Here is a 57,671-nt window from a genome sequence, read left to right on the forward strand (position 1 = left end):
CGAGTGATGGCGGACAGGGCGTATCAGATCGTCGACCATGTCTATGACGTCGTCGTGGTCGGCGCCGGCGGCTCGGGACTGCGCGCGACCATGGGCGCTGCCGAGAAGGGGCTGAAGACGGCCTGCGTCACCAAGGTATTTCCGACCCGAAGTCACACCGTCGCCGCCCAGGGCGGCATCGCCGCCAGCCTCGGCAATATGGGTCCGGACCACTGGACCTGGCACATGTACGACACCGTCAAAGGCTCCGACTGGCTCGGCGACCAGGACGCCATCGAGTATCTCTGCCGCGAGGCCCCGGCCGCCGTCTACGAGCTCGAACATTATGGCGTGCCGTTCAGCCGCACGTCAGAGGGCAAGATCTACCAGCGCGCCTTCGGCGGCATGATGCAGAATATGGGCGAAGGGCCGCCGGCGCAGCGTACCTGCGCAGCCGCCGACCGCACCGGTCACGCCATGCTCCACTCGCTCTACCAGCAGAGCCTGAAGTACGACGCCGACTTCTTCATCGAATATTTCGCGCTCGACCTGATCATGGAGGACGGCGAGTGCCGCGGCGTCGTCGCCCTGTGCATGGAGGACGGCTCGATCCACCGGATCCGCGCCCATGCCGTGGTGCTCGCCACCGGCGGCTATGGCCGCGCCTATTTCTCGGCGACTTCGGCGCATACCTGCACCGGCGACGGCAATGCGATGGTGCTTCGCGCCGGCCTTCCGTTGCAGGACATGGAATTCGTCCAGTTCCACCCGACCGGCATTTACGGCGCCGGCGTTCTCATCACCGAGGGCGCGCGCGGCGAGGGCGGCTATCTGACCAATTCCGAAGGCGATCGCTTCATGGAGCGCTATGCCCCCTCGGCCAAGGACCTGGCCAGCCGCGACGTCGTCTCACGCTCGATGGCGATGGAGATCCGCGAGGGCCGCGGGGTCGGCAAGGACAAGGATCATATCTACCTTCATCTCGATCATATCGATGCGAAGATCCTCGCCGAGCGCCTGCCGGGCATCACCGAGACCGGCAAGATCTTCGCCGGCGTCGACCTGACCCGCCAGCCGCTGCCGGTCGTTCCGACCGTCCATTACAATATGGGCGGGATCCCGACCAATTATCATGGCGAGGTCGTCACCCTGAAGGACGGCAATCCCGACAGCGTCGTGCCGGGGTTGTTCGCGGTCGGCGAGGCCGCCTGCGTCTCGGTCCACGGCGCCAATCGGCTGGGTTCGAACAGCCTCATCGATCTGGTCGTGTTCGGCCGTGCCGTCGGTCACCGCGTCGGCGAGATCATCAAGCCGGGGAGCCCGCTGCCGCCGTTGCCCAAGGGCGGCGACGATCTCGCTCTGTCGCGGCTCGACCGCTTCCGCCAGGCTTCGGGCGGCAGCCCCACCGCCGAGATCCGCCTGCAGATGCAGCGCACGATGCAGGCCGACTGCGCCGTCTTCCGCACCGAGAAGACGCTGGACGAGGGCAGGGGCAAGATCGACGAGGTCTACAAGCGCCTCGAGGATGTCCGCGTCACCGACCGCAGCCTCATCTGGAACACCGACCTGATCGAGACGCTCGAGCTCGACAATCTGCTCGGCCAGGCGGTGGTGACGATGCATTCGGCCGCCAGCCGCAAGGAAAGCCGCGGCGCCCACATGCACGAGGATTATCCGACCCGGGACGACGTCAACTGGCTCAAGCACAGTATCGTCTGGTTCGAAGGCTGGGGCGGCCAGGGCGGCAAGGTCACCCTCGATGGCCGGCCGGTCCACGACTACACGCTCACCGACGAGATCGAGTACATCAAGCCCAAGGCCCGGGTGTACTGAGCTTCAGGCGCTGCCGTTGAATCCGAAATGGGTGAAGCGGCCCGCTTCGACCTCATATTCGACTCCGAAGAAGTCGGGCCCGCCGTCGCAGACGATCACCGGTTCGCGCCGCCATCGGTCCGGATCCTGCTCGTGGCGTGCCATGTCGGCGGGAAAGAAGCTGCCATAGACGTACCGGCGACCGCCGCGGACTAGGCCGACATATTGACGGCGCCATCCGTCCGGCGCGCGACCCAGTCCGCGCCCGGCCTCTTGCGTCTGCAGCGCGCCCGGAAGCGCCGACTCAAGCGCCGCTATGTCCGCCGGCGCGGGCGTCCAACTGCCCTCGCCGGCGTCGGGCGTCGACCGCGAACATTGGTCGAGAAGGACGGCGCCCTGCCGCCCTGGCAGAATGACCGCATCCGGCGGCAGGGTGGCCGCCGCGGCGCCGCTGCAGGCGGCGAGGGCGAACGCGATCAGGATCGAGCGGAACGTCATCATCGAGTCTCCGAAGCCTCGACGAGAATGGGCGCCGCCTCGGCTTTCCGAGGGCTGAACGTGCCGGCCTACCTTCGTCGAAGGTCGCGCCGGCTTGGCCGAAACGATCCGTCATTCTCGTCGGAGTGATCTAGCCTGGGCCCGCGGCGGACGAGATCAGGGGAGTTGCCATGCGCTCATCGATGCTTCGCGCCGCCTGCCTGCTCGGCTTTTCCGCCCTAGCCTTGCCCGCCGCCGCTGAGCCGGATCCGTCACCGGCGGGTTGGCACGTCGTCCCCGGCAGCTTCGAGCCGGGCCGGGGTCCCGACGGCAATTCGGTCTTCCTCGATGCGCCCGGAGGGCTGATCCTCGTCGACACCGGGCGGCATCCGGCGCACCGCGATCGCCTGCTCGGCTACGCCCGGACCCGCGGCAGGCCGATCGCCGCCATCGTCAACACCCACTGGCATCTCGATCACAGCACCGGCAATGGCGAGATCCGCGCTGCCTTTCCGGAGGCGCCGCTTTACGCGACTTCGGCCGTGGAAGGCGCGCTGGCAGGCTTCCTCCGTGACGGGCGCGCCCGCGCCGAGACGATGCTGACCGCGGGCGACGTGCCGCCGGAGCGCGAGGCCGAGGTCCGCCGTTTCCTCGCCGTCATGGACGCGCCCGACGCGCTCCGGCCGACCCGTCCGGTCGTCCGTTCGGGCGAAGTCGAGGTCGCGGGGCGCCGGCTTCAGCTGAACGTCGCGCCTTTCGCCGCGACCGAGGCCGATCTGTGGATCTTCGATCCGGATTCGGGCCTGCTCGTCGCCGGCGACCTCGTCGTCGCCGAGGTTCCGTTCATGGACACCGCCTGTCCCGAGGGATGGCGCGAGGCCCTCGCGACTGTGGCCGCGACCCCCTTCACCACGCTCGTGCCCGGTCATGGCGAGCCGATGGATCGCGCCGCCTTCGCCGCCTGGCGCTCCGCCTTCGACAATCTGCTCGATTGCGCAGCCTCGGACCGCGCGAAGGACGCGTGCGTGGCCGGTTGGCGCCGCGACGCCGCCCGCTTCATCGCGCCCGGCCGCGAGGCGATGATCGATGAGATGACCGGCTATTATCTCGAAACGCGCCTTCGCGCCGCACCGGAGGAGCGGCAGCGTCATTGCCGGCATTCGGCCTCATAGAGAACTCTGCAATATAGAGTTGACAGACGAAACGTGCCACTTGTACGACGAGCAGAGTTCAACCGCAGGGAGTCCTTCCCCATGTCACTCGTCTCGACGGAGCGCTCGCCCGGCGCCAAGCTCGGCCTCGCCTTGTTCATCGGCTTCCTCCTCTCCTTCCCGCTCTTCGCCGTCTGGCTCCTGCTCGACGACCGCCAGCAGCAATCGGAATTCGCGCAGGCGTCGATCGCGGAAGGATGGGGCGGTCCGCAGACCCTGTCCGGGCCGTTGCTCGTCATCCCCTATCGGGTGACGACCAGCGAGACGGTGATGGAGGGCACCCAGCAGGTTACCCGCTCCCGCCAGAGCTGGCAGGAACTCACCCTCTCACCGGAGCTATCGAACCTGGAGACCGAGATGCGCCCGGAGCGGCGCACCCGGTCGATCTACGAGGTCGTGGTCTATGAGGCGACGACGCGCGGCCAGGCGCGCTTCGCTTTCCCGCAGGATATTTCCCGCTTCGGCGTCGCTCCCGCCGACATGGACCTTTCCCGCGCCGAGCTTCGCTTCGGCCTTTCCGATCCGCGCGGACTGGTCGGCAATCCCCGCGTCTCCGCCGGCGGCCGCGCGCTGCGCCTCCAGCCCGGCGGAGGCGGCGGACCCGGCTTCTTCGCCTGGGTCGACGCGGCGGCCCTGGCCGGCGGCGCGATCCTCATCGACTATGCGTTCGATTTCCGCGGCAACCAGGCGCTCGGCCTCGCACCGCAGGCCGGCGAGACGCATTGGCGGCTGACCTCGCCCTGGCCGCATCCCAGCTTCCAGGGCGGATTCCTGCCGGTGGAACGTCAAATCGGCCCGGAGGGCTTCGTCGCCACCTACCGGGTCGGCAATCTTGCGCTCGGCTCTTCGCTCGTGAACATCGGCGGCGCGGCTGCGACGGTGCCGGCACCGAACACCGCCACCGATCGGTACCAGGGGGAGGCGGAGGCGCCGGCGCCCCAGGGCGGCGGCCTCGCCCAGGTGAACCTCGTCCAGCCGGTCGACCTCTATTCGCGCGTCGATCGCTCGGCCAAATATGGCTTCCTGTTCATCGGCTTCACCTTCCTGGCCTTCCTGCTGTTCGACATCATCGGCGGCGTGCGCGTCTCGCCGGTGGAGTATCTGCTGGTCGGCGCGGGGCTGGTGCTGTTCTTCGTGCTGCTGCTCGCCTTCGCCGAGGTGATCGGCTTCACGCCGGCCTACATCGTGGCTTCGGCGGCGATCGCCGGGCTGAACACCGCTTATTCGGCGGCGGTGCTGAGGAGCTGGCGCCGGGCCGGGTTCATCGGCGCCTTGCTGGTCGGCCTCTACGCCCTGCTCTACATCCTGCTGAGCCTCGAGGATCTGTCGCTGGTCATCGGGTCGCTGATGCTCTTCGTCGCGCTGGCGACGGTGATGTACCTCACCCGCAACATCAACTGGGGCGCCCGTCCGGGCGAGGCGGAGCCCGCGGCGGCCTGACCGGGGGAGGCGGCCCCGGCCCCGCCGCCGCTCCGGCATGGGAGCGCGAGCCTCGGCTCGCGCTCCCTATCTCGTGGGGCGCCAGCCCACCGGCAGCCTGCGCTCGGGCAGGGTCACCGTCACCGTCTCCGCGATGTCGCGCGAGGATTCGCCCAGCATGATCCGGTACTCGCCCGCCGCGATCCGCCATTCCCGGCTCGGGCTGTCGTAGACGGCGAGCAGCCGCGGATCGAGCGTGACGCTGACCTCGCGTTCGGCGCCCGGCTCGAGCTCGACGCTGGCGAAGCCGGCGAGTCGCTTGGGCGCCTCCCAGCCGCCGGCTACGGGGCTCACATAGATCTGGGCGATGTCGCGGCCGGCGCGGCGGCCGTCATTCTCGATCCGGAAGCTGACCCGCACCTCCTCGCCCCCCGCGTCGGCGCGCAGCCGCGCATAGTCGAAGTCAGTGTAGGAAAGGCCGTGGCCGAAGGGGAAGAGCGGCTCGAGCTCGCGCGCGTCGAACCAGCGGTAGCCGACCTGCGCGCCCTCATGATAGTTGACGCTGAACGGCTGGTCCTCGCCGAGCCCGACGCCGTCCAGCACCGGCCGCGGCAGCTGGCTCTCGTCCCGGGGGAAGGTGATGGGCAGGTGGCCGGAGGGGTTGGCGTGGCCGAACAGCAGGTTGGCGATCGCCTCGCCGCCGCTCGTCCCCGGATACCAGACCTCGAGGATGCCGGCGACGCGCTCGGCCCAGGGCATCAGCACCGGCCCGCCCGTCTGGAGGACGACGACCGTGCGCGGATTGGCGCGCACCACCGCCTCGACGAGCGCGTCCTGATCGTCGGGCAGCGTCATCGAAAAGTCGCGCGATTCGCTCGTCCACTGATTGGCGAAGACGATCGCGACATCGCTCTCCGCGGCCAGCCGCGCTGCCGCCGCCGGATCGCTTCCCTCATCGAAGCTGATCGAGGCATTGGGCGCCTGCGCCCGGATCGCGGCCAGCGGGGACGAAGGATAATAGACGATCGGCCCCGGCCAGCTCGTCGGTTCGAGGCCCGGCACGGCATTGCCGCCGATCGGATAGACCTGGCTCGATCCGCCGCCGGACAGCACGCCCCGGTCGGCATGTCCGCCGATCAAAGCGATGCGGCGGGTCTCCGGGCTCAGCGGCAGGATGCGGTCCCGGTTCTTGAGGAGCACGGCCCCGCGTTCGGCGGCGGACCGGGTCACCTCGGCATGGACGGCAAAATCGATCGGGCCGATCTCGACCGGGTGATCGACCAGCCCATGGGCGAACATCGATCGCAGGATGCGCCGGGCCATCTCGTCGAGCCGCCGCGGCGACACCTCGCCGCGGGCGATGGCCTGCCGCAGCGGCGCTGCGAAATAGGGCTGGTCGTCGAAAGGAAAGCCGGATTGCTGGTCGAGCCCCGTATTCGCCGCCTGCACTGTGCTGTGCACGGCGCCCCAGTCCGACATCACGTAACCGGGCCAGTTCCAGTCCTGCCGCAGCACCTGGGTGAGCAAATAGGGGCTCTCGCAGGAAAAGGCGCCGTTGACCTGGTTGTAGGCGCACATGATCGATCCGGGATCCGCACGCTCGATCGCGATCTGGAAGGCGAGCAGGTCCGACATGCGGGCCGGAGCATCCTCGATCACCACGTTGACCCAGTCGCGGCCGGTCTCCTGGTCGTTCACCGCGAAATGCTTGATCGTCGAGATGATGTGGTTGGACTGGATGCCCGCGACATGGGCACCGACGATCGTGCCGGCGAGCAAGGGGTCCTCGCCCCCATATTCGAAGTTGCGGCCGTTGCGCGGCTCCCGCGACAGGTTCACGCCGCCGGCCAGCATGACGTTGAATCCCGAGGATCGGGCCTCGGAACCGATCATCGCGCCGCCGCGCCAGGCAAGCTCCGGGTCCCAGCTGGCCGCGGTCGCGATGCCGGAAGGCAGAGCCGTCCGCTCCCGCTTGTCGCGGGCGCCGCCCTGGGTGGCCACCCCGATGCCGGCGTCGGTCTGCCATTGCGGCGGGATGCCGAGCCTCGCTATTCCCGGGACGTAGCCGGCCGATCCCTGACGCGCCTCGGCTGCCGCCCGGAAGTCCCGCGGCGGGAAGTCGGTGCCGAAATAGCCGAAGATCAGCCGCATCTTCTCGTCGCGGGTCATTCGGGCGAGCACAAGCGCGGCGCGCGCGTCCGGATCCAGCGACGTGTCCATCCAGGGCCGCGCGGTCGACCGCTGGGCCGATGCCGGCTGGCCGCCAGGGGCAAGGGCAAGAGCGGTCGCGGCAGCGAGCGCGGCAAGACGGCCTTTTCTCATCACATCCTCCCGTCGCGCCGGTCGTTTCGGCCACGCAAGCCTGCTTGACAGCGGGCCGGGCACGGCCGATGTGAGCGCTAACACAAACAACAATACAGGGGATGGATCGGCTTGGAAGCCCTTTCTGCTGACGCCATGCTGCCCGAAGGTGCGGCCGAGGCGCTCCTCGTCGGGCGAATCGATCTCGGCGAGGGGCCCACCCCCGTCGTCGTCCGCAATGGCTGCGTCGAGGATGTGTCCGCCACCGCTCCGACCATGGCCGATCTGCTCGACAGCGACGACCCCTCCTCGGCCGGCGGACCCGTCCTGTTCCCCGTCGACGAGCTCGTGCGCCGCGCCGCGGCCCAGACGCCCGGCCGACCGTTCCTGCTCGCGCCCTTCGATCTGCAGGTGATCAAGGCAGCCGGCGTGACCTTCGCCGTCTCGGCGATCGAGCGGGTGATCGAGGAGAAGGCGCGCGGCGACATGAATGCGGCGGCCGCGGTGCGCGGCCGGCTCGAGGCGCGGATCGGCTCCGGCATTCGTTCGGTCGTCCCCGGATCGTCCGAGGCGGCCGAGCTGAAGGCGGCCTTGATCGAGGACGGCATGTGGTCGCAATATCTCGAGGTCGCGATCGGCCCGGATGCGGAAATATTCACCAAGGCCTCGCCGCTCGCTCCGGTGGGGTGGGGGGCCGAGATCGGGGTCCGGTCCGATTCCGGCTGGAACAATCCGGAACCCGAGGTGGTGCTCGCCGTCGACAGCCACGGCCGCGCCCGCGGCGCGACCCTCGGCAACGACGTCAACCTCCGCGACTTCGAGGGCCGCAGCGCCCTGCTGCTGAGCAAGGCCAAGGACAATAACGCTTCCTGCGCGATCGGACCCTTCATCCGCCTGTTCGACGACCGGTTCACGATGGACGACGTGCGGTCCGCCGAGGTGGCGCTCACCATCGACGGGCCGGAAGGCTACCGGCTCGAGGGCAGCAGCTCGATGCGCGAGATCAGCCGCGACCCGGAGGACCTGGTTCGTCAGGCGCGCAGCGAACATCATTATCCCGACGGCTTCGCTTTGTTCCTCGGCACGCTCTTCGCGCCGGTTCAGGACCGGGACGAGCCGGGCCGCGGCTTCACCCACAAAAGGGGCGACGTCGTCCGCATCTCGTCGCCCGGTCTGGGGACCCTGGTGAATCGGGTGACGACGTCGAAGGACGCGGCGCCCTGGCGCTTCGGCACCCGCGCCCTGATGCGCAACCTCGCCGCGCGAGGGCTCATCGGGAGCGGGCAGGCGTTGTGAGAGAATTGGGGGCAGTCGCGGGGGCGGCACAGCACGGACAGGAACAATGACCCAGCAGCTTACGCACTTCATCAATGGCGAGAAGGTGACGGCCGAGACGCCGCACGCCAGCATCAATCCCTCCAACACCGGGGAGACCGTGGCACGTTTTCCCGCCGGCGGTCGCGACGAAGTCGACGCCGCCGCCAAGGCGGCCCGCGCCGCCTTTCCGGCCTGGGCCGACGCCTCGCCCGAGGTACGCTCCGATCTGCTCGACAAGGTCGGCTCGACGATCATGGCGCGCGCGAAGGAGCTCGGCCAATTGCTCTCCCGCGAGGAAGGCAAGACCGTCCCCGAAGGTACCGGCGAGGTCATGCGCGCCGCGCGAATCTTCAAATATTTCGCCGGTGAGGCGCTCCGCCGCCACGGCCAGACTCTGCCCTCCACCCGGCCAGGCCTGGACGTCGAGACCCACCGGGAGGCGGTCGGCGTGTTCGGCCTGATCACGCCGTGGAATTTCCCGATCGCCATCCCGGCCTGGAAATCCGCGCCGGCGCTCGCCTTCGGCAATACCGTCGTCCTGAAGCCGGCCAATCCGACCCCCGCCATCGCCTGGGCGCTGGCCGACATCATCCACGAATGCGGCGCGCCTCCGGGCGTGTTCAACATGGTGCTCGGCGAAGGCGGAGTGGGATCGGCGATCGTCGAGCATGCCGAGATTGACGGCATCTCCTTCACCGGCTCGCAGACGGTCGGCGCGAAGGTGGGCGAGGGCGCGATGCGCCGGCAGGCCCGGGTCCAGCTCGAAATGGGCGGCAAGAATCCGCTCGTCGTGCTCGACGACGCCGATCTTGAGCGAGCGGTCACCTGCGCCATCGACGGCGCCTTCTATGCGACCGGACAGCGTTGCACCGCCTCGTCGCGTGTGATCGTCGCCGAGGGCATCCACGATCGCTTCGTCGAGGCGATGGCCGAGCGGGCCAAGGCGCTCAAGGTCGGCGACGCGCTCGACCCGGCCACCCAGATCGGGCCGGCCGTGAGCCGGAGCCAGCTCGAGCAGAATCTGAGCTATGTCGAGATCGCCACCAAGGAAGGCGGCAAGCTGCTCACCGGCGGCGAGGCGCTCGAGCTCTCGACGCCGGGCTTCTACATGTCGCCGGCGGTGATCGCGGACACCGCCCCCGACATGCGCATCAATTGCGAGGAGGTGTTCGGCCCGGTGGTGAGCACGGTGCGCGTCCGCGACTATGAGGAGGCCCTCGAAATCGCCAATCGCGGCCAGTTCGGCCTGTCGGCGGGCATCGTCACCAATTCGCTGAAGCACGCCCGTCACTTCCGGCGCAACATCCGCGCCGGCATGGTCATGGTGAACCTGCCCACCGCCGGCGTCGATTATCACGTGCCTTTCGGGGGCACCCGCAAGTCGAGCTACGGCGCGCGCGAGCAGGGCTTCGCCGCCGTCGAATATTACACCCAGATCAAGACGGTCTACATCGGAGGCTGACCCAGGTGGACTATCCCATCCCGCCCGAGCGGCGCGCTCAATATCCAAGCCTGTCCGGCAGGCGCGTGCTCGTGACGGGCGGAGGATCCGGCATCGGCGCCGGCATCGTCGAAGGCTTCGTCCGCCAGGGGGCGGACGTGACCTTCTTCGACATATGCGACGAGGAGGCGAACGCGCTCGTCGCGCGCCTGTCAAATGCGCGCGACAATGGGCTACGCTACCTTCGCGTCGATCTCACCGACGTGCCGGCGATCAAGGACGCGATCGCCGGCGAGCTCGACGGGCGGGGCCCGTTCGATATCCTGGTCAACAACGCGGCCAATGACGATCGCCACAGCCTGGAGCAGGTCGACGAAGCCTATTGGGACGACCGCTTCAACGTGAACCTGCGGCATCAGTTCTTCTGTGCACAGGCGGTCATCCCGTCCATGCGCGATCGCGGCGAGGGGGTGATCGTCAATCTGGGATCGATCTCCTGGCATCTCGGCATCACCGACCTGCCGCTCTACCAGACGGCGAAGGCGGCGATCGAGGGACTCACCCGCGCGCTGGCGCGCGAGCTCGGGCCGGACGGAATCCGGGTGAGCTGCGTCGTCCCGGGCAATGTCCGCACCCCGCGCCAGCTCAAATGGTACACGCCCGAAGGCGAGGCAGAGATCGTCGACGCCCAGTGCCTCAAGGGCCGCCTGGTCCCCGAGGACGTCGCCGCGATGGTCCTGTTCCTTTCCTCGGACGACGCCCGGCTGATCACCGGCCACGAATATTTCGTGGACGCGGGCTGGCGGTGACCGGCGAGCCGGAAAGCGTCTGCGCCGTCGGCGCCACGCTCGGCGAAGGCCCGGTCTGGGTCGGCCGCGACCAGGCTCTCTGGTTCGTCGATATCAAGCAGCGCCGGGTTCATCGTTTCGATCCGGCCGAAGGCGCGCTGCGCAGCTTCGAGGCGCCCGCGCAGGTGGGCTGGGTGCTTCCCGCCGGGGACGGATCGATGGTCGCCGGCCTGCAGGGCGGCCTGCACCGCTTCGACCCGCAGACGGGCGATTTCTCGTTGATCGCCGCGGTCGAGGCCGACCTGCCCGGCAACCGTCTGAACGACGCGGTCACCGATCCGAACGGGCGGATCTGGTTCGGATCGATGGACGATGCCGAGAAGCAGATGACCGGCGGATATCACCGCTTCGAGCGCGGCCGTGTGATCGCGGCCGGGCTGCTGCCGGTGTGCATCACCAACGGTCCGGCCATCTCGCCCGACGGACGCATTCTCTACCATGTCGATACGCTGGGCGGCGAGATCCAGGCGAGCGAAATCGCGGCGGACGGGCGGCTCGGCCCCTCGCGGCTGCTCGCTCGCATATTACCCGTCGAAGGTCATCCGGACGGTCCCACCGTGGATGCGGAAGGATGCGTGTGGATCGGCTTGTTCGGTGGCTGGCAGGCTCGGCGCTATTCGCCTCGCGGCGAGCTGCTCGAGACGGTCCGCTTCCCCGTTGCCAACGTCACCAAGCTCGCTTTCGGCGGCGACGACCTCAGGACCGTCTACGCCACGACGGCGCGCCTGCACCTCAGTCCGGCGGAACTCGAGCGGCAGCCGGAAGCGGGCAATCTGTTCAGCTTCCGAGCCGACGTCGAGGGTGTTCCCGTCACGCCCGTCGCGCTTTGATGGCGCGCGAATTCTTCGTCGAAGCAGGATTCGTGTGACGCAGTTCGCCCGGGCAGGAACGGCGACACTTCCGATCGTCGCCTTCCTTCTCCCGTGCGGGCCCGAGACAGACAGGAGGGAATGTTTCCGATGAGGCTTTTCATCCCTCTCCTCGTCGCCGTCATACCGGGCCCCGCACTGGCGGAGGTGCGGCTCGATCCGCTCTTCTCCGATCATGCGGTGCTCCAGCGGGGCCGCCCTATCCCCGTATGGGGTACCGCCGATCCCGGCGAGCGCATCACCGTGTCGCTGGGCGAGACGAGGCAGAGCGTCACTGCCGACGGCGCGGGCGCGTGGCGAGCCGTGCTGCCGGCGATGATGGCCGGCGGCCCGCACCGGCTTGCGGCGGTCTCGGCGGCGGGCCGCGCCGAGGCCGCCGACATCCTCATCGGCGACGTCTGGCTCTGCTCGGGCCAATCCAACATGGAGATGACGGTGTCGCAGTCGCTCAACGGCTACAATGAGAGCCAGAGCGCGAATGACGGGCAGCTTCGTCTGCTCACCGTGCCCCATCTGACCGGCAATGCGGCGCAGGCGAGCTTCCCGGCGATCGCTTGGCAGGCGGCGGGCCGGGACAGCGTCGGCGGCTTCTCGGCTGCCTGCTATTATATGGTCAAGGATTTGCGCCGCAGCGAGCGCGTGCCGATCGGCGCCATCGCGTCCAGCTGGGGCGGGACGCCGATCCGGGCGTGGATGGACGATGCGGGAGTCGCCGCGACGCTGCCCGATGACTATCGGCAGCTCGAGCTGTTCCGCCGCGATCCCGCCACCGCGAACCGCGCGTTCGGCGAGCAATGGTCGGCCTGGTGGCGGCGGGTCAGCGGCGATCCTGCAGGCGGGGAGCCCTGGAATGCCAGCGACCGGCTCGGCTGGAGCCCGGTGCCGCAGCTCCGGATCTGGGAGGAATGGGGCGATCCGCGCTTCGCCGAGTTCGACGGCATGATGTGGATGCGAAAGCGCTTCACATTGTCCGCGGCCGAGGCGACGTCCGGTGCCACGCTCTCGCTGGGCGTGATCGACGAACATGACGAAACGTTCGTCAACGGCGTCCCGGTCGGCGGCACCTACAGCTGGGAGACGCGACGCGATTATGCCGTCGCGCCGGGGCAGCTCCGGTCGGGCGAGAACGAGATCCTCGTCAATGTCCTCGACTCCTGGGGGGGCGGCGGCATGGCCGGTCCAGCCGAGCGTATCCGGCTGACTCTGGCCGACGGCAGCGTGAAGCCGCTCGGAGACGGCTGGGAATATTCGGTGGTGACGCCGACGCCGGAGACGCCGCCCTCGGCCCCCTGGAGCGCGCCGATGGGACTCACCGCCATCTATAACGGCATGATCGCCCCGCTGCGCGATTACGGCCTCGCTGGAATCGCCTGGTACCAGGGCGAGGCCGATGTCGAGCGGCCCGGATCCTATGCCGACCGCCTCGCCGCGATGATGGCCGGCTGGCGCCGCCAGTTCGGGCGCGACGACTTGCCCTTCCTGATCGTCAGCCTCGCCAATTATGGCGAACCCGCCACCGCGCCCGCCGCGAGCGGCTGGGCGGCGCTTCGGGAGCAGCAGCGCCTCGCCGCCGTGCGCGACCCGCGCGCCGGTCTCGTGGTCGCAATGGACCTCGGCGAACGCGACGACATCCACCCGGCCAACAAGTCCGAGCTCGGCCGGCGCCTCGCCCGCGCCGCCCGGCATCTCGCTTACGGGGCCGACCGCGCCGCCGGTCCCGAGATCGTTCGCGCCCGCCGCGCCGGCGACGGCATCGTCCTCGACTTCGCCGGCGCGGTCGGCAGCCTGCAGACCTGGAGCGGCACCCGGGCGCTCGCTTTCGAACTGTGCGGCGACAGCCAGGAGAGCTGCCGCTACGCCGAAGCGACGGCATCCGGTGCCACCGTGCGTCTCGCCGATGATGGCTACCCCGTCACGCGGGTTCGCTACGCCTGGGGCGAAGCCCCGGTCACCAACCTCTACGACGAGGACGAGGTGCCGGTGGGCCCGTTCGAGGTGACGGTCGAATAGCGGACGCGCCGGCCCTGGATCACGGGCGCACCGTCACCATCACGGCCGCGTGCGGCGCCACCTCCGCTTCGAAGCGCCCCGAGGCGGGCGGCAGGTCGCGATGTGCCCACAAGTCCCTGATGCGGCCGCGCAGATGGGCCGGATAGCCGAGCTGCTCCCAGGTCGCCGCGATCCGCGCCGGCGCCTCGCCCCGGTTCAGCAGCAGCAAGGCGCGGGCTCCGCCGGCGAGGGGCTTCACCCACAGCTCGCGGCCGCCGTCGCGCCAGACGCGCCGGCCCTGGACGCCGAGCGGGTCCTGGTCGACGGCGATCACCTCCCGGTTGAGCAGGATGGCGCTCGTGTCGTCGTCCATGGCGGAGATGTCGTTCCCGGCGATCAGCGGCGCCGCCATCATCGCCCAAAGGCCGAAATGGGCACGATATTCGTCGTTGGTCATCCCGCCATTGCCGACCTCGAGCATGTCGGGATCGTTCCAATGCCCGGGGCCGGCATAGGGCCAGAGCGGCTCGTTGCGATCGACGATGTTCATCACGCCGATCCGGTGGCGATCGACTCCTTCCCAGGCATCGAAGATGTCGCCGGTCGTCCGCCAGAGATTGCCGATCTTCTGCGCCCACAGCCAAGGCTGGTTGTTGCCCCATTCGCAGATGGACAGGATGATGTCGCGGCCCGTCGCGCGCAAGGCGTCCGCCATCAGCGCATAGGCCTCCTCGGCATTCCGGGTGCCGGTGTGGCACCAGTCATATTTCAGATAGTCGACTCCCCAGGCGGCATAGGTGCGGGCATCTTGATATTCGTGCCCCTGGCTGCCGGGGCGGCCGCCGCAGGTCAGCCGGCCGGCGTCGGAATAGAGACCGAATCTCAGCCCGCGCGCATGGATATGGTCGGCGAGCGCACGCATTCCCGAAGGGAATCGCTGCGGGTCGGCGGTGATGCTGCCGTCGGCCAGCCGCGGCCCCTGCCAGCAATCGTCGACGATGACGTGGATGTAGCCGGCATCGCGCATGCCGCTCTCGACCAGCGCGTCGGCTGTGCGGCGGACGATCGTCTCGTCGATGTCGCAGCCGAACCGGTTCCAGCTGTTCCAGCCCATGGGCGGCGTCGGCGCGAGGCCGTTGGCCGTCCGGGCCGGGTCGAGATGGGGCGGCATCCGGTTCGGATCCACGTCCTGCGCCTGCGCGGCCGAAAGGCCGAGGAGCAGGATCAGCAGGCCGAGAAGCTGTCGCATCTCAATGGTTATGCCGCGGCAGTTCGGCCGACGTTCCGCGATATTTGAGCGCCATCTCCAGCACGCCGCCCTCGGCGAGCTGGCCGGTCTTCTCCCGATAGATCTCCTCCCAGGGCGTCTTGCTCGACGGGCAAGGTGGCGGCGGCTCGTCGCGGCGACGGCGCTCGATCTCAACAGGCTCGACGAGCGCGTCGCAGCGTCCCTGGTTGAGGTCGATGCGGATGGTGTCGCCGGTTCTCAGCCAGCCAAGGCCGCCGCCTGCGGCGCTTTCGGGCGAGGCGTTGAGGATGGAGGGGCTGTCCGACGTGCCCGACTGACGGCCGTCGCCGATCGTCGGCAGGTTCTGGATGCCCTTGCGCAGCAGGTGGTCGGGCGGCTGCATGTTGACCACTTCGGCCGAGCCTGGCCAGCCGAGCGGGCCGGCGCCGCGGATGACGAGGATGCAATCCTCGTCGATGGCCAGCGCCGGATCGTTGATCCGATGGTGATAATCGTCCGATCCGTCGAAGACGATCGCGCGGCCTTCGAACACGCCCTCGCGGCCGGGCACGCACAGATAGCGCTCGCGAAAGCCTTCGGAAATGACGCTCGTCTTCATGATCGCGAAGTCGAACAGGTTGCCGCGCAGCACCAGGAAACCCGCCTTGGTCCTGAGCGGTGCGTCATAGGGCAGGATGACGTCGCGGTCGGTCGGGGCCCGCCCGGCGACATTCTCCTTCTGGCTGCGGCCGGTGACGGTGAGCGCGTCGCCGTCGAACTGGCCGGCGGCGAGCAGTTCGTGGATCACCGCCGGAACGCCGCCGGCACGGTGGAACCGTTCGCTAAGATACTTGCCGGCGGGCTGCATGTTGACCAGCAGGGGCAGGTCGTAGCCATGGGTCATCCAGTCTTCCGGAGTGATCTCGACCCCGGCATGGCGCGCCATCGCGACGATGTGCGGCTGGGCGTTGCTCGATCCGCCGATCGCGGTGACGAGGCGGATTGCGTTGAGGAAGGCGGTACGCGTCAGGATGCGCGACGGCCGCAGATCCTCGTAGGCGATCTCGACGGCGCGCCGGCCGGTCTCGTAGGCCATCTGGCCGCGTTCGCGATAAGGCGCCGGGATGGCGGCGTTGCCGGGGAGCGATAGGCCGAGCGCCTCGGTCACCGCGTTCATGGTCGAGGCGGTGCCCATCGTGTTGCAATGGCCAGGCGAGGGCGCCGAGCTGGTCGCCCGGCGGAGGAATTCCTCTTCGTCGATCTCGCCGGCGCCGAGAAGGCGGCGGCTGCGCCAGATGATTGTGCCCGATCCGACGAGCTCGTCCTCGTGCCAGCCGTCGAGCATTGGCCCGCCGGAGAGTGTGATGGCCGGGATGTCGACGGTCGAGGCGGCCATGATGCCGGCCGGAGTCGTCTTGTCGCAGCCCGTGGTCAGGACGACCGCGTCGATCGGATAGCCATTCAGTATCTCGACGAGGCCGAGATAGGAGAGATTGCGGTCGAGCGCCGCCGTCGGCCGCCGGCAATTCTCGAAGATCGGATGGACCGGAAACTCCATCGGGATCCCGCCGGCGTCGCGAATGCCCGCTTTGACCCGTTCGGCCAGCTCGAGATGGATGCGGTTGCACGGCGCGAGGTCTGATCCGCTCTGGGCGATGCCGATGATCGGCTTGCCGCAGCGCAGCTCATCCGGCGTGATCCCGTAATTCATGAACCGCTCGAGATAGAGGGCGGTCATGTCGGGCCGTCCCGGGGCCGCGAACCAATGGCGCGAGCGAAAGGGACGGACGGGCGTGCGGCTCATTCTGGTCTCCATTCACAGGAGCGCGGCCGAGCGTTCGGCCGCGCCCCCGTCCATTTTGGCCGATGCTCTGATCAGCCTTCCATCTGCTCCAGCTCCTTGCCCTTCGTCTCGTGGATGAACTTCTTGACGAGGAAGAAGCTGATCACGGCCGAAACGGCGTAGAAGGTGTAGGCTCCGGCCAAGCTCCAGCTCGCCATCATCGGGAAGGTCTGCGCGATCAGGTAATTGGCGAACCACTGCGCGAACCCGCAGACGGCGAGGGCCGACCCGCGGATCTGGTTCGGGAACATTTCGCCTAGCATGACCCACATGATCGGCCCCCAGCTGACGTTGAAGAAGATCACGTAGAGATTGGCTGCCACCAGTGCGAGCGTGCCCAGCTCGGCCGAAAGCTGGAGATTGCCCGCAGCGTCGAGCGTGCCGTTGGCGAACGAATAGACCAGCGCGAACAAGGTGGCCGCCATGCCTGCCGATCCGATGAGCAGTAGAGGTTTGCGGCCGATGCGATCGACGTAATAGATGGTGACGAAGCAGGCGGCGATCGAGACCAGACCCGAGACGATGTTGATCTGGAGCGACTGATCCTCGGTGAAGCCGGAAAGCTGCCACAGGGTCGCGCCGTAGTAGAAGATGACGTTGATGCCGACGAGCTGCTGGAACACGGCGAGCAGCAGTCCCGCCCAGACGATCGGCCGGATGCCGCCGCCGGGCCGGAGAAGATCGCTCAACCGGGGCCGGTGATCTTCGGCGAAGCTTGCGCGGATCTCCTCGAGCTTGGCGCCCGCGACCTGCTGTCCGAAGAGCGATGTCAGCACTTTGCTGGCTTGGGCATCGCGGCCCTTGGACACGAGGTAGCGCGGGCTTTCCGGGATGAAGAGCAGGGCGACAAGGAACACCGCCGCGGGGAGCGCCTGCATCAGGTACATCCAGCGCCACGCTTCGAGGCCGGCCCAATGCGTCGCGGTCGATTCTCCTGCCGCCGCAGCGAGGAAATAGTTGACCACGAACGCGGCGGTGAGGCCGGTGATGATCATGATCTGCTGGACCGTGGTCATGCGTCCGCGAATGCTGGCTGGCGCGACTTCGGAGATATAGGCGGGGGAGAGCACGCTTGCCGCGCCGACGGCCATGCCGCCGAGGATGCGGGCGATGACGAACACGATCTGGCTGCTGGCGAAGCCCTGGACCAGGGCGCCGATGAGGAACAGGAGAGCCGCGAGCATCATCACGTTGCGCCGCCCCATTAGGTCGGCCAGCCGTCCGGCCAGGAAGGCGCCGATGAAGCAGCCGATCAGCAGGGAGCCGACGGTGAACCCAAGGCCGCTGTCGCTGAGCGAGAAGGCTTCGGTGAGCCCGCCTTGGGTTCCGTTGACCGCCCCGCTGTCATAGCCGAACAGGAAACCGCCGATCGTCGCCACGGCCACGATGGCGGCGATATAGCCCATATTCGCGCGCTGCGGACTTGCTTCCGTCATGCCGATCCTCCCTCTTGTCCCCCCGTTTGCCGGGCGTTTGTGACGCGAGCATTGTTAGCGGTAACAGACGAAACGTCCATCCCACATTTCAAACGGCGAGTATCTTGGCTCCGCGCCGGAGCTAGCGCCCCGCCCGTACGACTCGAGGACGGCTCGACGCAGGTGCTCCAGAGGATTCCCTGACGATCAGCTGGTGCTCGAGCACGCGCTCGACGGCCCCGGTCGGCGAGCCCGACCGGCGCTCGCGCACGTCCTCGAGGAGGAGCTCGAGCGCCGCCTCGGCCATGGCCGAGATCGGCTGTCGCACCGTGGTGAGCTCGGGCCAGACCGTGGTCGCCGGGGCGGTATCGTCGAAACCGACGATGCTGATATCCTCCGGAACGGCGAGACCCTTGCGGTGGGCGACGCTGACCGCGGCCGCGGCCATGTCGTCGTTGCAGGCGAAGATCGCGGTCGGCGGCTCGGGTCGTGCGAGCAGCCGCTCGGTGGCGACGAGGCCGGAGCGGAAGGTGAAGTAGCCCTGCTCGATCGGCGCGGCCTCCGGATCGATGCCGTGCTCCTCGAGCGCGGCGCGGAAGCCCCGGGCGCGCTCGATCGTGGCGATATGGGTCGGGTGTCCCTTGATCAACCCGATGCGCTGGTGGCCGAGCGCGAGCAGGTGATCCGTCATCTCCTTGGCGGCGGCGAAGTCGTCGATGCGCACGTTGAGCGCGTCGGAGCGCGGCCGCCCCATCGCAACCGTCACCACCGGGATCTGCGCGGCGGCCAGCTCGGCGAGGATCGGCTGGGATTCCGACAGCGGCGGCGGCAGGATGACGCCTTCGACGTTGGTGGTGAGGAAGCGCCGGGTCGCCTCCGCCTGCTCGTCCGCGCCTTCCGATTCGCACGCCTCGATGACGAGGTGGCAGCCCGCTCGCCGCGCGCCTTCGAGCGCGCCGACCAGGAACTGGCTGAGATAGGCGGCGCTCGGATTGGCGTAGAGCAAGCCGATATGGGTGGCCTGGCCGGCGGCGAGGTTGCGCGCGGCGGTATTCGGCGAATAATTGAGCCTGTTGATCGCGTCCTGGACGGCGGCGCGGGTCGAATCGCGGACGTTCTTCTCGCCGTTGATCACCCGCGACACGGTCATTGCCGAGACGCCGGCTTGGCGGGCAACATCTTCGATGGTGACGCTGCCGCGGCTGCGGCGGCTCGGCCTGCTCATAAGGTCACGCTCCTAGGCGGCTGATAGGGCAGCGTCGTGAGAGTTGCAATTTCCTCGCCCGGTTGACGTCGCCGCCCGCACACGTATGAATGTGAGCGCTACCATAAATCCGGCGGGGCGTCAGCCCAAGCCGGGAGCAGGGGAGATGAAGATGGGCTCCAACCTACGTCGCCTGGTTCGTCCCGGCGCCCTCGCCCGCATCGGCGTGATCGCCGCGGCCGTCGCCGGCTCCGTCATCGGCTTCGGCAGCCAGGCCGCGTCGCAAAAGGCGTCCCGCGCGATCTACAAGGATTCCTCGCAGCCGGTGGAACGCCGTATCGAGGATCTGCTGTCGCGGATGACGCTCGAGGAGAAGGTCGCGCAGATGCTCTCGGTCTGGGAGCATAAGGACCGCATCCAGACCCCCGAGGGCGATTTTTCCGCCGAGCGCGCGGCGCAGGCCTTCCCCAACGGCCTGGGACAGATCGCGCGGCCCTATGATCGCCGCGGCGTCGCCCAGTCGACCGGGGCGGCGGGCGCCGCCGCCAACCAGCGCAATCGCAATGCGCGCGAGACCGCGGAATATATCAATGCGGCCCAACGCTGGGCGGTCGAGCGCACGCGCCTCGGCATTCCGCTGCTGTTCCACGAGGAGGGGCTTCACGGCTATGTCGCGCCGGACGCCACCAGCTTCCCGCAGTCGATCGCGCTCGCCAGCACCTTCGATCCGGCGCTCGTCGAGCGGATCTTCAACGTTGCTTCGCGCGAGATGCGCGCGCGTGGCGCCCAGCTGGCGCTGGCGCCGGTGGTGGACGTCGCCCGCGATCCGCGCTGGGGTCGGATCGAGGAAACGTACGGCGAGGACCCCTATCTCGTCAGCGAGATGTCGCTCGGCGCCATTCGCGGCTTCCAGGGCACGTCGATGCCGCTCGGCCGCGAGCGGGTCTTCGTGACATTGAAGCACATGACCGGCCACGGCCAGCCCGAAAGCGGCACCAATATCGGCCCGGCGCCGTTCGGCGAGCGCGTGCTCCGCGAGGTCTTCTTCCCGCCCTTCGAGCGCGCGGTGCGCGAGCTCGATGCCGCCGCGGTGATGCCTTCCTATAACGAGCTGGACGGCGTCCCCAGCCACGCCAATCGCTGGATGCTGGGCGACGTTCTGCGCGGCGAGTGGGGTTTCCGCGGCGCCATCGTCAGCGACTATTTCGCGATCCGCGAGATGGTGACCCGCCATCGCATGTTCGCCAATCTCGAGGATGCGGCGGTGGCGGCGATGAATGCCGGCGTCGACGTCGAGACGCCCGACGGCGAAGCCTATCTGCATCTGCCGGAGCTGGTCCGGCAGGGCCGCGTGTCCGAGGACCAGATCGACAATGCCGTGCGCCGGATCCTGTGGATGAAGTTCCAGGCGGGCTTGTTCGAGAATCCCTATGTGGACGCGGCCCGTGCCGACCGGCTGACCGCAACCCCCGACGCGGTCGCCCTGGCACGCGAGGCGGCCGGCCGTGCCATCATCCTGCTCAGGAACGAGAACAACCTGCTGCCGCTGGATGCCGATCGGATCGATCGCGTCGCCGTTCTCGGCACCCATGCCCGGGATACGCCGATCGGCGGCTATAGCGATCAGCCGCGTCACGTCGTCAGCGTGCTCGAGGGCCTGCAGAACGAGGCGCGCGGCCGGTTCGAGGTCGATTATGCCGAAGGCGTGCGTATCACCGAGGAGCGCATCTGGGCGCAGGACGAGGTCCGTCTCGTGCCCGAGGAGGTCAATCGCCGGCTGATCGCCGAGGCGGTCGAGACGGCGGGCCGGGCCGATGTCGTCGTCATGGTGCTCGGCGGCAACGAGCAGACTAGCCGCGAGGCCTGGGCGGACAACCATCTTGGTGACCGCACCTCGGTGGACCTGATTGGCCAGCAGGAGGATCTCGCGCGCGCGGTCCTGGCGCTCGGCAAGCCGACCGTCGTCATCCTGCTCAACGGCCGTCCGCTGTCGGTCAACTATCTCGCCGAGAACGCGCCGGCGCTGATCGAAGGCTGGTATCTCGGTCAGGAGACCGGCCACGGCGTCGCCGACGTGCTGTTCGGCAGGGTCAATCCGGCCGGACGCCTGCCGGTGACGATCCCGCGCAATGCCGGGCAGATCCCGATGTTCTACAACCGCAAGCCGAGTGCCCTGCGCGGCTACCTGTTCGACACCAACCAGCCGCTCTATCCGTTCGGTTACGGGCTCAGCTATACGAGCTTCGACATCTCCGCGCCGCGACTGTCGCGGCAGACGATCGGGCTCAGCGACAATGTCACCGTCGAGGTCGACGTCGCCAATACCGGCCGGCGCGCCGGCGACGAGGTGGTCCAGCTCTATATCCGCGACGATGCCGCCTCGGTGACGCGTCCGGTGCTGGAGCTGCGCCGTTTCCGCCGCCTCGCTTTGCGTCCCGGCGAGCGGCAGACGGTCCGATTCGAGCTCACACCGGACGATCTCTCGGTGTGGAACTCGGAGATGCGCCGTGTCGTCGAGCCCGGCACCTTCACCATCTCGGCCGGGCCGAACTCGGTCGACCTCGAAAGCGCGACGCTGACGGTACGGTGAGGTCATTCCCCTCCCTGGAGACAGGGAGGGGAGAATGGCTGGGGCAGGCGCCCCGCCGCTACAGTTTCGAGAAGATCTGCTTGAGCGTCGCCCGCATCCGCTCGATCAGCTGCGGACTCGACGGGCCGAGCACCCCCTTGGCCGGGTCCGGCAGGTGCGCGGCGGGATCGCCATTCGCCTCGAACACATAATGGTCGAACATCGTCCGCCACACCGCGCGCTGGTCGGGCGGCAGGTGCTTGAACGCGTAGAAGCCGTGCATCAAGGCGTCATAGGGATTGCCGAGGCCGCGCGGCGCCGGGTTCCACCAGTAATTGACGAACAGGTTGACCGGCTCGAGCGAGTCGACCGCGTGCCACCAGTGGAAGGGCACGTAGATGGCGTCCCCGGGCTCCAGTTCGGTGTCCTGCGCCACGGCGAGCGCGTCGGCGAAGCGCGGATAGAGATCGAAGTCGGGGTCGGCGAGGTCTACCATGCTGACCGGCGTTCCGGCCGGCGTCAGCTCGAGCGGGCCGGGATAGAGATTGGCGACCTGCTCGGGCGGGAACAGGGTGAATCGCCGCCGCCCGGCGACGACCACGCCGATATTCTCCATGAGGTCGTAATGCGGCGCGACCCGCAGCCGGTTGCCGATCCAGGCGCGCGGCACCACGCCGGGATCGACGAGCGGCGTGTCGTTCTGCTCGCGAAAGCCCGGCAGCAATTCGGGGATGGGCTCGGACTGGACCGCGATAGCATGCGGCCTGGGCTCGCTGCGCTCGGCGAGCAGGCGCTCGAGAAAGGCGTCGAGCCGGGTCGTCAGCCGCGCGAAGTTGAGGCTGCGCAGGTCTTCGCGATAGAAGAAGCGGCCTTCGATTTCCGGCGCGCCGACGAGCACGGCCAGCGGCTTCGGCGCCGCCATCCGCATCAGGTAATTCGCGAGCTCCTCGGCCGAAAGCCGGGACGCCTGCACTGAAGGCCATTGATCGGCGAGCCCGCGCAGCACCGCCGGCTGCCCGAGGGGCCTGATCTCCTCGACGAAGCGCCGACGGTCGACGGCCTCATATTCGGCGACTGGCCGCATCGGCGATGCGCCGGTCACGACGCGCGCTTCAGCTGGACATCGCTGGCGCTGCCATGCTGCCGAAAGAATGCCTGCTGGGTCGGCATCGCCTGCGCCGTCTGCGCGATCACCTGCCGGATATGCGCGAGCCGGTTCAGTGTCTCATCGTCCGCCAGCAGGTCGGCGGCCGGATGATAGCCTTCCGGCTCGATGCCCTGGCCGATCATCACGGACAGCCAGCTCGTCTCGGTGAACAGCTCGTTATGTTCGCGGAAGATGCGTCCGTTGCGGCGGAACATGGCGAGCTTGTAGGCGAGGCACTCGGGCGGTTCGAGCGTCCGGCAATAGTCCCAGAAGGGCGAATCGTCGCGCTCGGTCGCCTTGTAGTGCAGCACCAGGAAGTCGCGGATGTCGACATATTCCTGGATCGTCTGCTGGTTGAATCGGTCGATCTCGGCCGCGTCGAATCGGCGCGTCGGGAACAGGCTCATCAGCCGCGCGATGCCCGACTGGACGAGGTGGATGCTGGTCGATTCGAGCGGCTCCAGGAACCCGCCGGCGAGGCCCAGCGCGACGACGTTCTTCACCCAGGGCTTCCTGCGGTGCCCCGCCTTGAAACGAAGCGGCCGCGGATCGGCGAGCGGCGCCCCGTCGAGATTCGCAAGCAGGGTGGCCGCGGCCTCGTCGTCGGAAATATGCGCGCTCGAATAGACGTAGCCGTTGCCGATCCGGTGCTGGAGCGGGATCCGCCATTGCCAGCCGGCGCTGCGAGCGGTCGACCGAGTCAGAGGGTTGCTGTCGCCGCCGCTCTCGCAGGGGACGGCAAGGGCACGGTCGCAGGGCAGCCAGGCCGACCAGTCCTCGAAGCCGGCCTCGAGCGTCTGCTCGATGAGCAGCCCCCGGAAGCCCGAGCAGTCGATGAACAGGTCGCCTTCGACGCGGGCGCCGCTCTGCAGCACGACCGCCTCGATGAAGCCGCTCTCGCCATCCTGGACGACGTCGACGATGCGCCCCTCGGTGCGGACCACGCCCTGCGCCTCGGCGAGGCGGCGCAGGTAACGGGCATAGAGGCTGGCGTCGAACTGGAAAGCGTAGGCGATCTTCGACAGCGGCGAGTTCGGCTGATCGGGACGGGGGTGATCGAAGCGGCCGTTGAGCGCGGCGACCACGCCGAGCGAATAGGCGTCGAGCGGCGCAGGATCCGCCAGCGCCTTGCCCTTCAGCCAGTGGTGGTGGAATTCGATACCCTTCATGTCGAGGCCGTAGAAGCCGAACGGGTGGATGTAGCGGTGGCCCGGCCGCACCCAGTCGCGAAACTCGATGCCCAGCTTGTAGGTGGCATGGGTGAAGCGGACGAAATCGTGCTCGTCGAGGCCGAGCAGGTTGTTGAACAGGTTGATCTGCGGGATGGTCGCCTCGCCGACCCCGACGGTGCCGATCTCGTCCGATTCGATCAGCTCGATCCTGAGGTCGCGCAGCTCGCCGAGCACGCGCGAGATGCCGGCGGCCGCCATCCAGCCCGCGGTGCCGCCGCCGACGATCACCAGCCTGCGGATCGCGTCGTCCCTCATGCGAAGGTCCCGGTGGCGAAGTTGAACGGCGCCGGCCCGGAGGCGGAGCAGGTGTTGGCGATGAACTCGCCGTGGCTCGGCAGCCGCTGCGCGGTATCGAGATAGGCCTGCCGCATCTGCTCGAGCGCCTGCGCGACCCGGTCCTCGTCGAGCGCGTCGACCGCCGGCTCATAGTCTTCGGGGACGATGTGCTGGCCCAGGAACACCGCGACCCAGCTCGTCGTCGCGAACAGCTCGAAGCCCTCCCGGAACAGTCGTCCCTTGGCCCGGAACAGCTCGATCTTGTTGGCGAGCTTGTCGGGGATGCTCATCGTCCGGCAGCGGCGCCAGAAGTCGGAATCGTCCCGCCGCGTCGCATGATAATGGAGCACGATGAAGTCGCGAACGTCCTCGAACAGGTCCTGCATCTGCCGGTTATATTCGTCGCGCTCGATCGGATTGAACTTTTTGTCCGGGAACAAGGCGATGAGCTTGGCGATGCCGGACTGGACAATGTGGATGCTGGTCGATTCGAGCGGCTCGACGAAGCCGCTCGACAGCCCCATCGAGACGACGTTGGCGTTCCACGCCAGCTTGCGCCGGCCGGTCGTGAAGGACAGCCGGCGTGGATCGGCGAGCGGCTCGCCCTCGAGATTGGCGAGCAGCACGCGCTCCGCCTCGTCGTCGGAGATATGCGCGCTCGAATAGACATGGCCGTTGCCCATCCGATGCTGGAGCGGGATCCGCCATTGCCAGCCGGCGTTTCGCGCGGTGGCGCGGGTGAAGGGATCGGGCTCGCCGGGATAGGTGCTCGGTACCGCGATCGCCCGGTCGCACGGGAGCCAGTGCGTCCAGTCCTCGTAGCCGGTCTCGAGCGCCTGCTCGATGAGCAGTCCGCGAAAGCCCGAGCAGTCGATGAACAGCTCGCCCTCGACGGTGCGGCCGTCGGCGAGGGTGACCGACCGGACGAAGCCGCTCTCGGGATCCTGGGCGACGTCGACGATCTTGCCCTCGACCCGATTGACGCCGCGCGCCTCGGCATAGCCGCGCAGGTAGCGGGCGTAGAGGCCGGCATCGAAATGGAAGGCATAGAGCAATTGCGACAGCGGTGCCCGTGCCTCGGCGCCGGGGCGGGCGAACCTGCCGTGCTGCGCGGCGACGCCGCTCATCGACCAGGCGGAGATGTCCTGCATCACCCGGCGCTTGCGCTCGCGCAGATAGAGCTGGTGGAAGTGGACGCCTTCGAGGTCGTGGCCGTGGAAGCCGAACGGGTGGAAATAGCGTTCGCCTTCGCCGCCCCAGCCGACGAATTCGATGCCGAGCTTGAACGTGCCCTGCGTCGCCGCGACGAAGTCGTTCTCGTTGATGCCGAGCATGCGGTTGAAGGTGATGAGCGGCGGGATCGTCGCCTCGCCGACGCCGACGGTGCCGATCTCCTCCGATTCGATCAGGGTCGTGCGCGTGTAGCCGTTGTTGAGGAAGCGGGCGAATGCGGCGGCCGCCATCCAGCCGGCGGTGCCGCCGCCGACGATGACGACCTCGCGGATGCGATGATCGGTCATCGCCGCGCGCTCGCGACGATGTGGCGCAGATAGGCGGCCTGGCTCGGCAATGTCGGCACGGTCTGTGAGATCCTTTCCCTGAGGTCGCGCATCGCGCGGTCGGCCTGCTCGGCCGGAATGATGTCGATGATCGGATCGGTCCGGCGCGGCATCACGCCCTGGCCGAGCAGCACCGCCGCCCAGCTGCCGCGGGTGAAAGTCTCTTCCTCGTAATAGGGCAAGCGGCCGCGCTCGCGGAACAGGCGCAAGCTGTGGGCGAGCGAATCCGGCAGCGGGGCGGCCGCCGCGGCCCGCCAGAAGTCGTTCTTCGGCCGCGCCGCCGTGGCATAATGGAGCTGGAGGAAGTCGCGGACGCGCAGCGCCTCCGCCTCGCTCTCCCGATTATAGTCCCAGAGCTCCACCGCCGAGCCGTCCCGGTCCGGCATCTTGGCGACCATTCGGTCGATCATGCTGTGGGCGAGATGGAGGTTGGTCCATTCGAGCGGCTCGACCGCGACCGCGGCGTCGCCGATGACGACGCAGTTGCGCAGCCAGGGCTCCGGCCGGCGCCCCTGCCGGATCGTCACCGGCGCCTCAGCCGGTTCCACGGCGGCGGACGTCTGCAGCACCCGCGCTGCCTTCGAATCGCCGAGCAGGGCGGAGACGTAGGCAAGGCCGTGCGCAGCGGCCGAGGGCAAGGCCGATTCCCAGCGCCAGCCGGAAGGCAAGGCGACGGCGCGGTCGAGCGACGGCGGCTCCGCCGCTGCCGCCGCCTCGGCGAACAGCAGCCGGTCGCAGGGCAGCCAGTCGCTCCACGAATCGAATCGCGCGTCGATCGCGCTTCGCAGCCGCGCGGCCGGCCCTGTGCAGTCGACGAACAGGTCGGCGGCCAAAGCGGTGCCGTCGTCGAGCCGGAGCGCGGCGAGGAAGCCGTCCTCCCCGCGAAGCTCGATGCCGGCGATCGTCCCCGCTTGCTCGGCGACGCCGAGGTGAAGCGCGTAGGCGCGCAGCATCTGGCGGTATCGATCGGGGTCGACGCGAAGCCCGTAGCCGAAGGCGGCGAGCGGCGAATCGGGCTCGCCGCGCGGATGAACGAAGCGCGCGGCGCGGCCCATCGCCGCCGTCGCGGAATAGGAATCGAACGGCGGCACCCGCCCGGCATGGGCGGCGCGGATCCAGTGCAGGTGGAAGGAGGTGGTGCCGAGCGCGCGGCCATAATCGCCATAGGCATGGACGTAATCGGGAAGGTCGTCGCTCCAGCCCTCGAACGACGTGCCGAGCCGGTAGGTGCAGCCGATCCGGCCGAGCACGTCGCCTTCGCTGATCCCGATATCGTCGTGAAATTCGAGGACGGAGGGCAGGGTGACGCCGATTCGGTCGGCGAGGGCGTCGGCGCCCGTCGGGATCGGCAGGACGGTGACCTGCAGCGCGGGGATGCGGCGCCGCAGCGCCGCCGCGGCGGACCAGCCGACGATCCCGCCTCCGGCGACGACGACGCTCCGCATCGGTTCGCCGCGCGACGTCATGCGACTTTGGCCATCGGACAATAAGCGTCGAGATGCTCGCGGTGGCTGGGCATGCGCGCGGCCGCCTGGCGGATGTCGGCGTGCAGCTTCTCCATGCCGCGGGCGAGCGAGTCGATCGGCGGCGCATCGGCGCGCAGATCGTGGCCCTCCGGAATGACGCCCTGGCCGAGATAGACCGCGACCCAGCTGGCATCGAGGAACACCCCTTCGCGATACTTCACCACGCGGCCGCGGCGCCGGAACAGCTCCATCTTCTCGGCGAGCGAGTCCGGGATCGGCATGGTCCGGACATAGTCCCAGAACGGCGTGCCGCTTCGCCGGGTCGCGTGATAATGGAGGATCAGGAAGTCGCGGATCCGGTCATATTCCATGTCGATCAGGCGGTTGAATTCGTCCCGGTCCGACGACACGATCTCGCGCTCGGGGAAGAGCTCGACCAGATAGGTGATCGCCTGCTGGATCAGGTAGATGCTGGTCGATTCCAGCGGCTCGAGGAAGCCGCTGGCGAGGCCGACGGCAACGCAATTGCGAACCCAGCTGCGTTCCCGCCGGCCGGCGCGGAAGCGCAGGATCCGGGGCTCGGCGATCGGCTCGCCCTCGACCGACGCGACCAGCGCCTCGCGCGCCTCGTCGTCGCCGATATATTGGCTCGAATAGACATAGCCGTTGCCGGTGCGGTGCTGGAGCGGGATCCGCCAGCGCCATCCCGCCGGCATGGCGATGACGCCGGTATAAGGCGACAAAGCGGTCTCGGTCCGGCAGGGCATGGCGATCGCGCGGTCGTTCGGCAGCCAGTGCGACCAGTCCTGGAAGGGCTCGCCGAACGCCTTGCCGATGAGCAGGGAGATGAAGCCGGAGCAGTCGACGAACAGATCGCCGGCGATGGTCTCGCCCGATTCCATCGTCAGCGATTCGATGTCGCCGCTGACGGCGTTGCGGTTGACGGCGACCACCCGGCCTTCGGTGCGGCGGGCGCCGAGCCGTTCGGCGATCGCGCGCAAATAGGGCGCGAACAGGGTCGCGTCGAACTGATAGGCGTAGCCGTAGGTCGAGGACAGCGAGGAGGGATCGCTCGCCGGGAGCTGGAAGCGGTTCATCCGCGCGATCGTCGCGCCCATCGAGAATTGCTCGAGGTCGGGCACCGCCACGCCGGCCTGGCGCAGCCTCAGCCAATATTGGTGGAAGTCGATCTCGCCGGCGCCGTAGCCGAACGTGCCGAACGGATGGATGTAGCTCTCGCCTTCGGCGCCCCAGCCCTGGAACTCGATGCCGAGCTTGAAGGTGGCGCGCGTCCACGACATGAACTCCGCCTCGGCGATGCCGAGCCGCTCGTTGAAGGAGCGGATGTGCGGGAGGGTCGCCTCGCCGACTCCGACGATGCCGATCGCCTCCGATTCGACGAGATGGACGGAGCAGCGCCGCGGCAGCAGCTTGACCAGGGCCGCCGCCGTCATCCAGCCGGCGGTTCCCCCGCCGACCACCACGATATTCACCCTCTCCCCCATATTTCCCCTTATTTCACCTGGCATTGCCCCTGTCATGCCCGGAAATCGCTCAGTCGCCCTCCGCCAGCCACGCCGCGACCCAGACCAGAGGCGCATTCCAGTTGATCGCCACCTCGTTGAGGCTGAAGGCACCGATATCGTCGCGCCAGCAGGCCTGCGGCGCGCAGCCCTGGATGGCGCGCGCAACCTCCTCGGCCGGGCGGCCGTCATTCGGCCCGCCGGAAAGAGCGCCGGGCGGCGGCGGCGGCAGTTGCGGATCGAGGCTGTGGGCCCAGAAGCGGTGATGCGGATGGCGCATCGGCCGGGCGCCGTAGCCGCTGACATAGGATTGATCGAGCGGGTTGCGGCCGAGCAGATAGTCCATCGAATCGACGACGCCGCCGCGATAGCGGGCCTCGCCGGTGAAATCGTGCGCCAGCGCGAGGATCATCGCGCGGTTGAGCAGGACGGCGTTCGACCCCCAGGGATAAGGCGGCGCGTAAGGGATTCGGTAGCCGATCCGCTCGCGCTCGGCGAGGTAGCGGTCGGCGGCGGCGACGAGACGCGCGCGCTGCGCCTGCCGCTCCCCTTCCGGCAAGGCGCCCGGCGCCAGCGCCACGGTGATCGTCCCGAGCGTCGCCGTGCTCGCCCAGCCGGCGGCGTCGACCTCGCCGGCGAAATGCGGCGAGCGCCGCACCGCCTCGGCATATTCGTCGCGGCCGGTGGTGACGAGCAATTCGGCCGCTGCCCAATAATGCTCGTCGGTGAAGCTGCGATCGCCATAGCTGCCGCTGCCGGCGAAATTTCCGGCATGGACTTGCGGATGGCGGAGGGCGGCGGCGAAGGCACGTTCCGCCGCCGCCAGGCAGCGGCTCGCGAAGGCGGGATCGACCTCCCGCCAGATCCGCGCGCATTGCGCTGCGGTGGCGGCGAGATTGAGGGTAGCGCCGGTGCTCGGCGGATAGAGGAAGCGCCGTTCCCGATCGAGGTGCGGCGGCATCGGCAAGGCCGTCCAGCGCTCGTCGGCCACCTTGTGGTGGGCCATTCCCGAAGCGTCGACCTCGGTGAAGGTCAGCCGCTCGCCCCGGCGATGGGGGCCGAGCGGAAGCCGCAGCCGCGTCCCCTCCGGCACCTGCATCGACAGCAGGAACTCCATTTCCCATCGCGCCTCGTCGAGCAGGTCGTCGACGCCGTTGCCCGCTTCCGGGATTTCGGCGCTGCCGTCGCGGAACAGGGAAGCGCCACCGCCCTGCCGACTCCGCTCATAAGCGTTGAGTAGGGTCCACAAGGCGATGCCGCCATTGACGACATATTTGCCGTGATCGCCGGCATCGTACCAGCCGCCGGTGACGTCGAGCCTGTAGTCGCATCCGCTCCAGCTCTGGCCGACTTCATCCTCGCCGGCGAAGCAGGTCGCCCGCTCCGGCCGGTGGGCCGCCGGCCGCGCCCAGCGCTCGCCGCCGGCGTGGCGGGCCTCGATCGGCGTGCCGGCGCGGTTGTGGTAGAAATAGGCGAGGGCGTCGAACGGCAGCCGCGCATAGAGATCGGGCGCGATCCGAAACGGCCGGCTGCGCGCCGCTCCGGCCTCGAGTCGGAAGCCGCTGCCGGTGCCGTCGAAGCCGCTGAAATCGATCAGGTGGAGCGTCTCGCCCGATGCCGCGTCGGGCCCGATCACGACCGTCTCGCCCTGCGCCCGCGGCTGCTCCGCCTCGTCCAGCAGTCGCCACGGCAGCGGCGTCGCGGCCTGGCTCGGCAGCAGCGCGCGCTTCGGCTCGTCGGGCAGCAGGCCGATCTGGTTCAGGCGGATCGGCGCCGGCTCGGTCCCGACGCCCGCCTCGTCGCTGACCGCGTAAAGACCGAAGACGGCGCCGACGAAGCCGCCGGCGGTACGGGTACTGAGAATCCTGCCGTCGAGATCGCGGCCGATGGGCTGCCACTCGCCTTCGCCGGCGGCGAAGGCGAAATGGTAGCGGTCTCCTTCGGCCTCGATCTTCAGGCGCAGCGTCTCGCCTGCCGCGACCGGCAGCGGCGCCACCGCGATCGCGGTTCCGGCGGCCGGCTCATGCGCACCGGCGCGGCGGCGCAGCTCGACCCTGTCGCGGCCGCCGTCGCGGACGATCCCGACCGAATACCAAAAGTCGTCATTCTGGAAGGCGGAGAGGCCGGCTTGGTCGCCGTCCTGCTCGGGACGGAATCTCAGTTCGGTTTCGGCGCGGGCGCGCTGATGCTGCTGGCGCCGCGCCAGGAAGGAGGGATTGCCGCCCTCGCCCAGGCCGACCGGACGCGCTTCGAGTCGCAGCGCGCCGTCGGCGAGCGCGTGCCAGCGCGTCCTCGGGTTGCGAACCATCATCCAGTGCGGGGGCAGGTCCGTGCCGTCGAACGATTCGCGGACTTCGAACGGGCCGCTGGTCGGGACGGGCGGCGCCGGCTGTGGAGGAAGATTGGGCCGCGCACGGGAATAGGGGATGGCCTGGCCGGGATCCGTGATCCGCGGCCACCCGTCCTCGCCCCAGCTCACCGGCATCAGGAAGGTCTCGCGGCCGGTATTGTAATAATCGCCTTCGTACGGCCGAACCGCCAGAAAGGTCGCCCACCATTCCCCGTTCGGCGTCTCGACGAAATCGGCGTGACCGGCCGACGTGATCGGGAAGGCCCGGTCGCGCGGCAGGTCGCGCTGGGTCAGGATCGGATTGCCGGACCAGGGCGTGTACGGGCCCATCGGCGCATCGGCGCGCAGCACCACCTGGCTGTGCCCTTCGGCCGTGCCGCCTTCGGCGCAGATCAGATAGTAATGCTCGCCGCGCTTGATGATGTGCGGCCCTTCGATCCAGATCGGCTGGCTCGCCGGATCGACGCCGCCGTCGACCAGCACCCGCCGTGGCCCTAAGGTGCGCAGCCGGGCGGCGTCGAATTCCTGGATCCAGATCGCCCGGTGGCCATCGTAGCGCGGCGGTCCCTCAGGCGGGCCGTTGTTGAGGAGATAGGCCTTCCCGTCCGTGTCGAAGAAGAGCGACGGATCGATCCCGCCCTCGAGCTCCGGCAGCCACACCGGGTCCGACCATGGACCGGCGGGGTCGCGGGCGGTGATGACGAAGTTGCCGCCGCAATCGACGCAGGTGTTGAGGATGTAGAACAGGCCGTCACGATGCTCGATGGCCGGGGCGAACACGCCGCGCGAGAGGCCGAGCCGGCCGAAGTCGAGCATGTCCGGCCGGTCGATGGCATTGCCGATCTGGGTCCAGCTGACGAGGTCGCGGCTGCGGAAGACCGGGATTCCGGGGAAATAGGCGAAGGTCGAGGTGACCAGGAAATAATCGTCGCCGGCCCGGGTGATGCTGGGATCGGGATAGAAGCCCTGGAGGATCGGGTTGCGGTAGTCGCCCGGGCCGGTCTGCAGCGTCGCGTCGATCGGATCGGACCCCTGATAGGCGAACCAGTCGAACTGCGCCGTCGGCGCAGCCGAGGCTGCGTTAGCGTTCACATTGGCGACGGCGGCAAGCGCGGCGAGGAGAGAGGCTGAGCGTCGGATGGCCGGTGTCCCGTTTCGTTGCAAACCCACAACAGTTTCGCGAAATCGTCACATTCCGCTTGATCTTGCCCATCATAGTCCCGTACGCAAGGGACAAAGCAATAAGGCGCAGCCGATTGTGTTAGCGCTAACAAAGAGGGGAGAGGCCCGATGCAGGGATCGTTGGGGTGCGATTCTTTTCCGGCGGCTGAAGGGGGTATATTGAAGACGGGACTGAAGGCGGGAGCGTCGATGCTCGCGCTGTGCAGCGTCTTCATGAGCTCCGCCGCCTTTGCGCAGGATGAAGCGCCGACGGCTCCGCCGGCGCCGGCCGAGACCGCGCAGGGCGACGACAGCGACATCATCGTCACCGGCATCCGCGCCAGTCTCGAAAATGCGCAGAACATCAAGCGCAACGCCGACACCGTCGTCGACGCGATCACCGCCCAGGATATCGGCGCGCTTCCGGACCGTTCGGTCACCGAGGCGCTGCAGCGCGTCCCCGGCGTCTCGATCAATCGCTTCGCCGGCAGCAACGATCCGGACCACTTCTCGGTCGAGGGCTCCGGCGTCGTCATCCGCGGCCTCAGCTTCGTCCGCTCCGAGTTCAACGGCCGCGACACCTTCTCGACCGGCGTCTACGGCCAGGCGATCAACTTCGCCGACGTGCCGGCCGACCTGCTCGGCTCCGTCGAGGTCTACAAGAACCTGACCGCCGAGATGATCGAGGGCGGCCTGTCCGGCACGGTCAATCTGAACTCGCGCCGGCCGTTCGACAATGCCGGCTTCCATCTCGGCTTCAACGCGGAGATGAACTATAGCGACTTCTCCGAGCGCTGGTCGCCGGTCATCTCGTTCCTCGCCAGCAACACCTGGGATACGGGCATCGGCCGCATCGGGCTGCTCGGCAACATCTCCTATTCGCAGCTGCTGAGCCGCGCCGACGGCATCCAGGTCACCAACTTCCAGACCCGCGACGGCCAATATGCGCTCGCGGCGAACTCGGCGACGGCTTCGGTCTTCACCTGCCGCAATCGCCTTCCGGGCACCACCGATACGTCCCAGCTGCCTCCCACCGGCGCGGGTGCGCGCTGCAACGATGCGCAGCCGGCGGGAGCGGACGGCAATGCCGATCTGCTCAACGATCCCTTCTATGCGCCGATCGGCGGCCAGTTCCGCAGCCAGGATTATAATCGCGAGCGTCTCGGCGTGGCGGTGGCGGCGCAGTGGGAGAGCCTCGACCGGCGCGCCCTGCTGACGCTGCAATATCTGCGGACCGAGGCGGACCAGCGCTGGGGCGAGCATACGTTCGAGGCGGCGCCCGATCTCGCCGAATATAATACCTATCCGGCGGGCTGCCGGCAGAACGGCAACGGTCCCCAGACCTCGACCGGCGGTGCAACGACGCGCGCCGAGTGCCGGGTCAACGGCTCGGGCCAGTTCTTCTTCACCGGCAACGACCGGGGCAATGGCTACAATCCGAATCCGGGCGCCACGTACGCGAACTACGAATATGACGAGGACAACGTCTTCGAGAGCGGGTTCATCACCCTCCCGGGTTCGGGCTGGCGGACCGCGAACAGCGGCAGCGCCGCGACCCGCGTCCCGACCGGCGGCATCCAGCATTCGCTGTCGCGGCGCCAGGTCGACGACGAGAATATCGTCGCCGATTACGGCTTGAATTTCCGCTTCACGCCCGACGACCATTGGCAGTTCAACTTCGACGCCCAGCACGTCGAGGCGGAGCACAACAATCTCGACGTCAGCGTGTTCGGCTCGACCTTCGCCGATCAGGAAGTCGACATCACCGGCGGCATACCGCGGGTCGTTCCGCACAAGCCGCTGACCCTGTCGGCGACCTGGGCCGCGCCCAATCCGAACATGGCCGCGCAGAGCGACCAGGAATATTTCAGCGACCGGCGCTGGACGTTCTGGCGTGCGGCGATGGACCATGCCGAGCAGAGCCGCGGCGAGGAATGGGCGGCCCGCGCCGACATCGCCTACAATTTCAACAATGACGGCTTCCTGCGCCGCATCAAGTTCGGTGCCCGCTATGCCGACCGCGACCAGACGATCCGCTTCACCACCTACAATTGGGGCGCGATCAGCGAAGTGTGGTCGGGCGAGGCCGTGTTCATGGACCAGGCCGGCAGCGAGCGCACCGAATTCTACAATTTCGAGAATTTCTTCCGCGGCGATACGCCCGGACCCGTCGGCGCTTATTATTACAGCCGGGACCTGATCGGCGGCTATCGAGACGCGGCCGATTTCTTCAAGAGCCTCAACGACTATTGGCGCAACAACAATGGCGCCACGGCGGCGAACCGCTGGGTTCCCGTCTATGAGAGGGCGGGTGTCGTTCCCGGCACCAACTACCTGCCCGGCGACATCCAGACGGTGAGCGAGCGCAACTGGTCGGCTTACCTGATGCTGAGCTTCGGATCGGAGGAGCCGGTCTTCGGCAACGTCCGCCTCGAGGGCAATATCGGCGTCCGCTACGTCAATACGCGGCTGGACTCGGGCGGCGCCTTCGCGATCCCGACGGCGGGTCAGCTGGGTGTCACTCAGCCCTTCGACGTGCGCTGCGCCATTCAGGCGAATCCGCCGGGTGCTCCGCCGGGAACGCCGGCGGGCAGGCCGGGCGGAATCTGCAATCTCGGCGAGGCCGGATATGCGGAGCTGCAGGCCTTCGCCGGCAACGGCGTGTTCACAGCGATCAACTCGACCAACGACTATGACTATTTCCTGCCGAGCCTGAACCTCAAGTTCAGTCTCACCGACAATCTGCTCCTGCGCTTCGCGGCATCGCGGGCGCTGGCCCGGCCGTCGCTGGCCGACGTCAGGAACGTGTTCACGCCGACCTTCGACGCGAATACCGCCGGCCTGTCGATCGCCCGCGGCAATCCGTTCCTCAGTCCCGCCATAGCGGATCAGTTCGACCTGACCCTGGAATGGTATTTCGCCCGGGTCGGCTCGCTGACCGGCAACGTCTTCTACAAGCGGATCAAGAACTTCTTCTTCCAGAACGTCATTCCGCTCGAGCTGACCAACAACGGCATCACGCTCGAATTCGATGCCCGCGGTCCGGACAATGCCCCCAATACGGGCAAGGTCCAGGGCTTCGAGATCGCCTATCAGCAGACCTATGATTTCCTGCCGGGCTTCCTCGGCGGCCTCGGCATGAGCGCGAGCTACACGTTCATCGATAGCTCGGGCGTGCCCAACTCGCTGCTCAACGGCGGCAACCCGGTCAACGTGCCGCCGAACGGCATCTCGGGCAATCTGCCGCTCGAGCAATTGTCGCGGCACAACGTCAACGTCGCCGCCTTCTACGAACGCGGGCCGATCTCGATACGCGCCGCCTATAATTGGCGGTCGCGCTTCCTGCTCACCGCGGCGGACGTGATCTTCCCCTACTTCCCGATCTTCAACGACGAGACCGGGCAGCTCGACGCGTCGATCTTCTTCTCGATCACGCCGAACCTGAAGATCGGCGTCCAGGGCGTGAACCTCACCAACGAGGTGACGCGGACGCTGCAGCAATTCCAGCCGGGAGGGCTGATCGCGCCGCGATCCTACTTCGTCAACGACCGCCGCTTCGCCTTCATCCTGCGCGGCAACTTCTAGGAAGGGGCAGAAGGAACTCCGGCCCTCTCCGCGAGGAGGGGGCCGTTTCTTTGCCCGCTCGACCCGGAGCGGCTGCCGCTGCTACCCTTCGCTTCCCATGAACGCCGCCCCCCAGATTCTGAGCGAGATCGACCAGGCGGACCTCTCCGCCTTCCGCGAGGCGGTCGGCCGCTACGAACCGGTCGTCCTGCGCGGCCTCGTCCGCGACTGGCCCGCGGTCGGTGCCGCCGCCACCGCCGCCGGCGCGGTCGATTATCTCGCCCGCTTTGATCGCGGCCGACCGGCCGAGGCCTTCGTCGCGCCGCCGCAGACCGGCGGCCGCTATTTTTATGCCGACGATATGCGCGGCTTCAATTTCGAGCGGCGCTCCGGCCCGTTCGGGGCGATCGTCCGCGACATTGCCGGCCTGCCCGACCGCGACGACGTGCCCCGCGTCTATGTCGGCTCGGCGCCGGTGGCGGAGGTCCTTCCAGGCTTCGAGGCCGCCAATCCGATGCCGCTTCTGCCGCCGCCGCTGGCGCAGCCGCGCATCTGGATCGGCAACCGCTCCGAGGTCAGCGCCCATTTCGACCTGTCCGACAATATCGCCTGCGTCGTCGCCGGGAGGCGGCGCTTCACCTTGTTTCCGCCCGATCAGGTCGCCAACCTCTATGTCGGCCCGCTCGACCATACGATGGCGGGGCAGCCGGCGAGCATGGCGCCGGTCAAGGCGGCCGATCCCGATCGCTTCCCGCGCTTCGCCGAGGCGCTCGCCTCGGCACGGACCGCCGAGCTGGAGCCGGGCGACGCCATCTACATCCCCACTTTGTGGTGGCACCATGTCGAGGCGCTTTCGCCGTTCAACATCCTCGTCAATTACTGGTGGGAGGATGCGCCGGCTCATGCCGGCCGGGCCTTCGAGGCGATGGTCCACGGCATCCTCGCCATGGGCGACATCCCGGCCGAGCGCCGCGAGGCGTGGCGGGCGATGTTCGACTATTACGTCTTCCGCCGCGGCGGCGAGCCGGCCGGCCATCTTGCGCCCGAGCATCGCGGCATCCTCGGCCCGCCGACCCCGCAGCTGCGCGAACGCATCCGCCAGTTCCTGCTGCGCTCGCTCGGCCGCGGCTGATCCGGGCCGATCGGCTCCGTCTCAATTGCCCGGCGCGTAAGGCGTCCGGATCGCCCGGTAATGGTCCAGATCATGCGCCGGCGGCGCATAGCCGGCCGGGAAAGGCCGCCGCGACAGGCTCTGGAAGTACACGAGGCAGGCGTCGCGCCACCAGGTGGCTTCCCGCTCCTGGATGCGCAGGAAATCGCTGACCTCCGTATGACGTCTCGGGTCGACGCGCGGCGCCAGCGCCGCCCATTGCCGCTGCATTGCCCGCACCGCCTCGACGCCGCGCGAATAGCGGACCACCAGCTCGTCCCAGACCGTTCGGCCGGAGCGCGTGCGATGGTCCCAGGGCACGTGGTGGAACCACAGGAGAAAATCGTCGGGCACGCGGGCGCGGTCGCCGAAGATCGCCGCCACTTCCCGCGCATATTGGGCGACGGCATCGCTGCCGCTCGCCGTCCGGTCGAAGCCGATGCCCTCGCCGTCGGCGCGGTGGAAATAGGTCGGATTCCAATCCTCGCGCTCGAGGTCGTCGACCCACGGTCCCGGCCCGTAATGGTGGCCGGTCGCCATCAGATGATTGAGCCCGAGCGGAGTCATGTAGTCGACGACGGCCTGGTGCGATCCCATCATCATCTCGACGATCGGCGCGACCAACGCGGGATCGTTGCCCCAGGTCATCCGCGCCCATTCCTCGGCGATGTCGCGCGCGCCCAGCTGAGGATCCCAGGCGAGGCGGCCATAGGCAAACCAGTTGGCCTGGTCGAACTGCGATCCGGACCAGTTGCGGTCGTTGCCGATATTGGCGACCCCGGCCATCACCGTGTGGCGATAATCGTGCGCGGATCCGTCGATCACTTCGGCCACGGTCGTGCCGGCCGAGGGACGGAAGGTGTCGGCGTCCAGCACCTCCTCCCACATAGTGCCGAGATAGACGAGGTGGGTGGCGAAACCGAGATATTCCTTGGTGATCTGAAGCTCCATGGCCAGCGGCGTCTCCGGCATCGCTCCGAACAGGGGATGGAAGGGCTCGCGCGGCTGGAAGTCGATCGCGCCGTTCTTGACCTGGACGATGACATTGTCGCGGAAACGGCCGTCGAGCGGCTGGAACTCGCTATAGGCCTGCCGCGCCCGGTCCTCCGGCTGCTCGTTCGAATAGACGAAGGCCCGCCACATGACGATGCCGCCATGCGGCGCCACCGCCTCGGCGAGCATGTTGGCGCCGTCGGCATGGGTGCGGCCAAAATCCTGCGGGCCCGGCTGTCCCTCGGAATTGGCCTTGACCAGGAAGCCGCCGAAATCCGGGATGATGCGGTAGATCTCGTCCGCCTTGGCCCGCCACCAGGCGCGCACCCGCGGATCGAGCGGATCGGCCGTGTCGAGTCCGCCGATCGCCATCGGCGCGTTGAAGCGGGCGGAGAGATAGACGCGTATGCCGTAGGGCCGGAAGGTGTCCGCCAAGGCCGCCACCTTCTCGAGGAAGGGGGCGGTCAGGATGTCGGCGTTGGAATTGACGTTGTTGAGGACGGTGCCGTTGATGCCGATCGAAGCATTCGCCCGGGCATAATCGACGTAACGCGGGTCGCGATACTCGGGGAGCTTCTGCCAGTCCCACAGCGACAATCCAGCATAGCCGCGTTCCACGCTGCGGTCGAGATTGTCCCAATGGTTGAGCAGCCGGTGCTGGATCGCCGGCCGGTCGGATAGGTCGAGCCGGTCGATCGGCTGGCGGGTCTGGATCAAGCGCAGCAGCCGGAAGGCGCCGTAGAGCAGGCCGCTTTCGCCATTGGCCGCGATCACCGTCGCCTGCCTGCCGTCGATCGTGACGCTGCGGATCAGGTATCCCTCCTCGCCGAGCGGCGCCAGCGGCAGGTCGAGCCGGGCGACCGTCGCCGAGCTTCGCGGCGTGCCAAGGAGGATGGCGCCGTCGCCCGCAACCGCCCCGGCCCGTGCCGGCGAGGTCCCGAGCAGGCCCGCAAGCCCGCGCTCCAGTTCCGCGGCGGCGGCATCGATCGTCGGCGATCGGCCTTCGGTCACGATTGCGCCCGCCTGCGGCCGGTATCTTTGCTGCCATTCCGCTTCGACCGCCCGGTAGCGCAACCACAGATCGTATCCGTCCTCGGCGGGAGCCGCCGCCGGCGCCAGCGCAAGCAGGAGGAGGAACAGCAGGCGGATCAGGCTGGGGACGGACATGGCTCTCCTTTTCGGGCCGCGGCTTCCTTGACAGGCCCCGCGATTCTCTCGAATGTGAGCGCTACCATAAATGCACGGGCCCAGTCGTCGAAGAAGAAAATGACGGGCCGACCCGGGGAGAGGGAGCATGGCGCCTGCCGTCCGTTTCGGGCCCTTTGTGGCGGTCGCCGCGGCGGCCGCCTTCATCTCTCTTCTGATCGGCATCGCACCCGCGCCCGCGCAGCAGGGCGCAGGAGCCCCTCTCTACAAGCAGGCATCGGCGCCGATCGAGCGGAGGGTCGAGGATCTGCTCGGGCGAATGACGCTCGAGGAGAAGGTGGCCCAGGTCATCACCCTGCTCAGCACCAAGGCCGAGGTGATGGACGGCGCCGCCCGCTTCGACCCTGCCAGAGCCGACCAGGCCTATCCGCACGGCATTGGCCAGATCGCCCGGCCGTCGGACCGCCAGGCCGCCGCCGGCGCCACCGGCAACGTCATCGCCGGCCGCTGGCACGATCCCGCCGAGGCGGTCCGCTTCGCCAATGATGCGCAGCGCTGGGCGATGACCCGTACGCGGCTGGGCATCCCGATCCTGTTTCATGAGGAATCGCTGCACGGCTTCATGGCGCCGAACACCACCATGTTCCCCCAGGCGATCGCGCTGGCGAGCAGCTGGGACCCAAGCCTCGTCCGCCGCGTCAACGCGGTCATCGCCCGCGAGGTCAGGGCGCGTGGCGTCCCGTACGTGCTCTCTCCCGTGGTCGATATCGTCCGCGATCCTCGCTGGGGCCGGATTGAGGAGACGTTCGGCGAGGACCCCTATCTCGTCTCGGAGCTCGGCGTCGCCTCCGTGCTCGGTCTTCAGGGAGAGCTCGGCCCGGACGGCCGCCTCGGCCCCGGCCGCGTCTTCGCGACGCTGAAGCACATGACCGGTCACGGCCAGCCCCAGGCGGGCAACAACGTCGCGCCCGCACCCCTCTCCGAGCGCGAGCTGCGCGAATATTTCTTCCCGCCGTTCGAGGCGGCGATCCGGCGTGCCCGACCCGGGGCGGTGATGGCCTCCTACAATGAGATTGACGGCGTTCCCTCCCACGCCAGCCATTGGCTGCTGCGCGACGTGCTCCGCGGCGAGTGGGGCTATGAGGGCGTGTTGGTCAGCGACTATGCCGCCATCGAGGAACTGGCGACGCTCCATCATGTCGAGCCCGACATCGAAAGCGCCGCCGTGCGCGCGCTCGAGGCCGGCGTCGACAGCGACCTGCCCGATGGCCGCGCCTTCCGTACCCTGGCCGAATCGGTACGTTCGGGCCGGGTCGCCGAGGCGCGGCTCGACGAGGCGGTCCGCCGGATCCTCGCCCTCAAGTTCCGCGCCGGCCTGTTCGAGAACCCCTATGCAGGGGAAGATCCCGAGGCGCTGATCGACAATGAGGAGGCCCGCGCGCTCGCGCTCGAGGCGGCCCGCCGCTCGGTCGTCCTGCTCCGGAACGACGGCCTGCTGCCGCTCCGCCTGGGGCAGCACCGGCGGATCGCGGTGATCGGCCCCAATGCCGCCGTCGCCCGCCTCGGCGGCTATTCGGGTCATCCCGAGCGCCGGATCAGCCTGCTCGACGGCCTTCGCGCGCGCGTCGGCAATCGGGCCGAGATCGTTCACGCCCAAGGGGTGTTGATCACCCAGAGCGAGGATCGGTCTGCGCACGAGGTGCTGCTCGCCGATCCCGCCCGCAATCGCCAGCTCATCGCCGAAGCGGTCGAGACGGCGCGCGGTGCCGATCTCGTCATCCTCGCCATCGGCGATACCGAGCAGACCAGCCGCGAAGGCTTCGCCCGCAACCATCTCGGCGACCGCACCAGCCTCGACCTCGTCGGCGAGCAAGGCGAGCTAGCCGCGGCCCTCTTCGACCTGGGCAAGCCGGTCGTCGTCGTCGCGCTGAACGGCCGCCCGCCGTCCTGGCCGATGGTGGTCGGCCGCGCCAACGCCTTCCTCGAGGGCTGGTATGTCGGCCAGGAGGGCGGCACCGCCTTGGCCGAGATATTGTTCGGCGACGTCAATCCCGGCGGCAAGCTGCCGGTCACGGTGGCGCGCCATGTCGGCCAGATCCCGCTTTACTACAATCACAAGCCGAGCGCGCTTCGCGGCTATCTGTTCGACTCGACCGAGCCGCTTTTCCCGTTCGGCTTCGGCCTCAGCTACACGACCTTCGAAGTCGGCGCGCCGCGCCTCTCTGCCGCGCGCATCCGGCCGGACGGCTCGGTCCGGGTCGAGGTGGAGGTGCGCAACACCGGCCGCCGCGCCGGCGACGAAGTGGTCCAGCTCTATGTCCGCGACCGGGTGAGCTCGGTCACGCGCCCGGTCCGCGAGCTGCGCGGCTTCGAGCGGGTCACGCTTCGCCCGGGCGAGCGCCGCACCGTCCGCTTCACCCTGGGGCCGGAGGCCTTCCGATTGTGGAACGCGCGGATGGAGCGGGTGGTCGAGCCGGGAGAGTTCGACATCATGGTCGGCAACAGTTCCGCCGCCGAGGCGCTGCGCTCGGCCACCCTGACGATCGGATGAAGGCGCACGCATGGTCCTGACCCGCCGCGAGGCAATCGCCTCCACTCTCGCCGCCGGCCTCGTCGCCGGCGCCGGCCGCGCCGCCGCGCAGGCCGAGCGGCCGGAGACGCTTGATGCCCTGGCGCGGCGCAGCGGCCGGCGCTTCGGCTCCGTCGTCGGCGGCGGCCCGCGCGGTGCGCTCACCGGTTCTTTCGCCGATCCGCGCTATCGCGCGCTGCTGGTGAGCGAGTGCGGCGTCGTCGTCACCGAGAACGAGCTCAAATGGACCTGGATCCGGCCCGACGCCGCCAGCTTCCGGTTCGAGCCTTTCGACCGGCTGATCGCCTTCACTGAGGTGAGCGGCCTGCCGATGCGCGGCCACACTTTGCTCTGGCACCATCCCAACTGGATGCCCGACTGGGTGGCCAGCCACGATTTCGGCGCGCGTCCGGCCTCCGCGGCCGAGGCGATGGTGCGCGAGCATGTCGCGACCGTCTGCCGTCGTTACGGCCGGCGCATCCATTCCTACGATGTCGTCAACGAGGCGGTCGACAACCGAACCGGCGCGATGCGCGAGACCGCGCTCTCCCGCGCGATGGGCGGCGCCGAGCCGGTCGTCGATCTCGCCTTCCGCGTCGCCAAGGCGGAGGCTCCGGACGCGCAGCTCGTCTACAACGACTATATGTCCTGGGATCCGGACCGGGCCGCTCATCGCGCCGGCGTCCTGCGCCTGCTCGAGGGCTTCCGCCGCCGCGAGGTCCCCGTCGACCTGCTCGGCGTCCAGGCCCATATCGGCACCGGCACCTTCGCCGATTCCACCGGTTTCTCGGCCCGCGACGAGAGAGAATGGCGCCGCTTCCTCGATGACGTGGTCGCCATGGGCTACGGCCTCGCCATCACCGAATTCGACGTCCACGACCGCGATTTCGTCGGCGATGTCGCCGCGCGCGACCAGGCCGTCGCCGACATCGCGCGCGCCTATCTCGACATCATGCTCGATTATCCGCAGCTTGGCGACATCGTCCTTTGGGGACTCTCCGACCGCTATTCCTGGCTCCAGGACCGCGGCGCGCGGCCGGACGGCCTGCCCAAGCGCCCCTGTCCCTATGACGACCAATTCCAGCCCAAGCCGCTACGCGAGGCGATCGCCGCCGCGCTTCGCGGCGCCGGCTCGCGTCACCCGGCATGAGAACGAAATCGCACCTCCTCGTGACGCTGATTGCGGCGGCCGGCTTCTCCGCCGCGGCTGTGGCCGAGCCCAATCTGACGCTCCACGAGAAGGGCTATTTCCACCGGCCCGGCCTCGACGTCGTCGTCTTCAGCGACGTCTATCCGGAAGGTCACCAGACCGGGGTCACGGTCATCCAGCATGGGCGCCGCGTCGCCGCCAATGGCGACCTCCGCCTGGAGACTTCGCCCGGCCAATGGTCGCCGGTGCCGCGCGCCGGCGAGCGCCGGGTCGATCCGGCCACCGCGACGATCAGCCAGGCGCTTTCGTATCCCGACCCCGCGCGCGACGGGCGCGGCTTCAACCCCACTTTCTATCCCGATCTCGACCTCTCCTACCGCATCAGCGTCACCCCGATGGACGGTGACTCCTTCCGGATCCGCGTCGATCTCGACCGGCCGCTGCCGCGCGAATGGGTCGGCCGCGTCGGCTTCAACTTCGAGCTCTTCCCCGGCCATCTGTTCGGCAAGGCCTGGATGATGGATTCCGAGGCCGGCATCTTCCCCCGCCAGCCGAACGGTCCTCTGGTCCGCGAGCAGGCGGCGCCGGGCCCGCCGCCGCGCAACATGCAGGCGAACGGGCCGGTGCCATCGCCGGACGAGCCGCTGTCGGCGCCGCTCGCCGTCGGACGCAGCCTCGTCGTCGCGCCCGACGACGAAAGCCTGCGCATGCGGATCGAGAGCCGCAGCGGCGAGATCGCCCTCGTCGACGGCCGGTCCAACCACAATAATGGCTGGTACATCGTGCGCGGCGTCGTCCCGGCCGGCGCGACGCAGGGGGCTATCGAGTGGGTCGTCACTCCGAACGTCGTTGCCGACTGGCGATCCGATCCCGTCATCCAGGTCAGCCAGGTCGGCTACGCACCTAGGCAGCCGAAGCGGGCGGTCATCGAGCTCGATCCCCGCGACGCCGCCCGGCCGCCGGTCCGCCTCTTCCGCCTCACCGAAAGCGGCCGCGAGGAAGTGCTGACGCGCGCGGCGGAGGCCTGGGGCCCGTTCCTGCGCTACGATTATCTCACCTTCGACTTCACGGAGGTGACCCGGCCCGGCCTCTACGTCGTCGAATATGGCGACCGCCGGTCCCACGCCTTCGAGATCGCCGAGGACGTCTATTCGCGTCACGTCTGGCAGCCGACCCTCGAATATTTCCTGCCCGTCCAGATGTGCCACATGCACGTCGCCGACAAATATCGCGTCTGGCATGGGATCGACCATCAGGACGACGCGCTGATGGCGCCGGTCGGGCTCAATCATTTCGACGGCTATGTGCAGGGGGATGCGACGCTCACCCGCTTCCGCCCGGGCGAGCGCGTGCCCGGCCTCGATGCCGGCGGCTGGCACGATGCCGGCGATTATGACCTGCGCGTCGAATCGCAGATGGGGACGGTGTGGCTGCTCGCCCGCATGGTCGAGTTATTCGAACTCGATCATGATGCGACCGCGATCGACCAGCAGCGCCGCCGCGTCGAAATCCATGTGCCGGACGGCCGCAACGACGCGCTCCAGCAGATCGAGCATGGTCTCCTGTCGGTGCTCGGCGGCTATCGCGCGATGGGGCGGCTCTATCGCGGCATCATCGCGCCGAGCCTCAGACAGTATGTCCATCTCGGCGACGCGGCGACGATGACCGACAATCTGCCCGGCCGGTCGGTCGAGGGCCTCGGCAACGACAATCTCGGCAATCCGATCGCCGCCGACGATCGCTGGGTCTTCACCGAGGACAATCCGACCCGCGAGCTCCGGGCCGCCGGCGGTCTCGCCGCCGCGTCGCGGGCGCTGCGCGCCTCCGATCCGGCGCTCGCCGCGGAGGCGCTGGCCGCTGCCGAGGCGATCGCGCTGCCCGCCCTCGATCGCAGCGACGATATCTCGGCGCGCGTCTTCGCGCTCGCCGAGCTCATCCAGGCCACCGGCCGCCGGGATCTGGTCGCCCGGCTGGTCGCGCTCGAGCCGCAGATCCTTGCCGATGTCGAACGGGCCGCCTGGCCGATCGCGTCGATCCTTCCCCGGATCGGCGACCGCGGCTTCAAGCGCCGTCTCGCCGCCGCGGTCGGCGACCATCAGCGCGGCGTCGCGACCTCGGCGCGCACCGACTCGCCTTACGGCGTTCCCTATCGTCCCGACATCTGGGGCGCCGGCTGGACCGTCCAGGAGCGCGGCGTCCGCCAATACTTCTTCCATCGCGGATGGCCCGAACATGCCTCGGCGGAAAGCTGGCTGAGCGCGCTCGATTTCGTCCTCGGCGTCCATCCCGGCGAGAACAACATGTCCTTCGTCTCCGGCGTCGGCGCCCATTCGCCGACCACGGCCTATGGCGTCAATCGCGCCGACTGGTCGCACATACCCGGAGGCGTGATCTCGGGCACGGCGCTGATCCGGCCGGACCTGCCCGAGCTCAAGGTCTGGCCCTTCTTCTGGCAGCAGACCGAATATGTGATCGGCGGCGGCGAGGCCAATTTCATGTTCCTCGCGCTCGCCGCCGATCGCCTCTACGCGGGGGACAGGCGGTGATGATCCTGAAATGGCTTGCCACGATCGCGGCGCTGGCTCTGGCCGCTCCGGTGCAGGCGGCGGGCGTCGAGATCCGCGACTATGGCGTGACGCGGGCCGGGCAGCCTGTGCGGGAATACACGCTGCGCGGTCCTGACGGAATGGTCGTCCGCTTTCTCGATCTCGGCGGCATCGTCACCGCGGTCGAGGTGCCGGACCGCGACGGCAGGATGGAGAATGTCGTCCTCGGTTTGCCCGATCTCGCCGCCTACGACACGCGCAACCAGGATTATTATTTCGGCGGCATCGTCGGTCGCTATGCGGGCCGCATCGCCAATGCCCGCTTCACGCTTGATGGCCGCGAGGTCCGGCTCCAGGCAAATGACGGCCCGAACAACCTTCACGGCGGAAGCCCCAATTTCATCACCCGTGCCTGGCGGGTGGAGCCGCTGCCGGGCGCGGAGCCGGGCGCCGTGCTTCATTATTCCAGCGCGAATGGCGAGCAGGGCTTTCCGGGGCGGCTCGACGTCGCGGTGACCTACCGGGTCCTGCCCGGCAACGCGCTTCGCATCGACTATCGGGCGACCACCGACGCGCCGACGGTCCTCAATCTCACCAATCACAGCTATTTCAATCTCGGCGGCGCCGATGCCGGTCCCGTCTTCGGCCACAGGATCCGCATCGACTCCGATCGGATCGTCGCCGTCGGCGACGGCGGCATCCCCACCGGCGAGCTCGCGCCGGTCGCCGGCACGGTCTTCGATTTCCGCGCGGCCCGCTTGCTCGGCGGCTGCGGGGGAGGGGAGATGCCGCAGACCGGCGGCGTCTGCGGCTACAATCACAGCTGGTGGCTCGGGGAGCCCACCGTCGAGCCCAGGTTCGCCGCCCGCGTCACGGACCCGGCCTCCGGCCGCACCCTCGAGGTGCTGACCACCGAGCCGACCGTCCACGCCTATGTCGCCAACTATTTTCCCGGCACCGATCGCGGCGCCGCCGGCATCGTCCTCGAGCCTCATACCGGTCTGGCGCTGGAGACTCAGCATCTTCCGGACGGCCCCAACCGTCCCGAATTCCCCTCGACGATCCTGCGGCCGGGCGAGACCTTCCGCTCCACGACCCTCTACCGCTTCGGCGTGGAAGCGGACTCGGACTGATTCTTCAGTGCAGGTGGCGCAGTTTGTCCGGGTTGCGCACCACATAGATGGCGGCGATCCTGCCATCCTCGATCTCGAACGCGGTCGTCTGCAGCTCGCCGTCGGCCTCGCGGGTGACGAAGCCGGGCAGGCCGTTGATGAAGCCGGTGCGGATCAGCAGCGAGGGCGCCTTGCGGAAGAAGACGGCCAGGCCCTCGTGGACGCGCATCACCTCGCCATGGCCGAGCACCGGGCGCGGCACCGCCGGCCGCTTGCCGCCGCCGTCGGCGTGGAGGCTGACGTCGGAGGCGAGCAGTGCCCCGAGCGACGTCAGGTCGCCGCTGCGCGACGCCGCGAAGAAGGCTTCGGCCAGCTCGAGCCCGCGCTGGCTCTCGAGCCGGTAGCGCGGCCGTGCCTCGCGGACATGGCCGCGCGCGCGGGCGGCGAGCTGCCGGCAGGCGGCGGCGTCGCGGCCGATCGTGCTCGCCACCTCCTCGAACGGCAGGCCGAACACGTCGTGCAGCAGGAAGGCCGCCCGTTCGAGCGGCGACAGCCGTTCGAGCGCCAGCATCAGCGGCAGGGTGACGTCCTCCGCTCCTTCCTCCTCCTTGACGATGGGATCGGGGAGCCAGGGGCCGACATAGGTCTCGCGGCGGTGCCGCGCGGACTTGAGCTGGTCGAGACAGAGCCGGGTCACGGTCCGGCGGAGAAAGGCCTCCGGGCTCCGCACCTCCGCCCGGTCCGCCTTCATCCAGCGGATGAAGGCCTCCTGGACGACGTCCTCGGCATCGGCGACCGATCCGAGCATCCGGTAGGCGACGCGCAGCAGCGTGGGGCGCAGCGGGTCGAAACCCGCTGCCGCCGATCCGGTCGCTTGCGCCTGTTTCATGCCGCGGCCCTCGCCTCGGCAGGATCGTGCCAGAGGCCGAAACCGACCGCCAGCCGGTTCCAGCCGTTGATGACGTTGATCATCAGGGTCAGCTTGACCTGCTCCTCCTCGCTGAAATGGGCGGAGAGCGCGTCGCGCGCGGCTTCATGGCCATGGCCTTCGGAAAGCCGCGTCAGCGCATCCGTCCACGCGAGTGCGGCCCGCTCCCGGTCGGTGTAGCAGGGCGCCTCGCGCCACGCCGACAGCAAGTAGAGGCGCTGCTCGGTCTCACCCTTCGCGCGCGCCTCGGCGGTGTGCATGTTGATGCAATTGGCGCAGCCGTTGATCTGCGAGGCCCGGATCTTGACCAGCTCGATCAGGCTCGGCTCGAGGCTGGCGGCGACGGCGGCGGAGGTGCCCATCCATGTCTTCATCAGCGAGGGGGCGGCGGCGAAAAGGTCGATTTTGGCGGTCATGTCGGTTTCCTTTCTTCAGTATCCGACGACATGACGAGGCACGATCCGCCACTGTGACACGCACAGGCAACTTTTTCTGCAACGTCCCGCCGGCTCGCCCGCCGGCGCCGTCGTCCCGCTCGGTGCGGGAAGCCGAAGGCGATGACGGCCGCAGGCTCGGTAACGCGCAGCGCCGATGGAGATGAGGGAACCGACCCGCGCCGGACGATGACCGCGCCTTATTGGCCCATGTTGAGCACGAACACCGGCCCGATGTCGACCGTCTGCCGGGCCGTCGCCAGATGGATGGAGACGTTGAGGTCCCCGGCCGCGAAAGCGCGGTCGGCGCGGCCGCGGACTTCGTGCATCTGCCATTCCGGCCCGATCGTCGCCGGACCGCTGAACAGCGCGGTATAGGGCTCGCGGGCGAGCTGCACCGCATTGTAGGGGAGGGTGGCGCTGGCCGCTCCATCCTCGCCGCGCTCGAGCCGAGCCCAGAAAGCGAGCACCAGATTGTCTCCGGCCTGCACCGGCCGGTTGATCGGCACGGCGACCGCGACCGACCATGCCTGCTCGCTTCGGCCCGGCGCCTGGACCCGAAGCGCCTTGCCGCCCTGGACGCGGTCATCGCTGCGCACGCGGGCGTTGCGGACGCCGTCGACGCGATACTCGCTCGGCACCGGCACCGAGATGATCCGGTTGACCAGATCGTCGACTTCGCTGGCCGGCTGCCCCTGTGCGGCCGCCGCCGGCGCGCCGGCTAGGCAGGCGAAAAGCAGGATGGCGGCGCACTTCCCTTGCATGGCGACTCCTCCCCTCGAGAGACGGCTTCTCTGCGGAGGCTATCGAAGTCGCCGCGCCCATCAAGGCATTTGTCCGACAAGGAGCCGTCGCACTCGATCGGTGAGGGCCTGTACCTGGAGGCCGGTCGACACTCCGGGTCGATCGCCGCGGCGGTCCGCAACCGCCTGTGCTGAGGGGACCGCGGTGCCGCCGCGGCGCTGCCCCCGGCTCAGAACCAGATCCTGACACCGGCGAGGAGACTCCAGCCGCCGACATTCTCGCCTGCGCTCCGGGCGAAACGGGCGGTGTCGCCGAACGCGCGCTCGTACTGGACCCCGACATAGGGCGCGAATTCGGGCGCGATTTCGTAGCGCAGCCGCAGCCCCAGCTCGGTCGCCGACAGGCCCGCGCCGATGCCGAGCTCCGGTACGTCCTGCAGCGCGAGCTCGGCTTCGATCCGGGGCTGCAGGATCAGCCGCTGGGTGATCCGCTGGTCATATTCCGCCTCGAGCCGCGCCGAAACGTCGCCTTTGGTCGAGACGAAGGCGGTCGCATCGATCTCGAACCAGTAAGGTGCCAAGCCTTGAATCCCAAGAACCAGATACGTCCTGTCCGGGTCTGGAGCAAAGTCTTGGCGCACGCCTGCCTGGAGGTCGAACCAGGGATCGAGGGCATGACTCCACAGCGCCTGGACCTCTGCCTGCTCGATCCCGTCGCCGAAGACGGCTTTGCCCTCGGTCTTGATCCACAGCCGGTCGATGTCGTTGCCATAGCGCAGCTGCACGTCCGCCCACGAGAAGGTCTCGCCGCCGTCGCGAAAGCCGATCTCGAGCTGGTCGGCGAACAGGCCCCAGGTGACGTGCGCGCCATGCTCGGTCCGCATCTCCTCGCGCGCCGCGGCCATCGCCGCGGAGCCATGGAAGGCGTCGGCGGCATGATCGGGTCCGGTCAGCGCTTCCGGCGGCGGCGGCCCGACCGGCGGCGCCGGCGGCTGTGGTGCGGCGTCCATATGGTGTCCGGCATGGGGATCCTGCACGGTCGGCGCCGGGGCCATTCCGTGCCCGGCATGCGGGTCTTGAGTCTGGTTCATTTCGTGCCCGGTATGCGGGTCGTCTTCTCCCGGCACTGCCGTCGCTGCGTGCCCGGCATGGGGATCCTGCACCGGCTCGCCATGGCCTTCGTGCTGGCGTGGAGCGGTCGAGCGATGGCCCGCGGGCGGATCGCTCTCGGTCGTCGGCGCGGCCGGCGCCGAATGATGCTCATGCTGGGCCGGGGCCGGGGCGGAGGCGACGGTGAGCAGGAGTGCGAGCAGGAGCCGCTTCATGCCGCGTCTCCATCCAGCGGGCGGACCTTGACCACGCGCATCATGCCGGCATGCATGTGCAGCAGCAGGTGGCAGTGAAAGGCCCAGTCGCCCGGCGCGTCCGCGGTCATGTCGAGGTCGACCGTCCCCCCAGGAAGCACGTTGACCGTATGCTTGAGCGGCTGATGGTCGCCCTGGCCGTTCACCAGCGACCAGAAATGGCCATGAATGTGGATCGGGTGGGCCATCATGCTGTCGTTGATCAGACGCATCCTCACTCGCTCGTCGCGCGCCAGGCGGATCGGCTCGGCGCCTTCGCTCAGGGCGACTCCGTCGAACGACCACATGAACCTCTCCATATTGCCGGTGAGGTGGACCTCGACGGTGCGGGTCGGCGGCCGCCGATCGGACGGCGGCGTGAGCGCGGCGAGGTCGCGATAGGTGAGCACGCGGTGGCCGACATTTTCGAGGCCGAGCCCCGGTTCTCCGGTGCGGTCCCGCGGCATCGGTGCGATCATGTCGACCCCCGGGCCGAGACGCACCTGCGGCGCGTTGGCCTGGTCGCGCATGTCCATATCGCCATGATCCATCGGCTGAGCCGCCTCCGCCGCGCCGTGGTGGCCGGAGCCGAGGCCGCCGCCATGATCCCGGCTCTGTGCCGGTCCGTGATCCATGCCGTCCATGCCCATGTCGCGCATCGACAGGATCGGCCGGTCGCGCAGCGGCGGCACCGGCGCGGACATTCCGGGCCGCGGCGCCAGCGTCGCCCGCCCCAGGCCCGACCGGTCCATCGCTTCCGCGACGAAGCTGTAGGCCCGGTCCTTGGCCGGCAGGACGATGACGTCGTAGGTCTCGGCGGCCGAGATCTGCAGCTCGTCCACATCGACCGGACGAACATTCTGCCCGTCGGCGGCGACCACTTTCATCGTGAGGCCGGGAATGCGGACGTTGAAGATGGTCATCGCGCCCGAGTTGATGATCCGCAGGCGCACCCGCTCGCCGGGCCTGAACAGTCCGGTCCAATTCTCCTCGGGGCTGTGGCCGTTGATCAGATAGGTGTAGGTGGCGCCGGTCACATCGAGGATGTCGGTCGGATCCATCCGCATCCTTGCCCACATTTCGCGATCCTCGACGCTCATCCGGTGCTCGGGGTCGCCACTCAGCCGGCCGGCGAGCGTGATCCGCTGCCGATTGAAATAGCCGGCCTGCTGCTTCAGCTTGCGGAGGATCTCGTGCGGATGGAGGAAGCTCCAGTCGCTGAGCACGATGACATGCTCGCGGTCGTAGCCGACCGGATCGCCGTCGGCCGGATCGAGGATGAGCGGCCCATAATGGCCCTGCTGCTCCTGCAGCCCGCTATGGCTGTGATACCAGTAGGTGCCCGACTGGCGGATCGGGAACTCGTAGGTGAAGGTCTCGCCGGGACGGATGCCCGGGAAGCTCACGCCGGGAACGCCGTCCATCTGGAACGGCAGCAGCAGCCCGTGCCAGTGGATCGACGTATCCTCGTCTAGGCCGTTGGCGACGTGGATGCGGACATTCTGCCCCTCGCGCAGCCGGATGAGCGGGGCCGGCAGGGTTCCGTTCAAGGTGACGGCATGGCCGGTGCGGCCGCCGACGGTGAAGGCCGAATGGGCGACCTCCAGGCGGACCTCTTCGCCGGAAAGCGTCGGCATTTGCGGCCCGATGCCGGCGCTGACCGGCTGCGCCCAGGCGGGGAACAGCCCCGACAGGCCGAGGCCGATCCCGCCCAAAGTCGCGCCGCGGATCAGCGCGCGTCGGTCGATTTGATATCGTTCTTGCATGTCCCGTCTCCGGCCGCGAGGGGCGGCGGCCTAGGGCTAAAGGGTGAAGGGGTGGCGGCGTCGCCGCCGCCGCCACCCCTGGCCGATCAGTGGCCCTGATGCGCCTGCGGCGCCTGCCCGGCAGGGGCAGGCTGGCCGCCATGGGTGCCATGCTGGTCATGGCCCATTCGGTCGCAGCAATCCGGACGCCCGTTGCCGTCGGCCTCGGCGCAGCAGCCTTGTTCGGCCGGGGCGCCTTGGCCGTGATGCTGCCCATGATCCTGGCCGTCGTGATGCTGGCGGTGCGAGCCATGCGAGGCGGGGTTGCCCGAAGGCTGGTGGGGCTGTGCCGGCAAGGTCTGGGCCGCGGCGGGCAGGGCGAAGGTCAGCGCGAACGCCGTCAGAAGGATGCGCATGTCGTGTCTCCGTGCGAATTGAATCGGGAAAGGATCAATTCTCAGGAGCATCGGGGCGGAGGCGGGTCCGCATTGTGGCTACGGCCGTTCGCGTGCGTTGCCGCCCCTGGACGCGCGATGGGCTCGGAGAGAGACACTCGCTCAGCCACCTGGTGCGTGCCCGGAATCGCGGCGCAGGCCATCATGCATTCGACCTTGAGGTCGGCCTTGCCCTCGTCGGCTGGTGCCTCGTGATCCCCGCATCCGCTCGTCATCCCGGCCATGGCGTGGCTGCCCGGTGCTGCGATCGGAAGATGCGCCTCGGCGGCCATGCGCACCGGCATGAGTATCATGGCGAGCAGGACCAGGAGTGGAAGGAGCCGCGGGGGCATTTCGCGCAGATAGGCGGCTCGCGAGGAAGTGACAACCGGGCCGGCGCGGCTCATGCTTCGTCCCTGCTCAGGTCGGCGAGGATCGGGCAATCCGGACGGGCGTCGCCATGGCAATGGGCGGCGAGATGCTCAAGCGTCTGGCGCATGGCATCCAGCTCGCGGGCCTTGCGCTCGAGCTCCGCTGCACGCGCCAGTGCGATCGCCTTGACCTCAGCGCTCGCCCGGCTGCGATCGTGCCAGAGCGTGAGCAGCTTGCCGATCTCCTCGATCCCGAAGCCGAGATCGCGCGCGCGGCGAATGAAGCGCAAGGTATGGACGTCGCGTTCGTCATAATCGCGATAGCCGGAGTCGCGGCGGGCGGCGCGAGGGATCAGGCCGATTGACTCATAATGGCGGATCATCCGCTGGCTCACGCCGGAGGTCTTCGAAGCTTGTCCGATCTTCATGTGTCACCTTACAGCCTGGAGGCCCTCAGCCGCAGCGAATTGCCGATGACGGCGACCGAGCTGAACGACATGGCCGCGCCCGCGATCATCGGGTTCAGCAGCCATCCGAACGCAGGATAGAGCAACCCGGCCGCGATCGGCACCCCGGCGGCGTTGAACACGAACGAGAAGAACAGATTCTCGCGGATGTTGCGCAGCACCGCGCGGCTGAGGCGGCGGGCCCGGACGATTCCGGCCAGATCGCCGCCTACCAGCGTGACGGCCGCGCTCTCCATCGCGACGTCCGTCCCCGTGCCCATCGCGATGCCGACATCGGCCGCGGCCAAGGCGGGGGCGTCGTTGATCCCGTCGCCGGCCATGGCGACGCGGCGGCTTTCGCCCCTGAGCCGCTCGATCACCGCCTGCTTCTGGTCCGGGAGCACGTCGGCGATCACCTCGTCGATGCCGCCGATCCGGCGTGCCACCGCTTCGGCCGTCCGCCGGTCGTCGCCGGTGAGCATGACCAGGCGCACCCCTTCGCGCCGCAGCGCCGCCGCCGCGCCGGCGGCGCTCTCCTTGACCGGGTCGGCGACCGCGATCAGCCCGGCCAGCCGTCCGCCGACGCCGACATACATCACGCCTTGGCCCTCGGCCTGCATCGCATCGGCGGCGGCGGACAAGGACGAGGGATCGATCGCCGCTTTCTCCATCATCGCCCGGTTGCCGAGCACGACCGCCTTGCCCTCGACCGATCCGCTGACGCCGAGTCCCGTATGGGAGGCGAAGTCGCGGCTCTCCGGAAGCGCGATGCCGCGCTCGATCGCCCCGTCGACGATCGCTTCCGCGAGCGGATGCTCGCTGCCGCGCTCGAGCGCCGCGCCGAGCCGGAGCACCTGCGCCTCGTCCATGCCCTGCGCCGCCGTGACGCCGACCAGCCGGGGCTTGCCCAAGGTCAGCGTGCCGGTCTTGTCGACCACCAGCGTGTCGATCTTCTCCATGAGCTCGAGCGCCTCGGCATCCTTGACGAGCACGCCGGCACCGGCGCCGCGGCCGGTGCCGACCATGACCGACATCGGCGTCGCCAGGCCGAGCGCGCAGGGGCAGGCGATGATCAGCACGGCGACGGCATTGACCAGGGCATGGCTCAGCGCCGGATCCGGGCCCCAGATGGCCCAGACGGCGAAGGCCGCGACGGCAATGGCGATCACGGCCGGCACGAACCAGGCCGAGACCTTGTCGGCCAGCGCCTGGATCGGGGCACGCGAGCGCTGCGCCTCGGCGACCATGCGCACGATCTGCGCGAGCATGGTGTCCCGGCCGACCCGCTCCGCGCGGATCAGCAGGCTGCCGGTGCCGTTCACCGTCGCGCCGGTCACTGTCGCTCCGCTTGCCTTCTCGACCGGCACAGGTTCGCCGCTGATCATCGACTCGTCGACCGACGAGCGGCCCTCGAGGACGATCCCATCCACCGGCATCCTCTCGCCCGGCCGGACGCGCAGGCGATCGCCGATATGGACCTGCTCGAGCGGGATGTCGTCTTCGCTTCCGTCGTCGCGCGCGATCCGGGCCGTTTTCGGCGCAAGACCGAGCAGGGCGCGGATGGCGCGCCCGGTGGCGGATCGGGCGCGGAGCTCGAGCACCTGGCCGAGCAGGACCAGGGTGGTGATGATCGCCGCCGCCTCGAAATAGACCGGGACCTGGCCGCCCATCGTCCGGAAGGCCGGCGGAAACAGGCCGGGCGCCAAGGTCGCGACAAGGCTGTAGCCGTAGGCGACGCCGACGCCGAGGGCGATCAGGGTGAACATGTTGAGGTTGCGCGTCTTCAGCGACGCCCAGCCGCGTTCGAAGAAGGGCAGGCCGCCCCACAGGACCACCGGCGTCGCCAAAGCGAGCTGGACCCAGACGGTCGTGCGCATCGGCAGAGGGTGCCAGCCGAGCAAGTCGCCGCCCATCGCCAGCACCAGCAGCGGCAGCGACAGAACGGCGCTGAGCCGGAAGCGGCGGCTCATGTCGACCAGCTCGGGGTTCGGCCCCTCCTCCAGGCTCGGCTCGGCGGGCTCGAGCGCCATGCCGCAGATCGGACAGCTTCCGGGCCCGACCTGGCGGATTTCCGGGTGCATCGGACAGGTCCAGATCGTGCCCTCCGGGCCCTCGACGGCAGCCGGCGAACCGGGATTCAGATATTTCGCGGGATCGGCCGCGAACTTGTCGCGGCAGCGGGCGCTGCAGAAATGATGTCGGGTGTCGCCGAGATCGAACTGGTGTGGGCTGCGGCTGGGATCCACGTCCATTCCGCAAATCGGATCCTTCACGATCGCGGTGCCGGCGGCTGAGCCTTCATGAAGGCAGTGATGGGCTTCGTGGGATTGGCTCACGTAGAGATCCTTTCCGCCGCATGTGGCGGCATCCCGACTCAGATGGAGTTTGACATGATGTCAGAGTCAAGGCGCAACGTCGTTCTCGTGCGATCGCGCCGCGGCGAAGGAACATTTCCTGTCCCGCTCCGGTTGGAAACGGCGCATCCTTTCGCCATCGCACCCGGAGGAACCGTCATGACCGACGCCGCAGCCGTTTCCCCGCCGCTCGAAGAGCTCGAGACCTGGAAGGGCTTCCGTTTCCAGGTGCGGCCAGCCACGCCGGAGGACAAGGAGGCTCTCGCCGACTTGTTCGCACGCGTCAGCCCCGAGGATCGCCGCTTCCGTTTCCTGAGCGGAATCAACAAGGTCAGCGGCGACTTCCTCGAGCGCCTGACCAAGGTCGATCACGAGCGCACCGAGGACTTTCTCGCGTTCGACGGCGACACCCTGATCGCCAGCGCCATGCTCGCCGCCGATGCGGAGATGGAGCGAGCCGAGGTCGCGATCTCCATCCGCTCCGACTATAAGGGAAGGGGCGTCGGCTGGTGCCTGCTCGATCATGCCGCCCGTCACGCGCAGGGGAAGGGAATCGAGCTGCTCGAGTCGATCGAGAGCCGCGACAACGTCGAGGCGATCTCGCTCGCAAAGGAAATGGGCTTCGCCGCCACCGCCTATCCTGGCGACGCCACCCTCGTGCTCGTTCAGAAGAAGCTGGCCTGATCGCGCCCGCCGCGCCGGCATCCGCTCGCCGGCGCTTGAACGCGCGGCGACCGGTGATCCACCCCGATCTGCACGACCGAAGGAGTCTATCATGCGAAACATCAACCTGATGACGGGGACGTTCACGGCGCTGCTGCTGGCCGGCTGCGGGTCGACGGACGGGCGCGAAGAGGCGGTCGAGGGGGGTGCGCAGGGCAATCAGGCGACAAACTACCAGGCCGAGATGGCGGCCTTGCCTGAGGGCCAGCGAAACGCCGTCTTCATCCGCGCCATCCGCGATGCGCGCCTCGACTGCCAGCACGTCGAATCCTCGCAGGCGGCCGGCGAATATCGGGGCAACCCGATGTGGAACGTACGCTGCGCTGGCGGCGGCAACTGGACGTTGGTGGTCACGGCCGACGGCACGGCACAGATCCTCGACGCGAACGAGGCCCGGCTCGTGGGCGCCGACGCCGGCAATCAGGCCGGCGACGCCGCCGCCAATGCCCAGTAGCAGGTCCGATCGCTCAGCCGACCTGCTCGACCGCGAGGCTGCCTTCCGGCAGCGGCCGTAGCAGCTGTGCGGCCGGCACCTCGGGATCGAGCCAGCGCGCCCACTGGTCGCGTCCGAGTACCACCACCTGCCGACCGTGATAGGGAGCGACGTCTGGACCGGGTGGGCAGGTGAGCATGGTATAGGCTTCGCCGACCTCGGGATCGGTCCGCCACAGGCCGGCGATGCAGAACCAGTCCTCGCCTTTCAGAGTGAACAGCCATTTGTCCTTTCGCTTCTTTCCCGCCTCCGCCGGGCTGGTGAATTCGTAGAAGCCGTCGGCGACGATCAGGCAGCGTCCGCGTGGGAATTCCCGGCCGTCGCCGCGGTAATTGTAGACCGGTTTGCCGCGCGGTCCGGGCCACGACCAACGCCGGATGACGAGGTCCGCGGCCAGCGGCCGGCCCTCCGCATCGGCTTCGCCGGCGCGGATGATGGCGTTGCGGTCGGTGATGCGGATCGAATCGAGCGGCTCCAGATTGGGCATGCCCTCGGGAAAGCGCAGCGGAATGCGGGTCTGGCTCCAGTCCTCGCGGACCTGGCCGAGGGCGATGCGCCGCCTTTGCTCGTTGCACATGGCCGCTTGGCTTCCCGATTCAGCCCTTGGCGGCGCCGCCCGCCGGGATCGCCAGCTCGGGGACCATCTGCGCTGCGCATTGCTCGATCGCCTGGCGCTGCTCGGGATCGCCGGGGCGCATCCGCGCCAGGTCCGCAGCGCTCTTGCCTTCCATGATTCGGTCGGTCGCGCAGCTGCACAGGCGCTGGAAGTTCAGGCCCGCCATGGCCGGCGG

At 68.6% G+C, this 57,671-nt stretch carries 42 protein-coding genes (2 of these 42 running past the window's edge); 18 read left to right on the forward strand and 24 right to left on the reverse strand.

Features of this window, described 5'->3' with window-relative positions; translation table 11 throughout:
* Both sdhD and sdhA read left to right on the forward strand, forming a co-directional pair.
* A protein-coding gene (gene sdhD / locus DDE10_RS12770) for a succinate dehydrogenase, hydrophobic membrane anchor protein (protein ID WP_114953161.1) crosses the window boundary here: on the forward strand, window positions 1–7 show its end. Its footprint begins 383 nt before the window's first position; only the last 7 of its 390 coding nucleotides appear in the window; its start codon lies beyond the left edge, outside the window; the stop codon is at window positions 5–7.
* Window positions 7–1,812, forward strand: coding sequence for a succinate dehydrogenase flavoprotein subunit (sdhA, locus tag DDE10_RS12775; RefSeq protein ID WP_114953162.1), 1,806 nt, complete (start codon window positions 7–9; stop codon window positions 1,810–1,812). The genes sdhD and sdhA overlap by 1 nt, the downstream gene beginning before the upstream one ends.
* Before the next feature lie 3 nt (window positions 1,813–1,815).
* On the opposite strand, the gene DDE10_RS12780 is transcribed toward sdhA, so the two are convergent.
* A complete protein-coding gene (locus DDE10_RS12780; protein WP_114953163.1) occupies window positions 1,816–2,292 on the reverse strand; it encodes a hypothetical protein in 477 nt (158 codons plus the stop codon).
* A gap of 167 nt (window positions 2,293–2,459) precedes the next feature.
* Between DDE10_RS12780 and DDE10_RS12785 the strand changes: the two genes are divergently transcribed.
* Together DDE10_RS12785 and creD are read left to right on the forward strand one after the other, a co-directional pair.
* Window positions 2,460–3,440 (forward strand): MBL fold metallo-hydrolase, encoded by a 981-nt coding sequence (locus tag DDE10_RS12785; RefSeq protein ID WP_114953164.1) that lies wholly within the window; start codon window positions 2,460–2,462, stop codon window positions 3,438–3,440.
* A gap of 81 nt (window positions 3,441–3,521) precedes the next feature.
* A complete protein-coding gene (gene creD, locus DDE10_RS12790; protein ID WP_114953165.1) occupies window positions 3,522–4,919 on the forward strand; it encodes a cell envelope integrity protein CreD in 1,398 nt (465 codons plus the stop codon).
* A gap of 66 nt (window positions 4,920–4,985) precedes the next feature.
* Here creD and DDE10_RS12795 read toward each other — a convergent pair whose 3' ends face one another.
* A complete protein-coding gene (locus DDE10_RS12795; RefSeq protein WP_114953166.1) occupies window positions 4,986–7,220 on the reverse strand; it encodes a beta-glucosidase in 2,235 nt (744 codons plus the stop codon).
* 135 nt (window positions 7,221–7,355) lie between these two features.
* Between DDE10_RS12795 and DDE10_RS12800 the strand changes: the two genes are divergently transcribed.
* From DDE10_RS12800 to DDE10_RS12820, 5 genes are all read left to right on the forward strand, one after another.
* The gene (locus DDE10_RS12800) at window positions 7,356–8,495 is read left to right on the forward strand and encodes a fumarylacetoacetate hydrolase family protein (RefSeq protein ID WP_114953167.1); all 1,140 of its coding nucleotides are present in this window, start codon (window positions 7,356–7,358) and stop codon (window positions 8,493–8,495) included.
* A gap of 46 nt (window positions 8,496–8,541) precedes the next feature.
* Window positions 8,542–9,978 (forward strand): aldehyde dehydrogenase family protein, encoded by a 1,437-nt coding sequence (locus tag DDE10_RS12805; protein WP_114953168.1) that lies wholly within the window; start codon window positions 8,542–8,544, stop codon window positions 9,976–9,978.
* A 5-nt stretch (window positions 9,979–9,983) separates the two neighbouring features.
* Window positions 9,984–10,766 (forward strand): D-xylose 1-dehydrogenase, encoded by a 783-nt coding sequence (xylB, locus tag DDE10_RS12810; protein ID WP_114953169.1) that lies wholly within the window; start codon window positions 9,984–9,986, stop codon window positions 10,764–10,766.
* Window positions 10,763–11,635, forward strand: coding sequence for an SMP-30/gluconolactonase/LRE family protein (locus DDE10_RS12815; protein WP_114953170.1), 873 nt, complete (start codon window positions 10,763–10,765; stop codon window positions 11,633–11,635). The genes xylB and DDE10_RS12815 overlap by 4 nt, the downstream gene beginning before the upstream one ends.
* 129 nt (window positions 11,636–11,764) lie before the next feature.
* Window positions 11,765–13,684: a sialate O-acetylesterase gene (locus DDE10_RS12820; protein ID WP_284734637.1), complete on the forward strand. Its 1,920-nt coding sequence runs from the start codon at window positions 11,765–11,767 to the stop codon at window positions 13,682–13,684.
* A 19-nt stretch (window positions 13,685–13,703) separates the two neighbouring features.
* Here DDE10_RS12820 and DDE10_RS12825 read toward each other — a convergent pair whose 3' ends face one another.
* The 4 genes from DDE10_RS12825 to DDE10_RS12840 all read right to left on the reverse strand — a co-directional run bounded on the left by DDE10_RS12825 (window position 13,704) and on the right by DDE10_RS12840 (window position 19,374).
* Complete coding sequence (locus tag DDE10_RS12825; RefSeq protein WP_114953171.1) at window positions 13,704–14,912, reverse strand: glycoside hydrolase family 27 protein; 1,209 nt, start codon at window positions 14,910–14,912, stop codon at window positions 13,704–13,706.
* Between the two features lies 1 nt (window position 14,913).
* On the reverse strand, window positions 14,914–16,695 hold the full coding sequence (locus DDE10_RS12830) for an IlvD/Edd family dehydratase (protein WP_114953172.1): 1,782 nt from the start codon (window positions 16,693–16,695) through the stop codon (window positions 14,914–14,916).
* 71 nt (window positions 16,696–16,766) lie between these two features.
* Window positions 16,767–18,170 (reverse strand): sugar porter family MFS transporter, encoded by a 1,404-nt coding sequence (locus tag DDE10_RS12835; protein WP_114953173.1) that lies wholly within the window; start codon window positions 18,168–18,170, stop codon window positions 16,767–16,769.
* A gap of 121 nt (window positions 18,171–18,291) precedes the next feature.
* Complete coding sequence (locus DDE10_RS12840) at window positions 18,292–19,374, reverse strand: LacI family DNA-binding transcriptional regulator (RefSeq protein WP_114953174.1); 1,083 nt, start codon at window positions 19,372–19,374, stop codon at window positions 18,292–18,294.
* 151 nt (window positions 19,375–19,525) lie between these two features.
* Here DDE10_RS12840 and DDE10_RS12845 point away from each other — a divergent pair, with 151 nt between their 5' ends.
* Window positions 19,526–21,943 (forward strand): glycoside hydrolase family 3 N-terminal domain-containing protein, encoded by a 2,418-nt coding sequence (locus DDE10_RS12845; RefSeq protein ID WP_432653730.1) that lies wholly within the window; start codon window positions 19,526–19,528, stop codon window positions 21,941–21,943.
* Between the two features lie 58 nt (window positions 21,944–22,001).
* Here the strand turns inward: DDE10_RS12845 and DDE10_RS12850 are convergent, their stop codons facing one another.
* Genes DDE10_RS12850 through DDE10_RS24005 form a run of 6 tightly spaced genes read right to left on the reverse strand, consistent with a single transcriptional unit; the run spans window position 22,002 to window position 32,567 of the window.
* Window positions 22,002–23,024: a cupin-like domain-containing protein gene (locus tag DDE10_RS12850; RefSeq protein ID WP_284734638.1), complete on the reverse strand. Its 1,023-nt coding sequence runs from the start codon at window positions 23,022–23,024 to the stop codon at window positions 22,002–22,004.
* A complete protein-coding gene (locus DDE10_RS12855) occupies window positions 23,021–24,556 on the reverse strand; it encodes a tryptophan halogenase family protein (protein ID WP_114953176.1) in 1,536 nt (511 codons plus the stop codon). Before DDE10_RS12855 ends, DDE10_RS12850 begins: the two co-directional genes overlap by 4 nt.
* Complete coding sequence (locus DDE10_RS12860; protein ID WP_114953177.1) at window positions 24,553–26,097, reverse strand: tryptophan halogenase family protein; 1,545 nt, start codon at window positions 26,095–26,097, stop codon at window positions 24,553–24,555. Before DDE10_RS12860 ends, DDE10_RS12855 begins: the two co-directional genes overlap by 4 nt.
* The gene (locus tag DDE10_RS12865; RefSeq protein ID WP_284734639.1) at window positions 26,094–27,581 is read right to left on the reverse strand and encodes a tryptophan halogenase family protein; all 1,488 of its coding nucleotides are present in this window, start codon (window positions 27,579–27,581) and stop codon (window positions 26,094–26,096) included. Before DDE10_RS12865 ends, DDE10_RS12860 begins: the two co-directional genes overlap by 4 nt.
* A 17-nt stretch (window positions 27,582–27,598) precedes the next feature.
* Window positions 27,599–29,107, reverse strand: coding sequence for a tryptophan halogenase family protein (locus tag DDE10_RS12870; RefSeq protein ID WP_114953179.1), 1,509 nt, complete (start codon window positions 29,105–29,107; stop codon window positions 27,599–27,601).
* A gap of 49 nt (window positions 29,108–29,156) precedes the next feature.
* Window positions 29,157–32,567, reverse strand: coding sequence for a glycoside hydrolase family 9 protein (locus DDE10_RS24005; protein ID WP_349356542.1), 3,411 nt, complete (start codon window positions 32,565–32,567; stop codon window positions 29,157–29,159).
* Window positions 32,568–32,816: 249 nt separating this feature from the next.
* On the opposite strand from DDE10_RS24005, the gene DDE10_RS12885 reads away from it, so the two are divergent.
* Both DDE10_RS12885 and DDE10_RS12890 read left to right on the forward strand, forming a co-directional pair.
* The gene (locus DDE10_RS12885) at window positions 32,817–36,221 is read left to right on the forward strand and encodes a TonB-dependent receptor (protein WP_284734640.1); all 3,405 of its coding nucleotides are present in this window, start codon (window positions 32,817–32,819) and stop codon (window positions 36,219–36,221) included.
* 97 nt (window positions 36,222–36,318) lie between these two features.
* A complete protein-coding gene (locus DDE10_RS12890; RefSeq protein ID WP_114953181.1) occupies window positions 36,319–37,332 on the forward strand; it encodes a cupin-like domain-containing protein in 1,014 nt (337 codons plus the stop codon).
* Between the two features lie 21 nt (window positions 37,333–37,353).
* On the opposite strand, the gene DDE10_RS12895 is transcribed toward DDE10_RS12890, so the two are convergent.
* On the reverse strand, window positions 37,354–39,510 hold the full coding sequence (locus tag DDE10_RS12895) for an alpha-glucuronidase family glycosyl hydrolase (RefSeq protein WP_114953182.1): 2,157 nt from the start codon (window positions 39,508–39,510) through the stop codon (window positions 37,354–37,356).
* A gap of 127 nt (window positions 39,511–39,637) precedes the next feature.
* On the opposite strand from DDE10_RS12895, the gene DDE10_RS12900 reads away from it, so the two are divergent.
* Genes DDE10_RS12900 through DDE10_RS12915 form a run of 4 tightly spaced genes read left to right on the forward strand, consistent with a single transcriptional unit; the run spans window position 39,638 to window position 46,887 of the window.
* Complete coding sequence (locus tag DDE10_RS12900) at window positions 39,638–42,040, forward strand: glycoside hydrolase family 3 N-terminal domain-containing protein (protein WP_114953183.1); 2,403 nt, start codon at window positions 39,638–39,640, stop codon at window positions 42,038–42,040.
* A gap of 10 nt (window positions 42,041–42,050) precedes the next feature.
* Window positions 42,051–43,208 (forward strand): endo-1,4-beta-xylanase, encoded by a 1,158-nt coding sequence (locus DDE10_RS12905; RefSeq protein ID WP_114953184.1) that lies wholly within the window; start codon window positions 42,051–42,053, stop codon window positions 43,206–43,208.
* Window positions 43,205–45,754, forward strand: a complete 2,550-nt coding sequence (locus DDE10_RS12910; RefSeq protein ID WP_114953185.1) for a cellulase N-terminal Ig-like domain-containing protein — start codon at window positions 43,205–43,207, stop codon at window positions 45,752–45,754. The genes DDE10_RS12905 and DDE10_RS12910 overlap by 4 nt, the downstream gene beginning before the upstream one ends.
* The gene (locus DDE10_RS12915) at window positions 45,754–46,887 is read left to right on the forward strand and encodes an aldose epimerase family protein (protein ID WP_114953186.1); all 1,134 of its coding nucleotides are present in this window, start codon (window positions 45,754–45,756) and stop codon (window positions 46,885–46,887) included. The genes DDE10_RS12910 and DDE10_RS12915 overlap by 1 nt, the downstream gene beginning before the upstream one ends.
* A 4-nt stretch (window positions 46,888–46,891) precedes the next feature.
* Here DDE10_RS12915 and DDE10_RS12920 read toward each other — a convergent pair whose 3' ends face one another.
* The 9 genes from DDE10_RS12920 to DDE10_RS12960 form a co-directional block, all read right to left on the reverse strand.
* Complete coding sequence (locus DDE10_RS12920) at window positions 46,892–47,755, reverse strand: sigma-70 family RNA polymerase sigma factor (protein ID WP_114953187.1); 864 nt, start codon at window positions 47,753–47,755, stop codon at window positions 46,892–46,894.
* Complete coding sequence (locus DDE10_RS12925; RefSeq protein WP_114953188.1) at window positions 47,752–48,210, reverse strand: carboxymuconolactone decarboxylase family protein; 459 nt, start codon at window positions 48,208–48,210, stop codon at window positions 47,752–47,754. Before DDE10_RS12925 ends, DDE10_RS12920 begins: the two co-directional genes overlap by 4 nt.
* Before the next feature lie 218 nt (window positions 48,211–48,428).
* On the reverse strand, window positions 48,429–48,992 hold the full coding sequence (locus tag DDE10_RS12930) for a hypothetical protein (RefSeq protein WP_114953189.1): 564 nt from the start codon (window positions 48,990–48,992) through the stop codon (window positions 48,429–48,431).
* A gap of 209 nt (window positions 48,993–49,201) precedes the next feature.
* Window positions 49,202–50,296 (reverse strand): copper resistance protein B, encoded by a 1,095-nt coding sequence (locus DDE10_RS12935; protein ID WP_114953190.1) that lies wholly within the window; start codon window positions 50,294–50,296, stop codon window positions 49,202–49,204.
* A complete protein-coding gene (locus DDE10_RS12940; RefSeq protein WP_114953191.1) occupies window positions 50,293–52,080 on the reverse strand; it encodes a copper resistance system multicopper oxidase in 1,788 nt (595 codons plus the stop codon). The genes DDE10_RS12935 and DDE10_RS12940 overlap by 4 nt, the downstream gene beginning before the upstream one ends.
* 86 nt (window positions 52,081–52,166) lie before the next feature.
* Window positions 52,167–52,475 carry a hypothetical protein gene (locus DDE10_RS12945; RefSeq protein ID WP_114953192.1) on the reverse strand — a complete coding sequence of 103 codons (309 nt, stop codon included), beginning with the start codon at window positions 52,473–52,475 and terminating at the stop codon, window positions 52,167–52,169.
* Window positions 52,476–52,516: 41 nt separating this feature from the next.
* Window positions 52,517–52,900 carry a hypothetical protein gene (locus tag DDE10_RS12950; protein ID WP_114953193.1) on the reverse strand — a complete coding sequence of 128 codons (384 nt, stop codon included), beginning with the start codon at window positions 52,898–52,900 and terminating at the stop codon, window positions 52,517–52,519.
* Window positions 52,897–53,292, reverse strand: coding sequence for a Cu(I)-responsive transcriptional regulator (cueR, locus tag DDE10_RS12955; RefSeq protein WP_114953194.1), 396 nt, complete (start codon window positions 53,290–53,292; stop codon window positions 52,897–52,899). The genes DDE10_RS12950 and cueR overlap by 4 nt, the downstream gene beginning before the upstream one ends.
* 8 nt (window positions 53,293–53,300) lie before the next feature.
* Window positions 53,301–55,646 carry a heavy metal translocating P-type ATPase gene (locus DDE10_RS12960; protein WP_114953195.1) on the reverse strand — a complete coding sequence of 782 codons (2,346 nt, stop codon included), beginning with the start codon at window positions 55,644–55,646 and terminating at the stop codon, window positions 53,301–53,303.
* A 177-nt stretch (window positions 55,647–55,823) separates the two neighbouring features.
* Here DDE10_RS12960 and DDE10_RS12965 point away from each other — a divergent pair, with 177 nt between their 5' ends.
* Together DDE10_RS12965 and DDE10_RS12970 are read left to right on the forward strand one after the other, a co-directional pair.
* Window positions 55,824–56,348 (forward strand): GNAT family N-acetyltransferase, encoded by a 525-nt coding sequence (locus DDE10_RS12965; RefSeq protein ID WP_114953196.1) that lies wholly within the window; start codon window positions 55,824–55,826, stop codon window positions 56,346–56,348.
* Between the two features lie 91 nt (window positions 56,349–56,439).
* On the forward strand, window positions 56,440–56,841 hold the full coding sequence (locus DDE10_RS12970; RefSeq protein ID WP_114953197.1) for a hypothetical protein: 402 nt from the start codon (window positions 56,440–56,442) through the stop codon (window positions 56,839–56,841).
* A gap of 13 nt (window positions 56,842–56,854) precedes the next feature.
* Here the strand turns inward: DDE10_RS12970 and DDE10_RS12975 are convergent, their stop codons facing one another.
* Together DDE10_RS12975 and DDE10_RS12980 are read right to left on the reverse strand one after the other, a co-directional pair.
* A complete protein-coding gene (locus tag DDE10_RS12975; RefSeq protein ID WP_114953198.1) occupies window positions 56,855–57,457 on the reverse strand; it encodes an SOS response-associated peptidase family protein in 603 nt (200 codons plus the stop codon).
* A 19-nt stretch (window positions 57,458–57,476) separates the two neighbouring features.
* Window positions 57,477–57,671 carry the 3' portion of a hypothetical protein gene (locus DDE10_RS12980; RefSeq protein ID WP_114953199.1) on the reverse strand. 129 nt of this gene lie beyond the right edge of the window, so only the last 195 of its 324 coding nucleotides appear in the window; its start codon lies off the right edge, out of view — the gene reads right to left on this strand; it ends in the stop codon at window positions 57,477–57,479.

Origin of the sequence: Sphingosinicella terrae (assembly GCF_003347635.1) — a bacterium.
GTDB classification, from domain to species: domain Bacteria; phylum Pseudomonadota; class Alphaproteobacteria; order Sphingomonadales; family Sphingomonadaceae; genus Allosphingosinicella; species Allosphingosinicella terrae.

What these genes read in the sequence shown, in the direction of transcription:
- sdhA (WP_114953162.1), top strand. Translation starts at nt 7, where the DNA reads ATGGCGGACAGGGCGTATCAGATCGTCGACCATGTCTATGACGTCGTC.
- DDE10_RS12780 (WP_114953163.1), bottom strand. Translation starts at nt 2,292, where the DNA reads ATGATGACGTTCCGCTCGATCCTGATCGCGTTCGCCCTCGCCGCCTGC.
- DDE10_RS12785 (WP_114953164.1), top strand. Translation starts at nt 2,460, where the DNA reads ATGCGCTCATCGATGCTTCGCGCCGCCTGCCTGCTCGGCTTTTCCGCC.
- creD (WP_114953165.1), top strand. Translation starts at nt 3,522, where the DNA reads ATGTCACTCGTCTCGACGGAGCGCTCGCCCGGCGCCAAGCTCGGCCTC.
- DDE10_RS12795 (WP_114953166.1), bottom strand. Translation starts at nt 7,220, where the DNA reads ATGAGAAAAGGCCGTCTTGCCGCGCTCGCTGCCGCGACCGCTCTTGCC.
- DDE10_RS12800 (WP_114953167.1), top strand. Translation starts at nt 7,356, where the DNA reads ATGCTGCCCGAAGGTGCGGCCGAGGCGCTCCTCGTCGGGCGAATCGAT.
- DDE10_RS12805 (WP_114953168.1), top strand. Translation starts at nt 8,542, where the DNA reads ATGACCCAGCAGCTTACGCACTTCATCAATGGCGAGAAGGTGACGGCC.
- DDE10_RS12820 (WP_284734637.1), top strand. Translation starts at nt 11,765, where the DNA reads ATGAGGCTTTTCATCCCTCTCCTCGTCGCCGTCATACCGGGCCCCGCA.
- DDE10_RS12825 (WP_114953171.1), bottom strand. Translation starts at nt 14,912, where the DNA reads ATGCGACAGCTTCTCGGCCTGCTGATCCTGCTCCTCGGCCTTTCGGCC.
- DDE10_RS12830 (WP_114953172.1), bottom strand. Translation starts at nt 16,695, where the DNA reads ATGAGCCGCACGCCCGTCCGTCCCTTTCGCTCGCGCCATTGGTTCGCG.
- DDE10_RS12835 (WP_114953173.1), bottom strand. Translation starts at nt 18,170, where the DNA reads ATGACGGAAGCAAGTCCGCAGCGCGCGAATATGGGCTATATCGCCGCC.
- DDE10_RS12840 (WP_114953174.1), bottom strand. Translation starts at nt 19,374, where the DNA reads ATGAGCAGGCCGAGCCGCCGCAGCCGCGGCAGCGTCACCATCGAAGAT.
- DDE10_RS12845 (WP_432653730.1), top strand. Translation starts at nt 19,526, where the DNA reads ATGGGCTCCAACCTACGTCGCCTGGTTCGTCCCGGCGCCCTCGCCCGC.
- DDE10_RS12855 (WP_114953176.1), bottom strand. Translation starts at nt 24,556, where the DNA reads ATGAGGGACGACGCGATCCGCAGGCTGGTGATCGTCGGCGGCGGCACC.
- DDE10_RS12860 (WP_114953177.1), bottom strand. Translation starts at nt 26,097, where the DNA reads ATGACCGATCATCGCATCCGCGAGGTCGTCATCGTCGGCGGCGGCACC.
- DDE10_RS12865 (WP_284734639.1), bottom strand. Translation starts at nt 27,581, where the DNA reads ATGCGGAGCGTCGTCGTCGCCGGAGGCGGGATCGTCGGCTGGTCCGCC.
- DDE10_RS12870 (WP_114953179.1), bottom strand. Translation starts at nt 29,107, where the DNA reads ATGGGGGAGAGGGTGAATATCGTGGTGGTCGGCGGGGGAACCGCCGGC.
- DDE10_RS12890 (WP_114953181.1), top strand. Translation starts at nt 36,319, where the DNA reads ATGAACGCCGCCCCCCAGATTCTGAGCGAGATCGACCAGGCGGACCTC.
- DDE10_RS12895 (WP_114953182.1), bottom strand. Translation starts at nt 39,510, where the DNA reads ATGTCCGTCCCCAGCCTGATCCGCCTGCTGTTCCTCCTCCTGCTTGCG.
- DDE10_RS12900 (WP_114953183.1), top strand. Translation starts at nt 39,638, where the DNA reads ATGGCGCCTGCCGTCCGTTTCGGGCCCTTTGTGGCGGTCGCCGCGGCG.
- DDE10_RS12905 (WP_114953184.1), top strand. Translation starts at nt 42,051, where the DNA reads ATGGTCCTGACCCGCCGCGAGGCAATCGCCTCCACTCTCGCCGCCGGC.
- DDE10_RS12910 (WP_114953185.1), top strand. Translation starts at nt 43,205, where the DNA reads ATGAGAACGAAATCGCACCTCCTCGTGACGCTGATTGCGGCGGCCGGC.
- DDE10_RS12915 (WP_114953186.1), top strand. Translation starts at nt 45,754, where the DNA reads ATGATCCTGAAATGGCTTGCCACGATCGCGGCGCTGGCTCTGGCCGCT.
- DDE10_RS12920 (WP_114953187.1), bottom strand. Translation starts at nt 47,755, where the DNA reads ATGAAACAGGCGCAAGCGACCGGATCGGCGGCAGCGGGTTTCGACCCG.
- DDE10_RS12925 (WP_114953188.1), bottom strand. Translation starts at nt 48,210, where the DNA reads ATGACCGCCAAAATCGACCTTTTCGCCGCCGCCCCCTCGCTGATGAAG.
- DDE10_RS12930 (WP_114953189.1), bottom strand. Translation starts at nt 48,992, where the DNA reads ATGCAAGGGAAGTGCGCCGCCATCCTGCTTTTCGCCTGCCTAGCCGGC.
- DDE10_RS12935 (WP_114953190.1), bottom strand. Translation starts at nt 50,296, where the DNA reads ATGAAGCGGCTCCTGCTCGCACTCCTGCTCACCGTCGCCTCCGCCCCG.
- DDE10_RS12940 (WP_114953191.1), bottom strand. Translation starts at nt 52,080, where the DNA reads ATGCAAGAACGATATCAAATCGACCGACGCGCGCTGATCCGCGGCGCG.
- DDE10_RS12945 (WP_114953192.1), bottom strand. Translation starts at nt 52,475, where the DNA reads ATGCGCATCCTTCTGACGGCGTTCGCGCTGACCTTCGCCCTGCCCGCC.
- DDE10_RS12950 (WP_114953193.1), bottom strand. Translation starts at nt 52,900, where the DNA reads ATGAGCCGCGCCGGCCCGGTTGTCACTTCCTCGCGAGCCGCCTATCTG.
- cueR (WP_114953194.1), bottom strand. Translation starts at nt 53,292, where the DNA reads ATGAAGATCGGACAAGCTTCGAAGACCTCCGGCGTGAGCCAGCGGATG.
- DDE10_RS12965 (WP_114953196.1), top strand. Translation starts at nt 55,824, where the DNA reads ATGACCGACGCCGCAGCCGTTTCCCCGCCGCTCGAAGAGCTCGAGACC.
- DDE10_RS12970 (WP_114953197.1), top strand. Translation starts at nt 56,440, where the DNA reads ATGCGAAACATCAACCTGATGACGGGGACGTTCACGGCGCTGCTGCTG.
- DDE10_RS12975 (WP_114953198.1), bottom strand. Translation starts at nt 57,457, where the DNA reads ATGTGCAACGAGCAAAGGCGGCGCATCGCCCTCGGCCAGGTCCGCGAG.